Origin of the sequence: Filibacter tadaridae (genome assembly GCF_900609045.1) — a bacterium.
Classification (GTDB): Bacteria; Bacillota; Bacilli; order Bacillales_A; family Planococcaceae; genus Sporosarcina; species Sporosarcina tadaridae.
Genome location: NZ_UXAV01000012.1, coordinates 1 through 56,020 on the forward strand (window position 1 = coordinate 1; position 56,020 = coordinate 56,020).

Genomic DNA, 56,020 nt, shown 5'->3' on the forward strand with positions numbered 1-56,020 from the left:
AGCAAGGCGCTCATTTATCTCATGAAGCGATCAATCAGCGTCGCGAGGCGATCATTTATCTCGTGAGGTGATCAATCAGCGTCGCGAGGCGATCATTTATCTCGTGAAGCGATCAATCAGAGTAGCAAGGCGCTCATTTATCTCATGAAGCGATCAATCAGCGTCGCGAGGCGATCATTTATCTCGTGAGGTGATCAATCAGCGTCGCGAGGCGATCATTTAGAATAGATTCTATATAGTCTCTAGCGAACGCCTCACTGGGGTAACCGAAGCAATAAGACTGACAGCGCCCTTCTGTCTGACTTATTGCGGGAGACATCCCCAAGCGCCGAGCGTCGGTAAGAGGATTCTTTATTGTACAACCCATATATATGTCAGAAAACCAATTTTCCAAACAAAAAAGCCCTTTTCGTTTTGTAGAAAAGGGCTTAGTCAAACTTATTGTAAAAAACATGGTTTGGTAAAGAAAAAATGGCTGGGGTAGCTGGATTCGAACCAACGATGACGGAGTCAAAGTCCGTTGCCTTACCGCTTGGCTATACCCCAAAGTTGAAATAAGGAAAGCTCTTCTGATAAAGCGATTTTCAAACAACTATTTTCAAAACAAAACACATTCTGTTTAAACTCATTTTAGATAATTATCTTCAAAACAAGGTCGTTTCGAAAAAAATTTGGTGGTGGGGGACGGATTCGAACCGCCGAACCCTGAGGGAGCGGATTTACAGTCCGCCGCGTTTAGCCACTTCGCTACCCCACCGAGTTAAAGATAAAAGATAATCTTATCTCTGCAATTAAATATGTATCCACTTACACTTATCTTCTTTATTCTGAACAAAATTCGCTATTCAATACATCATAGATTTTTTGTGCAGAATTCAATAAGTATAACTGTTTCCAAAACACGGAGTGTATTTTGAAATCAGAATGACCCCTACGGGATTCGAACCCGTGATACCGCCGTGAAAGGGCGGTGTCTTAACCGCTTGACCAAGGGGCCGTCATTAAAGTATGGTTGAAACAGCCAATTTCTTTGTTAGCTGTTACCGTTTCTCTGGAGCTTCCAACCGGATTCGAACCGGTGACCTCTTCCTTACCATGGAAGCACTCTACCTACTGAGCTATGGAAGCAATATGGCTCCGCAGGTAGGAGTCGAACCTACGACCGATCGGTTAACAGCCGATTGCTCTACCTCTGAGCTACTGCGGAATAATACTTATTTACTTTTACTTCGTTTACGACAAGTTCCATTATAACAAGAATAAAATACTTTGCAATACTTATTTATATTTTTCATTTCCCGACAACGACTTTTATATAATACCATGCACTCTGCATATCAGTCAAACTTATTTCATAAGCTAATCTATATTGTGCACAAAGGGGACAACATATGCGTAAGAAATACATTATTATTCTCTTCACTTGTTTCGGATTGTTTCTTTTACTTCCAGCCCTTCCTGAAAAAGCATCACTCACTTCGGTGTTTCGCTTAACGGAGGAGCCTGCTACCATTGTTCGCGGTACGAGTGGATCTACGTTGACGGTGAATATCTCCTTTGGGGACGATGAAGTAGAACAATGGATTCGGGGCATTGAATCACCTTATCCCCTGCTCTTTATAGACATGGATTGGGCGGGACGATTTCCTGAAACCATAAAACTTATTAAGAAAAAAAACATCCCGGTTGGTCTTCTTGGCAGTGAAGGTGCGACTTACGAACAAAATACGCCCCTGTTTATGGACCAGGTCAAACGCTTTGAAAAACTTTTTAAAAAAAAACCGCTATGGTTTCGTACTGCGGATGAGCAATTTCCGCTTACGCTACAAAGGGCGCTATGGGAAGCAGAAGTTAATGCGCTCGGTTCTACCGTTGTTTATATCGGAGGAGAGACGCCACCTATCGTGGAAGGAGAAATTATTTCCGTTCCGCATCACCGTGAAAACCGGATTGTTCTTACTGAACTGAAGAAGTTGGCAGATGGTCGAACATTTAAACCACTGGAAGATGTGTTGTTCGGCGTAACAGTAAAGACAAAGAAAATACCCGAATGACAAAGGAATCCTAAAAAAAGAGCACTGCCCACCTAAAAAATAGGGGTAGACTGTGCTCTTTTTTACTTTTTCTTCGCTACTTTAGTTTCTGCCTTACGAGCCGCTCTTCGTTCATCCAATCTTTTTTTATCTTCATCCGACTGTGTGTTGTACTTCGGAAGCATCAAAATTTGGTAGGCATTCACAGCGAGAAGTGGGAATAATAGTATTGTCACCCATGAATCAATATTTCCAGACCGAACCATTAACGCCGGCAACCATTCAAGGGTTGTAATAACAATCATGAAAAATAAGGCGGACACAAGTGTATGTTTTTTCGTCCATTTCGCTTTGAAATACGCAGTAACACTTGCAACGACGATAAGTGAAACGAGCAAACCAATGTAAAGCATTGTTCTACCCGTATCTTCCGATGTTAAACGGAATCTGAAAAAAATAAGATCGAACAGAACTATGGCAATGATTAAAAGTTGGACCCAATTCCATAGCGTAAGTGTTTTAAATATATTCACGCCGAATTGATGGACTGTTAAATATGCAAAAAAGCCCATTTGAGCAACAACGCTCATTGTGAATCCAAGGAAAACCATCCAAAGGAGTGCACCTAGGAACGACATGATTTCACCGTCTGCCAAATATGATGAAAAGAATTCCCAACGGACAATCAATCCAGCGACCGCCGTTACAATTCCTCCAATAAGTAATGCATTAAAAAAGAATTTTATCCAATTTCGTATAGTCACGATACCGTTCCTCCGTTTTCTATTCCTTCCAACAGTGTAACAACGTTTTCAAGAAAAATCTATTTCATTCATCCGTTAATGCATATAAAGCGTCATTATGTGAACAATAATTGAAAATGCTTTCGGAAGGGAATTGAATTCCATGAAAAAAGGTTTCTTTCTTTTGTTACTTTTGACCTTGCTATTGGCAGGATGCGGAGGACAGCAGGCCGGCCCGACATACGATGAGATGAAAAAAATGATGATTGACGCGCTTCAAACGGAGGATGGGAAAAAAGCGGTTCGCCAAATGTTAGCAGACCCAGAATTTCGGGAACTCATTGTTTTAGAACAAGCGGAAGTGAAAAAATCAATTGAGGACACATTGCTTTCTGAGGACGGTAAGGCGTTCTGGAAGAAGACGTTCGATGATCCAAAGTTTAAGGAGAATATCGCAAAAAGCATGAAAGAACAACAAAAAGACATCATGAAACAACTCATGGATGATTCTTCATTCCAAAAAGAGCTGGAAGAGTTTTTTAGTCAACCGGATATGCAGAAACAACTGGAAACCGTGATGCAGTCGGCAAACATGAAAAAACATCTAGAAAAAGTGGTTGAAGAAACGATTGATAGTCCTTTGCTACAAACGAAATGGCAAAAACTTATATTGAAATCGGGTGAATCGAAGGAAGGCGGAGAAAAGAAAGGTGAAAAGAAAGAAGAAGGTGAAAAAGGCGGAGAGGGTAAATAACCCCATCCGCTTTTATTTTTAATTACTTTTACTTTTTCAGACTTCTAATGATGTTCTTCCCAATATCTGTATAAATTTGACCAATCGGGTGATCTGCTGCATAAACAGATGGTGCAAAGTCATCTTCATTCCAATCAGGCTGACCAAGCGGGATTTGACCAAGTAACCCTGTTCGTAGTTCTTTGGCTAGCTTCACCCCGCCACCTTCACCAAATACAAATTCGCGGACATTCGTTTCTTTCGATTCAAACCAAGACATGTTTTCAATCACGCCAAGTAGCGAGTGTTCCGTCTGCAATGCCATCGCACCTGCACGTGCAGCAACAAATGCAGCTGTTGGATGTGGTGTTGTCACAATAATCTCTTTGGATGTCGGAATCATTTGATGGATATCAAGAGCAACATCACCTGTTCCCGGCGGTAAATCAAGTAGAAGATAATCAAGATCTCCCCACTCGACATCCCGGAAAAACTGATCGAGCGCTTTTCCAAGCATTGGACCACGCCATACGACAGGCGCATTATCTTCAACAAAAAAGCCCATTGAAATCACTTTTACACCAAAACGCTCAACCGGAATAATCCGATCACCACGAACAACCGGCATTTCTGTGACACCCATCATATCCGGCACACTGAAACCATAGATGTCCGCATCAATCAGACCAACCTTTTTACCAAGACGAGCAAGCGCAACTGCAAGGTTTACAGAAACTGTCGACTTCCCAACGCCGCCTTTTCCGGAAGCAATCGATATAAACTCGACATTGTTCATAGGTGATAACAGATCCTGCGCCTCCGCTTCTGTTGCTTTTCCGCGGAACTGTTCAAGCGCTTCTTTGGTTAACTCCTCAAAACGGATACCTACAGAATCTGCACCTGCAGCTTTCAATTTATCGACCACTTGCATCTGAAGTGTCATTTGTTCGGCAGTATTAATTTTTGCGATTGCCACTTTCACACTCACATGCTTTTTCTCTTCTTTTATCGATACTGACGTAATTCCGCCCGTCTCTTCAAGCGTTTTATGTAAAAACGGATCTTTCAACTGGCCTATTATTTCACGTACCTTTTGTTCATTTACCAATTTAAACACTCCTTGGAGTTTTATTATTTTCTTCTCCAAGTATACCACAATACTTTCATTTCAATTAATGGTCTAGCTTTCAATTCTCTTCCGAAGTATGGAATTCAATAATTCCTTCCATAATTGCGTCAGCTAATTTCCCATGATACTTCGGGTCAGTCAATAGTGCACGTTCTTCAGGATTCGATAAAAATCCAGTTTCAACAAGTACAGCGGGCACCGGTACCTTCTTTAAGAGATAGACTCCTTTGATGGCCATTGCTTCACGTTCTGTGTTTTTTAAATTCCCAACAAAAGACTTCTGAATCGCTTTTGCAAGGAATTCACCGTCGGGATGTCCACCCGGATGATAAAACACTTGGGACCCACGCCATCTTTCTTCAGGTATCGCATTGACATGAACACTAATAAACATATCCGGTTTTTCATTGATCGCGATTGTTTCTCGCAATTTCAAATCGGCAACCTTCCGCGCACGAGTTGTTCCGAATTCGTCTTTCGGAGCATGCTCAGCAAGCGCATCTCCTTCTTTCTCACGCGTCATAACAACGGTTGCACCTTTTTTTTCAAGCCGCTTCACCAACTCATGTGAGACGCTAAGTGTAATGTCACGCTCTACAACGTCACCAACGGATGCACCACCATCCAACCCACCATGTCCCGGATCAATGACAACCTTCATACCAGCCAATTCTTCGGGCAGGAAAAAATTACGATCTGATGCTTTTACGCCATAAATTACAATTACAAGAGATAATGTAAAGAGAAGACCGATTACTATTAACCGTTTCATATCTACACCGCCTTTTTCCTCCACTATACGCTGGGTTGAAGGAAGATATGTCGTGAAAAAAAAGAAGCCAGGTTCGGCTTCTCTTAAAAAGTTATTTGGTTGGACCTTCCCATGCGAGCATCCCGCCGATCATGTTTGTAACATCGTATCCTTGCTCGTCAAGAAACTCTCCTGCACGCCCACTGCGTCCGCTCGAGCGACAAATGAGTATATAAGGCTTCGATTTATCCAACTCGTCCATACGAGCCGGTACATCGCCTAAAGGGATATGAATTGCACCTGGGATCATCCCGCTAGCTACTTCATCTGCTTCACGCACATCAACCAAATTAAGTTGTTGCCCTTTTTCCAATAACTCTTGTAGTTCTGTAGTCGATATTTCCTTCATTTTACACACTCCTCACTATTCTATTCTTACATTAACGCACAAAAGCCCCCTTCCAATAAAGGAAAAGGGCTTCGAAATGTAAAATTAACGTTTCGAGAACTGTGGTGCGCGACGTGCGCCTTTAAGACCTGGTTTTTTACGCTCTTTCATTCTTGGGTCACGTGTAAGTAGACCTGCTGCTTTAAGAGCTGGACGGAAATCAGGATCTACTGTAAGTAGAGCGCGTGCTACGCCGTGACGAATCGCACCTGCTTGTCCTGTGAATCCTCCACCGTCAACATTAACTAGGATATCGTAGCTTCCAAGAGTTTCTGTTATAACAAGTGGTTGTTTGATGATTTCGCGAAGAGTCGCGTATGGTACGTAGTCTTCAACGTCACGTTTGTTGATGGTAATTGTGCCATCTCCAGGTACGAGACGTACACGAGCTACTGAGCTTTTACGACGGCCAGTGCCGATATATTGTACTTGTGCCAAAGGTATTTCCTCCTCTTAATTATCCGCGAAGTTCGAATGCTTCGGGTTTTTGTGCTGCATGATTATGTTCTGCTCCAGCATATACATGAAGTTTCTTGAAAGTTTGACGACCTAGTGGACCTTTTGGAAGCATTCCTTTAATCGCAAGTTCAAGCATTTTTGTTGGGTAGTTTGTACGCATTTCAAGCGCTGTACGTTGCTTGATGCCGCCTGTGTAACCTGAATGACGGTAGTAGATCTTGTCTTTCAGTTTGTTACCAGTAAGCTGGATTTTTTCAGCGTTGATGATAATAACGTGATCACCTGTATCAACGTTTGGTGTGAATGTCGGTTTATGTTTACCGCGCAAAAGTGATGCGACTTCAGAAGCAAGACGACCAAGCGTCTGTCCTTCAGCGTCGACAACGAGCCATTTACGCTCTACTTCGTGACCTTTAGCCATGAATGTTGTACGCATGTTTTAGTCCTCCTAAATATGAATGAATATCATTTTGTTCCTGTTTCCGTTTTCTCTATCCCTAAACACAATTAACCTTCCGGGGCTTGTTTGTGGGGTTATTGAAATACCATTATTCATCTTACATCCTTTTAAGCATTAAGTCAAGCGACCTTTCAAAAAACACCAGGAAATGTTGCCTCAGTCTTCATAGTCCACACTTTCCAAGTACAAACCGTGTGCCGGCGCTGTTTTACCCGCATTATTGCGATCACAAGATTCCAGAATCCGTTTAACATCCGCGGGTGTATTCCATCCTATTCCGACAGCCAGTAGCATGCCTGCAATAGTCCGTACCATATTGTACAAAAATCCATTGCCTTCTATCGTCATAGTCAGCAAATCACCTTCTTCTTCAAGCACCAGCCTTTTCACCGTCCGAACCTTGTTGGTCGTGGCTGTCTTGGATGAACAGAAGCTTGTAAAATCATGCGTTCCTATCAAATGTGTGGCTGCTGCTTGCATGATTTCCACATCTGGATTCCATTTACCTAAATGAACGGCGTAATTCCGTTCGAAAGGGCTTTGTACTTTACTGCGCGTCCATACATACTTATATGTTTTTCCGATTGCTCCGTAGCGGGCGTGGAAGTCTTCATCGACATAAGCGGTCGATACAATCCGGATATCTGTTGGCAATAGTACGTTAAGTGCCATTTTCCAGCGATCCGTCGGCAATGAAAGTGGTGTGTCAAAGTGAATGACTTGCCCAAATGCATGCACACCTGCATCTGTTCTGCCACTGGCAACTGAGTGAACAGGTATTTCTTTGTGAATCTTCCTTAACGCCTTATCAATTTCCAGCTGAACCGTCCGCAATCCGGGTTGCGACTGGTACCCGGCAAAATTAGTTCCATCATACGATACGACTGCTTTCACTCGATTCATCTGCATCCTTACCCTTCCTATCCCCTAAGCAATACGAGGGCAGCAACGAGAACACCGAGCAAAGCAAGCGCTACTGTATCGCGCCAGTGCCACTTCAACTGTCGGTATCTTGTTCTACCTTCTCCGCCACGATATCCTCTTACTTCCATTGCGATTGCAAGGTCTTCGGCACGCTTGAAAGCACTCACGAACAGCGGCACAAGGAGTGGAATGACTGCACGTATTCGTTGTTTGATAGAGCCGGTGCTAATATCCGACCCGCGTGCCAGCTGTGCCTTCAGAATCTTATCCGTTTCATCCATCAATGTCGGTATGAAACGAAGAGAAATTGACATCATTAGTGCAAGCTCATGAACCGGCAACTTGAATCGTTTAAACGGGTTCAGCAGATCCTCCATGCCATCTGTGATAGAAATAGGTGACGTTGTCAGCGTTAAAATTGAAGTCATCAGGACAAGGACCAGAAAACGCAAGGATATAAAAATACCCTGCCTTAACCCTTCTTCGTAAATTTTGATGAATTTCCAATCGACGATGATTGCACCCTCTTTTGTGAAGAAGATATGCATGAGAAATGTAAAAGCAATAAGGAATATAATCGGTTTCAGACCGTTGATCAAAAAATAGATACGAATTCGCGAACTGAAAATGACTAATAGCGTAAATCCTAGCAATATCCCATATGTAACGGCATTATTCGCCAAGAACACCGCAATAATAAATAGAAAAACAAAACTTAACTTTGAACGTGGATCTAATTTATGAACAAACGATGTACCCGGTATGTATCGTCCGAAGATCATCTTTTCAAGCATTAGCGTCACCCTCTTCCGAAGCCGCCCGTGCAAGCGCTGTTGCCAAATCTTCTTCGGTCAATGCAAGTACGGGCAAAGGACGCCCTATCATCTTCTCAACTACGCGTTGAAGCTTCACAGACCGCGGTACCCCTAGTCCAAAAGAAGCTAACGTCTCTTCATCCCCAAATATGTTTTGAGGAGTTCCAGCCATTACTGAATGGCCATTATGCATAACGATAATATTATCGGCATACCGTGCAGCATCTTCCATACTATGTGTTACTAAAACGGTCGTGAGATTCTCTTCAGCATGAAGTCTGGAAAACAGCTCCATGATTTCCTTCCGTCCACGTGGATCGAGCCCGGCTGTTGGTTCATCCAAGACAAGGACTGATGGCTTAAATGCCAAGACGCCAGCAATCGCCACTCGACGCATTTGTCCACCCGACAGGTCAAAAGGCGACTTCTGGGCTGTATCCGGCGGAAGACCCAACAGCTCAATTAATTCATGTGCGCGTTTTCTGGACTCTTCTTTGGATACACCAAAGTTCATCGGTCCGAACATAATGTCTTTTTCAACAGTTTCCTCAAAAAGCTGATGTTCCGGAAACTGAAAAACAATTCCTACATGTCGCCGGACAGCTTTCAACTCTTTTGCTTTCGTTCCGGCAGTAATTTGTGTATCGCCAATTTGAACAATGCCTTCCGAAGGCTTAAGCAGACCGTTTAAGTGCATTAGAAGAGTGGATTTCCCTGAGCCCGTATGCCCGATAATGGCTGTATAAGAACCTGTTTTTATCGTCCCATCCACCCCTTGCAAAGCCCTTTTCTCAAATGGCGTATTCCTCCCATATGAATAACCTACTTGCTGAAGTGAGATGTCCATAACCCATTCACCAACTCTTCTTCTGTCATATGTTCACCGAATAGTTCCATACCTGATTCTCTTAACAACCTGGATACCTTCATCGCAAATGGCAAGTCTAAACCGATTGCTTCGAGTTCATCACCACGTGCAAAAATCTGGGTTGGTGTCCCTGTCGTCAGTAACTTCCCTTTATTCATAACAACTATGCGATCTGCAAGTAGCGCCTCTTCCAGATCATGTGTAATTGAGATAACAGTAAGGCCCGTCTTTGTTTTAAGCTCTTCAACTACACGTATTACTTCATCGCGCCCTTGTGGATCGAGCATCGAAGTGGCTTCATCCATGAGTAGAAGTTCAGGCTTTAGTGCAAGCGCACCCGCAATCGCGACACGTTGCTTTTGTCCGCCGGAAAGATGATGCGGCTCATGATCGTGAAAATTGCTCATATTCACTTGAGCGAGTGACTCATGGACGCGGGTCACCATATCAGTGAAGGGGACACCATTGTTCTCCAGTGCAAATGCAACGTCATCCTGGACAGTTGAACCGACGAATTGGTTATCCGGATTTTGAAAAACGAATCCCATTCGCGAACGAATAGCCCAAAGGTTTGCTTCAGATAACTTTTGGATGAATACATTGACCTCGCCCTCATCAGGGAAAAGAAGTCCAATCATTAATTTTGCAAGAGTCGACTTCCCCGAACCGTTATGACCGACAATTGCAATCCATTCACCTTGTTGTACAGCGAACGAAATATCATCGATTGCTTTTTCAGTTACACCTTCCTCACTCTGATAGGAAAAGCTCACATGGTCCATCGACAGCACTTCTTTCATCATCTTTCCACCCCCGTGTCCATTCGTATTATGTATAGCATGAAGGATCCCTTGCTAATTAGCCAAGGAATCCCTGTTTTAAATAAAAAAAAAGCGCGCACCTCATCCGAAGAAATGCGCTCATATCTATGACTGATACCGGATGCTCAGTCCGGCATCGCGGATGAGGTGCGTAGAGCTAGACCTGAAGGAAACGTACCCCAGCAGATCATAACACTCAGCTTTTAAAGTTGTCGTATAAATTAGTTGGTTTCTTACAGTATAGCAATGTGCCTCGACGTTAGCCTAGACACACTTTCCGAAAACGATTAAACGAGTTCGATTACAACAACAGGTGCTCCGTCGCCGCGACGCGGTCCCATTTTCATGATACGTGTGTATCCACCTTGACGCTCAGTATAGCGTGGTGCCACGTTATCAAAAAGTTTTTGGATTGCAAAAATTTCTGCCTCATTACCTTGTTCATCTGTAACTGTAACCAGTTCACGACGGATGAATTGTGCAACTTGACGACGTGCATGCAAGTCCCCACGTTTTCCAAGCGTAATCATCTTCTCAACGACTGAACGCAATTCTTTCGCACGTGCTTCAGTTGTTTGAACACGTTCATGTACAATAAGGTCTGTCGCCAAGTCACGAAGCATCGCTTTACGTTGTGAGCTTGTACGTCCAAGTTTTCTGTATCCCATAGAAGTTTCCCTCCTTCAATCTATAAATTCGCTCAATCTTCAGTGCGTAGCTCTAGCTTTAGCTCGTCCAATTTCGCTTTCACTTCTTCAAGTGATTTACGGCCAAGATTTCGCACTTTCATCATTTCGTCTTCGGACTTGCTAGCAAGTTCAAGAACTGTATTGATGCCTGCACGTTTAAGGCAGTTGTAAGATCTGACGGAAAGATCAAGCTCTTCAATCGTCATTTCGAGTACCTTTTCTTTCTGGTCCTCTTCCTTTTCTACCATTATCTCTGCAGTTTGTGCTTCGTCTGTCATGCCAACAAAAATATTCAAATGTTCCGTTAGGATTTTTGCTCCAAGCGCAACAGATTCTTTCGGACTGATACTACCATCTGTCCACACATCGAGTGTCAATTTATCAAAATTGGTCATTTGACCAACACGTGTATTTTCCACTTGGAAATTCACACGTGATACAGGTGTATAAATTGAATCGATCGGAATAACGCCAATCGCTAAATCTTCACGTTTGTTTTGTACAGAAGGTGCATATCCCCGTCCACGTACAGCATACATACGCATACGTAAATGACCGTTTTTGCCGAGAGTCGCGATAGGAAGTTCCGGATTCAGTATCTCCACATCACTATCATGTGTAATGTCTGCTGCCGTAACAATTCCTTCACCTTTTACATCTATCTCAATTACTTTCTCTTCATCCGAATAGATTTTAAGAGCTAGTTTCTTCACATTCAAAACAATTGTTGCAACGTCTTCGACGACACCTTCAATTGTAGAGAATTCATGAAGTACGCCATCAATCTGGATGGATGTAACTGCTGCTCCTGGTAATGAGGAAAGAAGTATTCGGCGCAAGGAATTTCCCAAAGTATTTCCATATCCACGCTCAAGCGGTTCAATGATAAATTTGCTAAACTTGGAATCTTCACTGATCATTACTGTTTCAATCTTCGGTTTCTCGATTTCGATCATTCATTTACCCTCCTTTAAAACATCGAATGTATAGGCCGTTCCATATTGAAATCGATTATAATAGACGACGATTTGCAATCTTACAAATCATCTTTGCCAAAAATAGTGTTTCTCAATCAAATGGAGTGCAAGCCGTTATACACGACGGCGTTTTGGTGGGCGGCATCCGTTATGTGGTACCGGTGTAACGTCTCTGATTGCTGTTACTTCAAGTCCTGCAGCTTGTAGTGAACGAATTGCCGCTTCACGACCAGCTCCTGGTCCTTTAACAGTTACTTCCAACGTTTTAAGACCGTGTTCCATAGATGTTTTTGCAGCAGTCTCTGCAGCCATTTGTGCAGCGAATGGTGTAGATTTACGTGAACCTCTAAAGCCTAGTGCACCCGCACTTGACCAAGAAAGTGCATTACCTTGCATGTCAGTGATTGTTACGATTGTATTGTTAAACGTCGAACGGATATGTGCAATACCGGATTCAATATTCTTTTTCACACGACGTTTACGAGTTTGTGGTTTACGTGCCATGTTAAGAAGATACCTCCTTTACCTATTATTTTTTCTTGTTCGCAACTGTACGTTTTGGACCTTTGCGAGTACGAGCGTTGTTTTTTGTGTTTTGCCCACGAACAGGCAATCCACGACGGTGACGGATACCACGGAAGCTACCGATTTCCATCAGACGTTTGATGTTAAGTGAAGTTTCACGACGAAGGTCACCTTCAACTTTCAAACCGTCCATTTGTTCACGAATTTTATCAAGCTCTGCATCAGTTAGATCACGAGTACGTGTATCCTCAGAAACTCCAGCTGCTTTTAAAACTTTTTGAGCAGTTGTGTTACCGATACCGAAGATGTAAGTTAATGAAATTACAATGCGCTTTTCGCGCGGAACGTCTACACCAGCAATACGTGCCATATAGATTGTGCACCTCCTTCAGAATTAGCCTTGTCTTTGTTTGTGTTTCGGATTTTCACAGATTACCATTACTCGGCCGCGTCTACGAACAACTTTACATTTTTCGCAGATCGGTTTTACAGATGGTCTTACTTTCATCTTACCCAACCTCCTTCATATTCCGGAGTGCAAAAGATTATTTGAAGCGGTATGTGATACGGCCACGTGTCAAATCATAAGGTGAAAGTTCCAAAGTTACTTTATCGCCTGGCAGGATGCGGATAAAGTGCATACGAATCTTACCTGATACATGCGCAAGAATCGTATGGCCGTTTTCCAGCTCAACTTTAAACATCGCGTTTGGCAACGTTTCGACTATGGTTCCTTCAACTTCAATTACATCGTCTTTCGCCATCAATCCTGTCTCCCTTCTATATCCAATAAAGGTTCTCACCATCGAGCGGCATCAGTCGCTTTTAATGCTTCCTTCAACAAATGTCCGGATTGCATGAGTGATGTTCGAAAGACGTCTGACACATTTCGATTCCCGCAAGTCCGTCCTCGACTTCCTGTTGGGAATATCGCATCGTAATAGACACGACCGTCCGGATTGCCGTGGATGAGTTCCCAGTTGTTTTATATCGTTCCTTCAACTAAATACAGTATACATATAGCTAATAAAAAATGCATTTAGTAAGTTCCAGAACTTTACTCCCGTCGAACTCCGACTAGTTCCTATACCGGGTATCTTGTGCTTTTGCAACTCGTTGAAACGTTTTTTTCTCGCGAAAACCTAAGGATGTCCAAGCTTGGCACACCTTATCTGTTTCCAGTAAGGATTGCATCCAACTCTTTGAAAACAACATCAATGTCCTGTTGGCCATCAATATTTGTCAACACGCCTTTGGCATTGTAAAAAGCCAGAAGAGGTGTTGTTTGATTCATATTTACTTCCAGACGTTTTGCGACAGTTTCCGGATTGTCATCGGCCCGTTGGTAAAGATTGCTTTCGTCCTTATCACATTTCCCTTCAACCTTTGGTGGATTGAATTTTGTGTGATATGAAGTACCGCATTCTTTACAGATCCAACGTCCTGATAACCTAGTGATAAGTTCTTCCATCTCTGCTTGGATATTAAGTACGTGTTCAATCTTTCGACCTGAGTCCGTCAAAATCCCATCAAGCGCTTCCGCTTGAGGAACAGTGCGCGGGAAACCATCAAGTAAAAAGCCTTTATCGCAATCGGATTTGCTTAATCGTTCACGTACGATTCCGATTGTCACTTCATCGGGAACAAGTGAACCTTGATCCATGAATGACTTTGCTTTAACTCCAAGTTCCGTGCCTTCTTCAATTGCAGCACGGAACATATCGCCTGTAGAAATATGAGGGATTTCGTACTTTTCGACTATTTTATCTGCCTGTGTACCTTTACCGGCTCCTGGCAGACCCATTAATACGATATTCATACGTCTTGCCCTCCATCTTCATATTCGCCTTACGGGGAGATGATCCCCCGTGAAGCTTACTTCATAAAGCCCTTATAATGCCTCTTAACGAGTTGTGATTCGAGTTGTTTCATCGTTTCCAGAGCAACTCCGACAACGATTAGCAAACTTGTTCCTCCGATTTGTGCAGATTGCGGTAAATTGGCAAAGCTGATAAAGAAAATCGGCATAACTGAGACAACTGCTAAGAATATCGATCCTACAAACGTCAGTCTATACAAAGTACTGGTTAAGTAATTTTGTGTGTTCTGACCTGGACGGATACCTGGAATATAAGCACCTTGTTTTTTCAAATTATCCGCCATATTCTCTGGATTCACTTGAATGAATGCATAGAAATAAGTGAATGCAATGATTAGTGCAATGTATAGGACCATCCCAATCGGCTTCGTGTAATCGAATACGTTTGTAATTGTCGTTGTTACACTATTTGTCCCAAAAAACGTTACGATTGATTGGGGTGTCATGAAAAATGCAGCAGCGAAGATTACCGGAATAACCCCTGCTGTATTTAATTTCAATGGTAGGTGTGTCTGTTGGCTGGAAGTCGTTTGACCCCGTCCTGAGACACGCTTCGCATATTGGATCGGAATCTTACGTAATGCTTCTTGTACGTAGATAACCCCGACAGTTATCGCAATGATCGCAAGGAGTAAAAGAGCCATAATCGCAAGTTTTATAAACAATGCTTCGCCCGCATCCTGGATCTGAGTTGCGTAAAGTTGGTTGACTGCATTCGGGATAGCGGCAACAATTCCGGCAAAGATGATAATGGAAATACCGTTACCAACGCCTTTTGCTGTAATCTGCTCGCCAAGCCATAGAAGAAATGCAGTACCTGCCGTCAATACGATCGCGATGACAATATATGTCGAAACGCCTTCAGCTTTTATCAATGAGCCTTCGTACATCCGGTTAAATCCGTATGACATGGCAATTGCTTGTATAAAAGCTAGGACAATTGTGAAATACCTTGTGAACTGTGCAAGTTTCCGTCTTCCGACATCGCCTTGTTTCGCCCATTCGGCAAATTTCGGAACAACATCCATCTGCAATAATTGCACGATAATGGACGCTGTAATGTATGGCATAATCCCCATCGCTAGGATAGAGAAGTTGGCAAGGGCACCCCCGCCAAAAGTATTCATAAACCCAATAAGACTATTATCGGATTGCTGCAAAGCCGTTGCGTCAACGTTCGGAACTGGAATAAAAGTTCCTAAACGAAAGACGATGAGCACAAGTAATGTGTAAATGATTTTAGACCTGATATCTCTAACACGCATAAAGTTGGAGATTGTCTTAAACATTAAACCACCTCGGTTTGCCCGCCCGCTTTCTCGATTGCTTCCTTAGCAGAGGCAGAGAATTTATGAGCTTTGACAGTAATCTTTTTCTCAAGCGTTCCGTTACCAAGAATCTTAATACCAGATTTAGCGTTGCTCACGATACCTGACTCGATTAGTAGTGCAGGTGTAATTTCTGTACCTTCATCAAAGCGATTAAGTGTATCGATATTTACGATTGCATATTCCTTACGGTTTATGTTCGTGAATCCGCGCTTAGGTAGTCTTTGGAAGAAAGGTATTTGACCACCCTCGAATCCTAGACGTACACCACCGCCCGAACGTGAATTTTGACCATTATGACCTCTACTAGAAGTTTTACCCATACCAGAACCCATTCCGCGTCCAACACGTTTGCGGACTTTCCTGGATCCAGCTGCCGGTTTCATTTCATGTAATTTCATCTTCGTAGCACCTCCTTATTCAAAAATCTTGCTTATTGTTCCTTAACAGAAACTAAGTGGTCTACTTTATTGATCATGCCGCGTATAGCGACATTATCTTGGTGTTCCACTGTATGGTTCAATTTACGTAATCCAAGCGCTTGCATTGTTTTGCGTTGCGCTGGCTTTGCCCCAATGAGGCTTTTTGTAAGGGTAATCTCAAGTTTATTAGCCATTGTGTTTCCCCCCTTAACCTAACAGTTCTTCTACGGATTTACCGCGCAATTTAGCTACATCTTGTGCGCGTTTCAGCCTACTCAAACCTTCGATAGTAGCACGTACCATGTTGATTGGTGTGCTTGAACCAAGAGATTTTGAAAGGATATCCGTGATGCCTGCAAGTTCAAGTACCGCACGGACAGGTCCGCCAGCTATAACTCCAGTACCTGGTGCTGCTGGTTTGATGAGAATTGATCCTGCACCAAAATGTCCAAGTACTTCGTGTGGAGTTGTTCCTTTTACCATTGGTACGACGATTAAGTTCTTCTTCGCATCTTCAATAGCTTTACGGATCGCATCCGGAACTTCTTGTGCTTTACCAGTACCAAAACCGACACGTCCATTTTTGTCTCCAACTACAACAAGAGCTGTGAAACGGAAACGACGTCCACCTTTAACGACTTTAGCTACACGATTGATTGTAACTACGCGTTCTTCGAATTCACTTTTGTTTTGATCATTACGACGCATGAAATGTGTCCCTCCTTCTCAATTAAAATTTCAGACCGTTTTCACGAGCTGCTTCCGCAAGAGCCTTCACACGGCCGTGATATAGGTAACCGCCACGGTCAAATACAACCGCCTCGACGTCCTTTTCGACAGCTTTTTTTGCAATCATTTCTCCGATTTTAGCAGCTGCTGTAGTATCTCCTTTAGACTCAGATTCGAAATCTTTGTCCATTGTAGAAGCACTTACAATCGTTACTGAATTAACATCATCGATTAATTGTGCATAGATATGTTTGTTTGAACGGTATACGTTTAAACGTGGACGAGCTGCTGTACCGCTGATTTTAGCGCGTACACGGCCATGACGTTTTTTACGAGTAGCGTTCTTGTCTTGTTTCGTGATCATCGTGGTCACTCCTTCCGGATGCCTTATGCGGCATTATTTACCTGTTTTACCTTCTTTACGACGTACTTGTTCGCCTTCGTAGCGAATCCCTTTACCTTTATAAGGCTCTGGTGGACGTACTTGTCGAATATTGGATGCAAGAGCACCAACGTGTTCTTTATTAATACCGCGTACAGTAATTTTTGTGTTTGCAGGAACTTCAACTTCAACACCATCTTCAGGTGTGAATTCAACTGGGTGAGAATAGCCAACATTCAATACAAGTTTTGTACCTTGTAATTGTGCACGGTATCCTACACCAACAAGTTCAAGCTTACGTTCGAAGCCTGTAGAAACGCCGACCACCATGTTATTAAGTAGTGAACGTGTCGTTCCGTGGATTGAACGATGATCTTTAGATTCTGAAGGACGTGTGAATGTAATCTCGTTGCCTTCTTGCTCTATTTTAATGTCTTTGTTAAAAGTGTTTGTAAGTTCGCCTTTCGGTCCTTTAACAGTGACGAAGTTGCCTTCTGTAATTGTAACAGTCACGTTTTCTGGAACCTCTACCGGCTTTTTGCCAATACGGGACATTCAATTGCACCTCCATTCATTTGTTGCGAATTACCAAACGTAAGCTACTACTTCTCCGCCTACTTGTTTAGCACGTGCTTCCTTATCAGTAAGGACGCCTTGTGATGTAGAAACGAGGGCGATTCCAAGACCATTCAAAACTTTAGGTACTTCGTCCATTTTAGCGTAAACACGAAGACCAGGTTTTGAAATACGCTTAAGACCAGTGATAACGCGCTCGTTGTTTTGACCATATTTCAAGAAAATGCGAATGATACCTTGTTTGCTATCTTTTACATATTCAACATCGCGAACGAAACCTTCACGTTTCAGGATTTCAGCGATTTCTTTTTTCATGTTTGAAGCAGGTACTTCAAGCTTCTCGTGACGAACCATGTTCGCGTTACGGATGCGTGTAAGCATATCTGCGATCGGATCACTCATTGTCATTCCATTTACCTCCTTCCCAAATTTAGGGGTTTACCAGCTGGCTTTTTTAACGCCGGGAATTTGTCCTTTGTACGCTAGTTCGCGGAAACAAATACGGCAAAGCTTGAATTTACGATATACGGAATGCGGACGACCACAACGCTCACAGCGTGTGTATGCCTGCACTTCGAACTTAGGTGTACGTTGTTGTTTAGCGATCATTGATTTTTTAGCCACGTTTACGCCTCCCTCTTATTTACTTTTGGAACGGCATGCCGAACTGCGTCAATAACTCACGTGCTTCTTCATCAGAGTTTGCAGTCGTAACGATGACGATATCCATACCGCGTATTTTAGAAACTTTATCATAATCAATTTCAGGGAAAATTAGTTGTTCTTTTACGCCGAGTGTATAGTTACCGCGACCGTCGAATGCTTTCTTAGAAACACCACGGAAGTCACGTACACGAGGTAATGAAACCGAAATCAACTTATCGAGGAATTCATACATACGCTCACCGCGCAATGTAACTTTCGTACCGATAGGCATTCCTTCACGTAGACGGAATCCAGCGATTGATTTCTTCGCTTTTGTAACAACTGGTTTTTGACCAGAAATAATTGTTAAGTCTTCCACTGCAGCATCTAGTGCTTTCGTGTTTTGTACAGCATCACCAACACCCATGTTGATAACAATCTTATCAATTTTAGGCACCTGCATTACTGATGTATATTCAAACTTGCTCATAAGAGCAGGAGTGACTTCGCTTTTGAACTTCTCTTTAAAACGGCTCATTTGTTGGACCTCCTTTCATCAAGTTGCTTATTTATCCAGGTTTTCACCGGATTTTTTAGCAACACGAACTTTTTTGCCATCTTCGAACTTGTATCCAACGCGAGTTGGCTCGCCTGTTTTAGGATCGATTAGCATGACGTTTGATATATGAATAGTTGCTTCCAAGCTAACAATTCCACCTTGTGGGTTTTCTTGGTTTGGTTTCATATGTTTCTTGACGATGTTAACACCTTCAACTAGCACACGATCTTTTTTTGGATAAGCAGCAAGAATCACACCGGTTTTACCTTTGTCTTTCCCAGTGATGACCATAACTTTATCGCCTTTTTTTACATGCATTCTGTCGCACCTCCTTGATTGGCACTGTCTTATGAATTAAAGTACTTCTGGAGCAAGTGAAATGATTTTCATAAAGTTGCTGTCGCGAAGTTCGCGTGCAACTGGTCCGAAAATACGAGTTCCACGTGGGCTCTTGTCGTCACGGATGATAACACATGCGTTTTCATCAAAAGTAATATATGAACCGTCTTTACGGCGAACTCCGCTTTTCGTGCGGACGATAACAGCCTTGACGACTTCACCTTTCTTGACAACGCCACCTGGTGTTGCTTTTTTCACTGTACAGACAACTACATCGCCGATATTAGCTACTTTACGACCTGTACCGCCTAGTACTTTAATTGTTAAAACTTCGCGAGCGCCTGAATTGTCGGCGACTTTCATACGACTTTCCTGTTGAATCATTGAGGCTACCTCCTCCCGGATCTATCTCCGAACGTAATTAAGTAAAATTAGATGATGACCGCTTTTTCGACGATTTCGAGTAGGCGGAAATGTTTTGTCGCTGATAATGGACGAGTCTCCATAATACGGACGATATCGCCGATTTTCGCGTCATTCAATTCATCATGTGCTTTGAACTTTTTAGAATACTTCACACGTTTGCCGTATTTAGCATGCTTCTTTTGCGTTTCGATCATTACAGTAACTGTTTTATCCATTTTGTCGGATACTACACGGCCTGTATATACTTTGCGTTGGTTACGCTCAGTCATGGCTGCAACCTCCTTCATCAGTTATTTGCACTGATTTCTCTTTGACGTATTACAGTTTTCATGCGCGCAATGGATTTACGAACTTCCCGAATGCGTGCAGTGTTTTCTAATTGGCCTGTCGCCAATTGGAAGCGAAGGTTGAAAAGCTCTTCTTTCAGTGATTTCACTTTTTGCTCAATCTCTGCAGTCGTCAAGTCACGGATTTCTTTAGCTTTCATTAGATTCACCACCAATTTCTTCACGTTTTACAAACTTACTCTTGATAGGAAGTTTGTGAGATGCAAGGCGGAGTGCTTCACGAGCAACTTCTTCCGAAACACCTGCGATTTCAAACATGACTCTACCAGGTTTAACTACAGCAACCCAGCCTTCTACAGCACCCTTACCGGAACCCATCCGGACTTCAAGAGGCTTCTTCGTATATGGTTTGTGCGGGAAAATGTTGATCCATACTTTACCGCCACGTTTCATGTAACGTGTCATCGCAATACGAGCTGATTCGATTTGACGGTTTGTAATCCATGAAGATTCCAAAGCCTGTAGACCAAATTCACCGAATTGAACAGATGATCCGCCTTTTGTTGTTCCGCGCATTTTACCACGGAATACTCGACGATATTTAACGCGTTTAGGCATTAACATATTAGTTGCCTCCTTCCTCAGAGTTCTTCTTCTTCTTCACTGGAAGGACTTCTCCACGGTAAATCCATACTTTAACGCCAAGCTTACCGTAAGTTGTATCTGCTTCAGCGTGTGCATAGTCAATATCCGCACGTAATGTATGGAGAGGGACAGTACCTTCACTATAGTGTTCAGCACGAGCAATATCTGCTCCGCCTAGACGACCTGATACTTGTGTTTTAATACCTTTAGCACCAGAACGGATTGTACGTTGAATCGCTTGTTTTTGTGCACGACGGAATGAAACACGGCTTTCTAATTGACGTGCGATTGATTCTGCAACCAATTTCGCGTCAAGATCTGCACGTTTAATTTCAATGATGTTGATGTGTGCACGCTTGCCAGTGATATCGTTAAGTTGTTTACGAAGTGCTTCCACTTCAGTACCACCTTTACCGATAACCATACCTGGTTTTGCAGTGTGAATCGTAATATTAACCCGTTTAGCAGCACGCTCAATTTCTACTTTAGAAACAGATGCGTCTACAAGACGTTTTTCGATGAAGTCACGGATCTTTAAATCTTCGTGCAGAAGAGTCGCATAGTCTTTTTCAGCATACCATTTCGACTCCCAGTCACGGATGATACCGACCCGTAAACCGTTAGGATGTATTTTTTGACCCACGGATTATCCCTCCTTTTTTTCTGATACCACGACAGTAATGTGGCTCGTACGTTTATTAATTGCACTTGCACGTCCTTGTGCGCGTGGTCGGAAACGTTTCATTGTCGCACCTTCGTCAACGAATACTTCGCTAACAATAAGATTTTCGACATTCATTTCGTAATTGTGTTCAGCATTTGCAATCGCTGATTTCAATACTTTTTCTACAACCGGAGATGCCGCTTTCGGCGTCAAACGTAGAATCGCGATAGCTTCGCCGATTTTCTTGCCCCGGATAAGATCAACGACTAAACGGACTTTGCGAGGAGCAATACGGACTGTGCGGGCGATGGCTTTTGCTTGTTGCATCAGAATAACCTCCTCTCAATTAGCGTTTTGTTTTCTTATCGTCGGCACCATGACCTCTATATGTGCGTGTCGGTGCGAATTCACCAAGTTTGTGTCCTACCATGTCTTCAGTTACGTAGACAGGTACGTGTTTACGACCGTCGTAGACAGCAATCGTCATTCCGATGAATGTCGGGAAGATTGTTGAACGGCGTGACCAGGTTTTAATCACCTGTTTTTTCTCGGATTCTTTTTGTGCTTCTACCTTTTTCATAAGATGATCATCTACAAAAGGTCCTTTTTTCAAGCTGCGGCCCATGTCTGAACCTCCCTCCATGTTTGTACTACGGCCCAATCATTGAACCGCAGTGCATTGACATTATTTTTTACGACGACGAACAATAAGCTTGTCGGATTTGTTGTTTTTCTTGCGTGTCTTGAAGCCAAGAGTCGGTTTACCCCAAGGCGTAACTGGAGATTTCATACCGATACCTGTACGACCTTCACCACCACCGTGTGGGTGATCGTTAGGGTTCATAACAGAACCACGTACTGTTGGGCGTTTACCCATCCAACGTGAACGTCCTGCTTTACCGATGTTGATAAGTTCATGTTGTTCGTTACCAACTTGACCAACTGTAGCACGGCAAGTTGCAAGAATCATGCGTACTTCTCCGGATTGCAAACGTACAAGTACATATTTGCCTTCGCGACCAAGTAATTGTGCAGATGTCCCTGCTGAACGTACAAGTTGTCCACCCTTACCTGGCTTCAATTCGATGTTATGAATTGTAGTACCCATTGGGATGTTTTCTAGAGGAAGTGTGTTACCTACTTTAATGTCAGCTTCTGTACCTGACATGATTGTAGCTCCTACTTTAAGACCTTTCGGTGCTAGGATGTAACGTTTTTCTCCGTCTACGTAATTGATAAGTGCGATGTTTGCTGAACGGTTTGGATCGTATTCGATCGTAGCAACGCGTCCAGGTATGCCATCTTTCCGACGTTGGAAATCGATGACGCGGTATTGGCGCTTATGGCCTCCACCTTGGTGACGAACGGTAATCCTACCTGTGTTGTTACGGCCGCCTTTCCGCTTAAGCGGTGAAAGTAATGATTTTTCCGGCTTACTAGCTGTAATCTCGGAAAAGTCAGAAGTAGTCATGTTACGACGTCCGTTGGAGGTAGGTTTGTATTTCTTAATCGCCATTTGTGTTCCCTCCTTTTAATAATATCATTGCATTGCTGAATTCAACTTACATTCCGAAGATTTCGATGTCGTTTGAATCAGCTGTTAGTGTAACAATCGCTTTACGGCGTTTGTTTGTATAACCGGCATGCTTACCCATACGCTTGAACTTACCTTTGTAGTTCTGAACGTTGACTTTCGCAACCTGTACTCCGAAGATTTCTTCAACCGCTTGCTTAATATGTGTTTTATTAGCGCGCGTGTCTACTTCAAAAGTGTACTTTTTGAATTCCATTTGTTCGGAAGAACGCTCGGTAATGACCGGACGTTTTAAAATATCACGTGATTCCATTAACCAAGCACCTCCTCTAATTTTTCAACTGCTGCTTTTGTCATAACAAGTTTGTCATGTGCAACAAGGTCAAGAACATTGACACCGTTTGCTGTGACAACACTGATACCAGGAATGTTACGAGCAGACAATGCTACTGTTTCATCGTTGTCAGCAGTGACGATCAATGCCTTTTTCTCAATCGAAAGATCATTCAATACCTGAATGAAGTTTTTCGTTTTGATGCCATCAAATGCAAGTCCTTCTAATACGACGATTTTTTCTTCAAGCACTTTCGATGAAAGAGCTGAAAGAAGAGCAAGTCTCCGAACTTTTTTCGGCAATTTGTAGCTGTAGCTTCTCGGTGTTGGTCCAAAGACGATACCGCCTCCACGCCATTGTGGTGAACGGATCGAACCTTGACGAGCACGGCCTGTCCCTTTTTGGCGCCATGGTTTACGTCCACCACCGGCAACTTCCGAACGGTTTTTCACTTTGTGATTACCTTGTCGTAAAGAAGCACGTTGTTGAACAATTGCTTCAAATAGGACTGCTTCATTTGGTACGATACCAAAAACTTTGTCGCTTAACTCGATATCGCCAACAGAAGAACCTGTTTGGTTTAATAGTGTTACTTTAGGCATTCCAATTTCCTCCTTTCTTTAATGGTCAGTTCCCTTTAATGGCACTTCTCACTTGTACAAGTGATTTGCGTGCTCCTGGAACGTTACCTTTCACAAGTAGCAAGTTACGTTCAACGTCAACTCGTACAATTTCAAGGTTTTGAATCGTTACTCTTTTGCCACCCATACGTCCAGGCATTTTCTTCCCTTTGAATACACGTTGTGCATCAACTGAACCGATTGAACCTGGTGCTCTGTGGTGACGTGAACCGTGTGTCATTGGCCCGCGTGAGTAACCGTGACGTTTAATAACACCTTGGAAACCTTTACCTTTTGTTTTACCTGTAATGTCGACAATATCGCCTTCGGCAAATGTATCAACCTTAACTTCTTGTCCTACTTCGTACGCACTAACGTCCAATTCGTGGAATTCACGAATGAAGCGCTTAGGTGTCGTTTCAGCTTTTGCTACGTGGCCTTTTTCAGGTTTGTTAGCTAGCTTTTCGCGCTTGTCATCAAATCCAAGCTGGATTGCAGAGTAACCATCCGTTTCTTGTGTCTTCTTTTGAAGGACAACGTTTGGAGCAGCTGCAATTACAGTAACAGGGATTAAATCGCCGTTTTCAGCAAAAACTTGCGTCATACCGACTTTTCTTCCTAAGATTCCTTTGGTCATTAGTTACACCTCCTGATATACTATTAGTTTTATTGTTTAGCTATTAAAGTTTGATTTCAATGTCAACGCCCGACGGTAAGTCGAGTTTCATCAACGCATCGACAGTTTGTGGTGTCGGGTTAACGATATCGATAAGACGTTTATGAGTACGCATTTCAAACTGCTCGCGTGAATCCTTGTATTTATGCACCGCACGCAAAATCGTGTAAACAGTTCTTTCAGTTGGAAGTGGTATCGGACCCGATACGCTTGCTCCTGAACGTTTTGCTGTTTCTACGATCTTTTCAGCTGATTGATCCAAAATTCTATGATCATATGCTTTCAAACGAATACGAATCTTTTGTTTTGCCATTATTTTCCCTCCCTTTCGCCTATTTTCTAGACATTCTCCGCGAAAATTTCCCACACACATGCCATGGCAAAGCGGCCGGGTGTGTCGGCAACCTCTCGCTTCATCGCAGTCAAAGACCAACATTCAATATTATACACACAAAAAAAGAATCACGCAAGTCTTTTGGCGAAATTCTTTTCTCGGTTTTTTAATTGTAATTCGAATCCTATTAAAATGCAATAGCCTAGCTAATGATCCGAAAAGTCAAAACTTATTGTCTTTGTTTATTTGAATTGCAGGATCGACATCTTATACATTACTTTCTATCTAATGATGCGTTATTCCTCAAGTAGGCTACCAGTCGTTACGGGGACTGAACAAGCTGTGACGTTCGCAGTCACAGACATTGCCGGCTTGGATGATAACAGATGTGAATCAGGTCTTTAATCTTCAAAATACAAAAAAACCCGCCACAGTGGACGGGATTTAAAGGGATAGCAATTATTTTGTGATTGTTGCTACAACGCCAGCGCCTACAGTACGTCCACCTTCACGGATAGAGAACTTCGTACCTTCTTCAAGAGCGATTGGAGCAATCAATTCTACTGTCATTTCAATGTTATCGCCAGGCATAACCATTTCTACGCCTTCTGGAAGCTGGATAACGCCAGTTACGTCCGTTGTACGGAAGTAGAACTGCGGACGGTAGTTAGAGAAGAATGGAGTGTGACGTCCACCCTCTTCTTTAGAAAGAACATATACTTCAGAAGTGAATTGAGTATGCGGAACGATAGTACCTGGTTTCGCAAGAACTTGTCCACGTTGGATATCGTCACGTGCTACACCACGAAGTAGTGCACCGATGTTGTCGCCAGCTTCTGCATAGTCAAGAAGTTTACGGAACATTTCTACACCTGTAACAGTTGTAGATTTTGGTTCTTCAACGATACCGATGATGTCTACAGTATCTCCTACTTTAACTTGTCCACGTTCTACGCGTCCTGTTGCAACTGTTCCACGACCAGTGATTGAGAATACATCCTCAACTGGCATCATGAATGGTTTTTCAGTATCACGTGGTGGTGTTGGGATATATTCATCAACTGCAGCCATAAGCTCAACAATTTTATCTTCCCATGCTTCTTCGCCTTCAAGTGCTTTAAGAGCAGATCCTTTAATAACAGGAATGTCATCGCCAGGGAATTCATACTCTGAAAGAAGGTCGCGAATTTCCATTTCTACTAGTTCAAGAAGTTCTTCGTCGTCAACCATGTCACATTTGTTCATGAAGACAACTAGGTAAGGAACACCAACTTGACGAGAAAGAAGGATATGTTCGCGTGTTTGTGGCATTGGGCCGTCAGCTGCAGAAACAACTAGGATCCCGCCGTCCATTTGCGCTGCACCAGTAATCATGTTTTTAACATAGTCGGCGTGACCTGGGCAGTCAACGTGTGCGTAGTGACGTGTTGCAGTTTCGTATTCTACGTGTGATGTATTGATTGTGATACCGCGTTCTTTTTCTTCCGGTGCGTTATCTACATCGGCGTAAGATCTCGCTGTTCCGCCCGATCTTTTTGCAAGTACAGTTGCGATTGCAGCAGTTAGTGTTGTTTTACCATGGTCAACGTGGCCGATTGTTCCAACGTTGGCATGGGATTTGGAGCGGTCAAATTTTTCTTTAGCCATTATGAGTTCCTCCTCAAGATATATAAGATTATTTTGTTTCGTTTTTTCTATATAGCTATAGGCATTGGAGTAAGCTTCCTCCAATCACCTATATCTTACAAGTTATTCATTCTGGAAACAAGGGCTAATTGCAATTAGCTACCTTTGTTTTTTTTGATAATTTCTTCAGCAATTGATTTTGGAACTTCTTCATAGTGGTCGAACACCATGGAGAATACTCCGCGACCTTGCGTGTTAGAACGTAGTGCAGTTGCATAACCGAACATTTGAGCAAGTGGAACCATCGCACTAACGGATTGCGCATTTCCACGCGCTTCCATTCCCTCTACGCGTCCGCGACGAGATGTAATGTCCCCCATGATATCTCCCATGTATTCTTCAGGAATGACGACGTCGACTTTCATCATTGGCTCAAGAATTACTGGATCTACTTTAGATACTGCATTTTTAAGCGCCATTGAAGCAGCGATTTTGAACGCCATTTCGTTGGAGTCAACATCATGGTAAGAACCATCATATAGACGTGCTTTAATGTCGATTAATGGGTAGCCTGCGACTACACCGTTGTCAAGTGAGTCACGAAGACCAGCCTCAACAGCAGGGATGTATTCACGTGGTACTACACCGCCGACAACGTTATTAACGAATTCAAAGCCTTTTCCTTCTTCGTTTGGAGAGAACTCAATCCAAACGTGCCCGAATTGACCACGTCCACCAGACTGACGTACGAATTTACCTTCGACTTCAGCTGATTTACGGAATGTTTCACGATAAGACACTTGTGGCGCCCCAACGTTTGCTTCCACGTTGAATTCACGGCGCATACGGTCAACTAGGATATCAAGGTGAAGCTCACCCATACCTGCAATGATTACCTCGCCTGTTTCTTGGTCTGTATGTGCACGGAATGTCGGATCTTCTTCTTGAAGCTTAGCAAGAGCTTGACCCATTTTGTCTTGGTCCGCTTTTGTTTTAGGCTCAACAGAAAGAGAGATAACCGGTTCTGGGAATACCATACGTTCCAAGATAACTAGTGCTTTGTCGTCACATAGTGTGTCGCCAGTACTTGTATCTTTAAGGCCAACCGCAGCAGCGATTTCACCCGCATGTACTTCTGCAATTTCTTCACGTGAGTTAGCGTGCATTTGTAGGATACGTCCTACGCGTTCGCGCTTCATCTTAGAAGAGTTTTGAACGTATGATCCTGATTGAAGAATACCAGAATACACACGGAAGAACGTTAGCTTACCTACGTAAGGATCTGTCATTACTTTGAAGGCAAGTGCCGAGAATGGCTCTTCGTCACTTGAGTGACGTTCGATGTCTTCTTCAGTATCAGGATCGATCCCTTTCATAGGAGGAATGTCAAGTGGTGATGGAAGGTAGTCGATTACCGCATCAAGAACAAGTTGTACACCTTTGTTTTTGAAAGCAGTACCGCATACGACTGGATAGAATTCAACTGCAAGTGTTGCTTTACGAATTGCAGCTTTCAGTTCCGGAATCGTAATTTCTTCACCGCCAAGATATTTTTCCATAAGAACTTCATCAAAGTCAACAATCGCTTCAACCAATTTATCGCGGTATTCTGCTGCTTGCGCTTTGTATTCCTCAGGAATTTCTCTTACTTCGGCATTCATGCCTGTTTCATCGGGATAGAATGACGCTTGCATTTCAACCAAGTCGATAATACCTACGAAATCGTCTTCAGCACCCATCGGCAATTGAATTGGATGAGCATTTGCATCCAGACGGTCATAAAGTGTTTTGATTGAATAAAGGAAGTCTGCTCCCATTTTATCCATTTTGTTAATGAAAACCAAACGTGGAACGCCGTAGTTTGTTGCTTGACGCCAAACCGTTTCTGTTTGTGGCTCAACGCCTGATTGCGCGTCAAGAACCGTTACAGCTCCATCAAGTACACGAAGTGAACGTTCAACTTCAACTGTGAAGTCTACGTGACCAGGTGTATCGATGATGTTAACGCGGTGGCCTTTCCATTCTGCAGTTGTTGCAGCGGAAGTGATTGTGATACCACGCTCTTGCTCTTGCTCCATCCAGTCCATTTGAGATGCACCTTCGTGCGTTTCTCCTATTTTGTGGATTCTGCCTGTGTAGTAAAGGATCCGCTCAGTCGTTGTTGTTTTACCAGCATCGATATGGGCCATGATACCAATATTACGAGTATTCTCTAAGGAGAACTTTCTAGCCATTTTGTATATCTCCTTCCATGTCGGATTAGAGTCTCAATGATTTCCTTGAGCTTACCAGCGATAGTGAGCGAATGCTTTGTTAGCTTCCGCCATTTTGTGCATTTCTTCACGACGTTTCACAGATGCTCCTGTGTTGTTAGAAGCGTCAAGGATTTCATTCGCAAGACGTTCTTCCATCGTTTTTTCACCGCGTGTGCGTGAGTAGTTCACAAGGTAACGAAGTCCAAGTGTAGTACGACGTTCAGGACGAACCTCTACTGGTACTTGATAGTTTGCTCCACCTACACGACGTGCGCGTACTTCAAGTACAGGCATTACGTTATTTAGTGCAGCTTCAAATACTTCGATTGGATCCTTGCCAGAACGTTCTTTTACAAGTTCGAACGCACCATAGAGGATTTTTTGTGATGTACCTTTTTTACCGTCAACCATCATTTTATTGATGAGACGTGAGACGAGCTTCGAATTATAAATAGGATCCGGAAGTACGTCGCGTTTAGCAACTGGGCCTTTACGTGGCATGTTGTTTTCCTCCTTTCGGGTATATAGTTTTTAAGCGGATGTCCGCCTAAAAACTTTCGAAATTACTTTTTCTTTTCTTTAGGCTTTTTAGCACCGTATTTAGAACGGCTTTGCAAACGACCTGTAACGCCAGCTGTATCGAGCGCTCCACGAACAACGTGGTAACGAACACCTGGTAAGTCTTTTACGCGTCCTCCGCGAATAAGTACAACACTATGCTCTTGAAGGTTGTGACCTTCTCCGCCGATGTATGCGTTGACTTCCATTGAGTTAGTCAAACGAACACGTGCATATTTACGTAGTGCCGAGTTTGGTTTTTTCGGTGTCATCGTTCCAACACGTGTACAAACACCCCGTTTTTGTGGTGAGTTCACGTCTGTCATTGACTTTTTAAAGCTGTTATAGCTTTTTCCGAGTGCTGGTGCTTTAGATCCTTCCACATTAGGTTTACGTGGTTTACGGACTAATTGATTAATTGTAGGCATCGGTTTGTCCTCCCTTCATTCTTCTTTTTGTAAGACCACACATCCAGGTGGTTCATTTTTGGGGTAAAAACAAAGTCTTTGTGCTTTCATTGCACAAAAACTATTATCCAGTAATCGCAACCACGGCTGCACTAACTTGTATGCCGCACGCGTTTCCAAGTCTTTCTTTTGAATCGACATGCGTCACTTGAATGCTGTGAAGTGCGGCTTCCTCCAATACTGGAGTAACAATCCGTTCTTCTGCATCCTGCGCAATAATGACTTCCGTCACTATTCCTGCTCGGATCGCTTTCACTGTCTGCTTTGTACCGATGATTGTCTTCTTTGCCCGCTCAACTTTTTCATAAGACATTTCCATATCCTCCAAAGTACAGACATTCAACTATCAACCTTTTACATATTATCACTTGAAAATTTACCTGTCAACACATAAAGGGAAAAACGGAGGCATTTTTCATCCCCCGTATTGACCTTCACTTCAGGATTACTTTTTAACAAGAACCTTTTTCTCTTCTTGTTCCAAAACGATATGGCGGTAACGTTGCATACCTGTTCCGGCAGGCACTAATTTACCGATAATAACGTTTTCTTTCAAACCAAGAAGTTCATCGGTTTTTCCTTTAATAGCTGCATCCGTTAAGACGCGTGTTGTTTCTTGGAACGAAGCTGCAGACAAGAATGATTCCGTTTCGAGTGAAGCTTTTGTAATACCGAGAATAACAGGGCGACATGTTGCTGGTACTTTCCCAGCTTTGAGAACTGGTGCATTCGCCTCTGAGAACTGGTGAATGTCGAGTAAAGAGCCTGGTAAAAGATCTGTGTCACCCGCTTCGATAATTCGTACTTTACGAAGCATCTGACGAACCATTACCTCTACGTGCTTATCACCGATTTCAACACCTTGCATACGGTATACTTTTTGAACTTCTTTCAATAGATATTCTTGAACTGTTGCTACGTCTTTGACGATGATTAACTCTTTCGGATCGATGGAACCTTCCGTAAGAACTTCTCCTCGATCGATCAAATCTCCGACATCAACTTTCAGGCGGGCATTGTACGGCGTAAGGTATTTACGCGTTTCAACGTCTCCCTGAATTGTAACCTCTTTTTGACCTTCACGAATTTCGTCAACTTCAGTAATCGTACCTTTGATTTCCGAGATGACTGCTTGCCCTTTCGGATTTCGCGATTCAAAGATTTCCTGGATACGGGGAAGACCTTGTGTAATATCGCTTCCCGCAACACCGCCGGTATGGAATGTACGCATTGTAAGCTGTGTTCCTGGCTCACCGATAGACTGCGCCGCAATAATTCCAACTGCTTCGCCGACTTCGACTTTTTCACCTGTTGCCAAGTTAATGCCGTAACATTTTTTACATACGCCGTGCTTCGTATTACAAGTAAACGCCGAACGGATTGTAATTTTTTCAAATCCGGCTTCAATGATTGTACGCGTCACATCTTCTGTAATCAATTCATCTTTCGCAAGCAATATGTCGCCCGTTTCTGGATGGTAAATTGTTTTCTTCGTATGACGGCCTACAATACGTTCATCCAATCCTTCAATCAATTCTGCACCTTCCATAAGTGCGCCGATTTCCAGACCTCGGTCCGTACCGCAATCATCTTCACGAACAATAACGTCTTGCGCTACGTCAACAAGTCGACGTGTTAAGTAACCAGAGTCGGCTGTCTTAAGTGCTGTATCTGCAAGTCCTTTACGTGCTCCGTGAGTTGAGATGAAGTATTCAAGTACTGTCAGACCTTCACGGAATGACGACTTGATTGGAAGTTCAATGATACGTCCAGCCGGGTTGGCCATCAATCCACGCATACCCGCAAGTTGCGTAAAGTTTGATGCGTTACCCCGAGCTCCTGAATCACTCATCATATAAATTGGATTTGTATTTTCGAGAGATTTCATTAGTTTTTCCTGAATGACATCTTTTGCATGGCTCCAATAGGAGATAACGCGGTCATATCGCTCTTCTTCCGTAATGAGACCACGGCGGAATTGTTGCATGACTTTGTCTACTTTATCCTGAGCTTCCTGCAGAATATCATCTTTGTTAGGAAGAACCACGATATCTGAAATTCCGATTGTAATTCCCGCACGTGTTGAGTATTTAAATCCAAGGTTTTTCATCCGGTCAAGCATTCTTGATGTTTCCGTAATGTGGAACCGTTTAAATATTTCCGCGATAATATCTCCTAGGATTCCTTTTTTAAACGGTGAAACAATTTCTGCCGTTTTAAGATATTCCTTAGGGTCAACTGTCCCTTCGATGAAATACTTGCTCGGTGTTTCTGTTTGTAGATTGAAAGCCGTAGGTTCGTTAATATACGGGAATGACTCCGGTAGAATTTCGTTGAAAATGATTTTCCCGACTGTAGTCAGAAGCAACATTCTGTTCTGTTCTTCAGTGAATGTCGGGTTATTCAATGCACTTGCTTGTATAGCAACACGCGAATGAAGATGTGCGTGTCCAGTTTGATAAGCAATGATTGCCTCATCAGCGTTATGGAAAATAGATCCTTCACCTACCGCACCTGCACGTTCCAATGATAAGTAATAGTTACCTAACACCATATCCTGGGACGGTGTAACGACTGGTTTCCCATCTTTAGGGTTCAAGATATTCTGCGCAGCTAACATCAATAGTCGCGCTTCAGCTTGAGCTTCTGCAGACAACGGAACGTGAACGGCCATTTGGTCACCATCGAAGTCAGCGTTATATGCTGTACAAACGAGCGGGTGAAGTCTGATGGCACGACCTTCTACAAGCATTGGTTCGAATGCCTGGATACCCAGTCGGTGAAGAGTTGGTGCCCGGTTTAGTAGAACTGGATGTTCCTTGATGACGTCTTCTAGAACGTCCCAAACTTCTGTATGAAGCCGCTCTATTTTTCGTTTGGCACTCTTAATATTGTGAGCAAGACCACGTTCAACAAGTTCTTTCATCACAAATGGTTTAAACAGTTCGATTGCCATTTCTTTCGGCAATCCACACTGGTACATTTTCAAACTCGGGCCGACAACGATAACGGAACGACCTGAATAGTCAACCCGTTTACCTAGTAGATTCTGACGGAATCGTCCTTGTTTTCCTTTTAACATATGAGAAAGAGATTTCAATGGACGATTACCCGGACCTGTAACAGGACGGCCACGACGACCATTGTCGACAAGTGCGTCGACTGCTTCTTGCAACATGCGCTTCTCGTTTTGGACGATGATGCCAGGTGCTCCAAGATCAAGCAGTCGTTTCAGTCTGTTGTTCCGGTTAATAACCCGACGATACAAATCATTCAAGTCGGAAGTCGCAAAACGACCACCATCAAGTTGTACCATCGGACGAAGCTCAGGTGGAATGACTGGTAACACTTCAAGAACCATCCACTCTGGTTTATTGCCCGAGTTACGGAATGATTCAACAACTTCGAGACGTCTGATAGCACGTGTACGACGCTGTCCTTGAACTGTTTTCAATTCCTCTTTAAGGAATTCAGTTTCCTTATCAAGATCAATTGCGGCAAGAAGACGCTCAATCGCTTCAGCACCCATGAGTGCTTGGAATTTAGTGCCGTACTTTTCACGATAAATACGATATTCCCTTTCAGAAAGCAATTGCTTTCTTTCAAGTGGCGTATCCGCCGGGTCTACAACAACATATGATGCAAAGTAAATGATTTCTTCCAATGCACGTGGTGTCATGTCAAGAATTAGGCCCATCCGGCTAGGAATACCTTTGAAATACCAGATATGCGTAACAGGTGCTGCCAATTCAATGTGACCCATGCGTTCACGACGAACTTTTTGACGTGTCACTTCTACTCCACATCGATCACAAACGACGCCTTTATAGCGCACACGTTTGTATTTTCCGCAATGACATTCCCAGTCTTTCGTCGGACCGAAAATACGTTCACAGAAGAGACCATCTTTTTCAGGTTTCAATGTACGGTAGTTGATTGTTTCAGGCTTCTTGACTTCGCCATATGACCATGAACGAATTTTATCTGGTGAAGCAAGTCCGATTTTCATATACTCAAAATTGTTTACATCTATCAAGGGGCGTACCTCCCTTTAATCTTATCGCTCCAATTGGCTTTTCCGAGCAAGCGTGCACTTATAAAACAGAAGAGGGAAACGTGCGTCTTCCCCTCTCTACACTCTTTTATCAATTATATCTACTCAGACAGGCTGATCCTCTTTAACAAGATTCAAAGCATCCGTCGGTTGCATATCTTCATCTTCATCAAGATCCCGTAATTCGATTTCGTTTAAGTCAAGTGAAAGCATTTTCACATCTAATCCAAGGCTCTGAAGTTCTTTGATAAGTACCTTGAACGATTCAGGAACACCTGGTTGTGGAACACTTTCGCCTTTGACAATCGCTTCATACGTTTTTACACGTCCGATAACGTCATCTGATTTAACAGTCAAGATTTCTTGCAGTGTATAAGCGGCACCATATGCTTCAAGTGCCCATACTTCCATTTCTCCGAAACGTTGTCCACCGAATTGCGCTTTACCACCAAGTGGTTGTTGCGTAACAAGTGAATATGGACCAGTAGAACGAGCATGAAGCTTATCGTCAACCATGTGGGCCAGTTTAATCATATACATGACACCGACAGACACACGGCTATCAAATGCTTCACCAGAACGACCATCATAGAGAACTGTTTTGCCATCACGATCCATGTTCGCTTCTTCCATCGTTTCCCATACATCTTCTTCATTCGCTCCGTCAAATACAGGCGAAGCCATATGAATACCAAGGCTTCTGGAAGCCATACCTAAGTGCATTTCAAGTACTTGTCCGATGTTCATACGTGATGGAACCCCTAGTGGGTTAAGCATTACGTCAATCGGTGTACCGTCAGGCAGGTAAGGCATATCCGACTCAGGCAAGATTCGAGAAATAACACCTTTATTTCCGTGACGTCCTGCCATTTTGTCTCCAACAGATATTTTCCGTTTTTGCACGATGTAAGCTCGGACGAGTTGGTTAACACCCGGTGGAAGCTCATCACCATCGTCACGGTTGAACACTTTCACGTCCAGGACAATTCCACCTGCTCCATGAGGTACTCGAAGTGACGTATCACGGACTTCACGTGCTTTTTCACCGAAAATCGCATGTAAAAGACGTTCTTCCGCTGTCAGTTCAGTCACACCTTTAGGCGTCACTTTACCGACTAAGATATCACCATCACGTACCTCTGCTCCAATACGGATAATTCCGCGGTCATCAAGATTACGTAATGCATCTTCTCCAACGTTTGGAATATCACGTGTGATTTCCTCTGGTCCGAGTTTCGTGTCACGCGCCTCGGATTCATATTCTTCAATATGAACCGATGTAAATACATCGTCTTTTACAAGACGTTCACTCATGATGATCGCATCTTCATAGTTATAGCCATCCCATGTCATGAAGCCAACAAGTATGTTACGTCCAAGAGCAAGTTCGCCTCTTTCCATCGATGGACCATCTGCAAGAATATCAAGCGGTTTAACGCGGTCCCCTACAGAAACGATTGGACGTTGGTTATAACATGTTCCTTGGTTAGATCGTATGAAATTCGACAGGCGGTAAATTTGAAGGTCGCCCTTTACCTCTTTACCATCCATCATTTCAATACTACGGATACGAACTTCCTTCGCCTCAACATGCTCTACAATCCCATGATGTTTCGAAACGACAGCCGCTCCCGAGTCACGTGCTGAGACATGCTCCATGCCCGTACCAACAAAAGGTGCTTCAGGATTAAGTAAAGGCACTGCTTGTCGTTGCATGTTCGCACCCATTAATGCACGGTTAGAGTCATCATTTTCAAGGAACGGAATACAAGCGGTCGCAGCAGATACGACTTGTTTTGGAGAAACGTCCATATAGTCTATCTGATCACGTTTGAATACTGTATTGTCACCTTGGAAACGTCCGACAACAATATCGTTTACGAAAGAGCCATCTTCACTTAAAACTGCATTCGCTTGCGCTACGACATAGTTATCTTCTATATCCGCAGTAAGGTAGTCTATTTGAGCTGTTACTTTACCCGATATAGGATCTACTTTTCGATATGGTGTTTCCATGAATCCGAATTTGTTCACTTTAGCGAACGTAGAAAGCGAGTTAATCAACCCGATGTTCGGTCCCTCTGGCGTTTCAATCGGACACATACGACCGTAGTGAGAATAATGTACGTCGCGTACTTCCATTCCTGCACGTTCACGTGTCAATCCGCCGGGTCCAAGTGCTGATAGTCTACGTTTATGCGTAAGTTCTGCAAGTGGATTTGTCTGGTCCATAAATTGGGAAAGCTGTGAACTACCAAAGAATTCTTTGATTGATGCAATAACAGGTCGAATATTAATGAGCTGTTGCGGGACAATCGATTGCGTATCATTGATAGACATCCGTTCTTTAACAACACGTTCCATACGGGAAAGTCCGATACGGAATTGATTTTGAAGGAGTTCACCTACAGAACGCAGACGACGGTTACCGAGGTGATCGATGTCATCTGTATTTCCAACGCCGTGAAGAAGGTTGAAGAAATAACTGATTGACGCAACAATGTCAGCAGGTGTGACATTTTTTATGGAATCATCGATATATGCGTTAGAAATAACATTGATGACTTGTTTCTCTTCGCTTTTCGGAGAATAGATTTTAACTGTCTGAATTGTCATAGGTTCTTCGAGAACCCCACCAGCATGGGAAATCTCCTCGAATCCAATGCCCTTCTCTAAATGCGGCAGAAGACGGTCAAGTGCACGGCGATCGATAATTTCATCTTTCTCCAGTAAAATCTCACCAGTTTCCGGATCGACTAGCGTTTCAGCAAGCGTTTGGTTGAATAAACGATTTTGTACATGGAGCTTTTTGTTCATTTTATAGCGACCTACGTTTGCCAAATCATATCTTTTGGCATCGAAGAAACGAGAGAACAAAAGGTTCTTCGCGCTATCCAATGTAGGAGGTTCACCCGGGCGGAGACGTTCATAAATTTCAAGTAACGCTTTCTCCGAGCCTTCAGTATTATCTTTTTCAAGCGTGTTTCGGAGATATTCGTTATCTCCGATTAAATCAATGATTTCCTGATCGGAAGAGAAACCAAGTGCACGGAGAAGTACCGTTACCGGTAATTTACGAGTCCGATCAATACGGACATGAACAACATCCTTCGCATCGGTCTCATATTCCAACCATGCGCCGCGATTCGGAATAACAGTTGCGCCGAATCCGCGTTTCCCGTTCTTGTCTACCTTGTCGCTGTAATAGACACTTGGTGAGCGGACGAGCTGGGATACGATTACGCGTTCCGCGCCGTTAATAACAAACGTACCGTTTTCAGTCATGAGCGGGAAATCACCCATGAAGACGTCTTGTTCCTTCACTTCTTCAGTTTCCTTATTGTGAAGGCGTACTTTGACACGAAGTGGAGCAGCATACGTTACGTCTCGTTCTTTCGATTCATCAACGGGGTATTTAGGATCCCCGAGGTGATAGTCGACGAATTCCAAGGAAAGATTTCCTGTGAAATCCTGAATCGGAGAAATATCACGAAACATCTCTCGCAATCCTTCTTCCAAGAACCACTCATAAGATGCCGTCTGAATTTCAATCAGATTCGGTAGATCCAGCACTTCGCTGATTCTCGCGAAACTTCTACGCTGACGGTGTTGACCATAATGAACTAGATGACCTGTCAACTCTTTCACCCCTCTTAAAACAATAATAGTTCTTTCCGAAATCATGAAAATAGTGTATGCTATCGAAAAAAACAAAAAGAAAACGAGTTCCGGCAAGAGCTCATTTTCGGTTTAACAATCTTTTATACATCATCAGTATGCCTATCATTACCAAGATTCATGCAAAAGGGCATACGAACGCATCATAATAATTTATGCATTTTATAACACTATCATAGCATTACAAATACGTCAAGATTTCGAGGCCTTTAAAATGAAATAACCTCTCTTTTTCTCAACTGTCTCAACTGTACCAAAAGATTCTTCCAAATGATTGATTGTAGAAGGAGCCCCTTGTTTTTTCTGAATGACAACCCAAAGTTCCCCACCCGCTTTCAACTTCGAATAGGCTTCGTCGTAAATTTTAAATACCGTCTCTTTTCCAGCACGGATAGGTGGATTCGTTAAAATTGCAGAAAACCCTTCTGATATAACCGCAGACAATGCATCACTCTGATAGATCATTGTATTCATGATGTTATTTTGTTTCGAATTATACGTTGCAAGAGCAAGCGCACGTTCGTTCACATCAACCATGTGAATATTCCGTTCCGGAAAAGATGCGGCAATTGACAGTCCGATTGGACCGTATCCACAACCAACATCAAGTATATTTCCACCTGTTCCGGGTTCTACGAATGATTCAGCAAGAAGACGTGATCCGAAATCAACCTCCCCTTTACTAAAGACACCCGCATCCGTTTTGAATCGAAGTGTTTTTCCGCGTAATTCGGCAACCCATTCCTTTGGATCACTTTTCACTTTGGGATCCTTTGTGTAATAATGTTCAGACATTATGAACTACACCTCCAGAAAAAATCATACATACTTTCACCACCCGCATAAAGCAGATAATCCATCAGTCTAGATAAAAAAATGAAGAAAAGCCCGTCCATAATCGGCGAGCTCCTCTTCATTATTCAGAAATTACTTAACTTCTACTGATGCGCCAACCGCTTCAAGTTTAGCTTTCATTTCTTCTGCTTCTTCTTTAGAAATACCTTCTTTGACCGCTTTAGGAGCTTCGTCAACTAGTGCTTTCGCTTCTTTCAAGCCAAGACCTGTGATTTCACGAACAGCTTTGATAACTTTGATTTTTTCTTGTCCAGCAGCAGCAAGTACTACGTCGAATTCTGATTGTTCTTCAGCCGCTTCACCAGCGCCAGCTCCGCCGCCCATTGCAACAGGTGCTGCAGCAGTTACGCCGAATTCTTCTTCGATTGCTTTTACAAGGTCGTTAAGTTCAAGAACTGTCATTTCTTTGATCGCTTCAATCATTTGTTCTTTAGTCATTATATTTTCCTCCTAAGTGTTTGTTTCTTGTCGGATATCCGCAAGTGGTTTTCTTGTCGGATTTAAACCGCATTTTGTTGTTCAGGCTGCTTTATTAAGCACCCTGCTCTTCTTTTTGTTCTGCAACTGCTTTTGTAACAAGTGCAAAGTTGCGCATTGGAGCTTGAAGTACGCTGAGTAACATAGAAAGTAGACCATCGCGTGATGGAAGTTCTGCCAATGCTTTGACATCTGCATCCGTCGCAAGATTACCTTCAATTACGCCAGCTTTAATTTCAAGTTTGTCGTTTTTCTTCGCAAAATCGTTAAGGATTTTAGCAGGAGCAACAACGTCTTCGTTTGAAAAAGCAATTGCGTTCGGTCCTGTAAGGTGTTCGTTCAACCCTTCAAGTCCAGCATTTTCAGCAGCACGACGTGACATTGAGTTTTTGTAAACTTTAAAGTCTACACCTGCATCACGAAGCTGTTTACGAAGTTCTGTAACTTGGCTAACATCTAAACCACGGTAATCTACAACAACGACTGAAGCCGCTGATTTCAACTTATCCGTAATTTCACCAACTACTGCTTGTTTGGCTTCTAATACTTTGCTCATTTGGACACCTCCTAAAAATTTGGGGTCACTTATACCGATATGAAAAAACCCTCGTTCTACATGATGTAGGCACGAGGGTAGAAAAGTCGTCATCTTTAGTAATAAAAGAGCGTCTTGTCCTCGGCAGGAATTTTAAGCGGCACGCCGCTCCTACTGTCTACGGTACAAATGATTATATTCATAACAGAAGTCATCTTACCATAAGAATCATCTGTTGTCAATATTAGTTTTTGATGTTTACACTTGAAGCATCAATTTTTACAGCTGGACCCATTGTAGTTGTCAGGTTAACTGACTTCATGAATGTGCCTTTTGCTGACGCAGGTTTCGATTTTTGAATCGTTTCGAAAACAGTCTTGAAGTTTTCTTCAAGTTTGTCGTTATCAAAAGATACTTTTCCGATTGGTGCGTGGATGATACCTGTTTTGTCTGCGCGGTATTCAACTTTACCTGCTTTAATTTCTCCGACAGCTTTCGCTACGTCGAATGTTACTGTGCCTGTTTTCGGGTTCGGCATAAGACCTTTCGGCCCGAGAACACGACCGATTTTACCGACTTCACCCATCATGTCAGGTGTAGCAACGATTACGTCAAAATCAAACCAACCTTGTTGGATTTTAGCGATATATTCTGAGTCCCCAGCATAGTCTGCACCTGCAGCTTCAGCTTCTTTAAGTTTTTCACCTTTAGCGAAAACGAGAACACGTTGAGTTTTACCAGTACCGTTCGGCAATACAACTGCACCACGGATTTGTTGATCGTTTTTACGAGTATCGATTCCAAGACGGAATGCAACCTCTACTGTTGCGTCAAAATTGACCGTGCTCGTTTTTTTAGCGAGTTCAATCGCTTCTGTCATGCCGTATGCTTTTGTACGATCTACAAGCTTACTAGCATCTGTGAACTTCTTGCCTTTTTTATTAGCCATTTGAAATTTCCTCCTCATTTGTGGTTTTAACGGATTGAACCTCCCACGAATAAGGGTTGCGAGTTCCAGAGAACTAGCGCAACCCCCACTACAAAGAAATGCTGCCTTACAAGATCATGATCAGTCTTCGATCGTGATGCCCATACTGCGAGCAGTACCTTCAACCATCGCCATCGCTGCTTCAACTGATGCTGCGTTTAAGTCTGGCATTTTTGATTCTGCAATTTCGCGAACTTTATCACGCTTTACCGTAGCTACCTTCTTTTTATTCGGCTCACCTGAACCTTTTTGAAGATTAGCTGCAACCTTTAGCAATACTGCTGCAGGCGGAGTTTTTGTAATAAATGTGAATGAACGGTCTTCGAATACAGAAATTACAACAGGAATAATTAGGCCTGCTTGATCTGAAGTACGCGCATTGAATTCTTTACAGAATCCCATGATGTTAACACCAGCTTGTCCTAGCGCCGGTCCAACTGGTGGAGCCGGATTCGCTTTTCCAGCAGGGATTTGCAATTTAACAACTTTAATAACTTTTTTAGCCACGAAACACACCTCCTTAAGTCCGTGATGTGGTAATTGGGTTGCCCCTCCCACTCAATATGTGCCCGCCGGCTTACGCCGGTAGAATTGGTTAATCAGTCCAGACCATTTCTTTACAGTCTGACCTTTGAAATGATACCACTATTATGCTCAACGCGCAAGTGGCAATTACTTATAATTTTTCAACCTGATCAAAGTCAAGTTCCATTTTAGTTTCTCGGCCGAACATATCAACGGTTACTTTAACCTTGGCTTTGTCGAGATCAATCTCTTCGACTTTCCCTTGGAAATGTGCGAATGGCCCTTCAAGAACTTGTAGCATTTCGCCGACTTCAAAGTCAACAGCCGCCTTGCCATCTTTCACACCCATTTGTTTCAGGATGAAGTCGACTTCTTCCGGAAGAAGTGGAGTTGGTTTCGCTCCACCGCCCGATGATCCGATAAAGCCAGTAACGCCGGGTGTATTACGAACAACGTACCACGAGTCGTCTGTCATGATGATTTCTACAAGAACGTAACCCGGGAACGTTTTTCTCATTAACACACGTTTCTTACCCTCTTTGAAATCTGTTTCTTCTTCTTCCGGTATGATAACACGGAAGATTTTATCTGACATACCCATCGTTTCGACACGTTTTTCCAGATTGGCTTTCACCTTGTTCTCATAACCGGAGTACGTATGAACGACATACCAATTTTTTTCCATCTCCATAATAGCGAGGACTGTACGTCCGTCCCTCCTTTTTTTAATACAAACTGAAAAATCCCGTTCAACCTATTAGACGGGATATTTTTTCAAGGGGATTATTTTTTCACAGCTACTTCTATAGTGCAACATACCACTCAATTACCTGCGAAATGCCGAGATCTAGAAGACCGAAATAGACAGCCATAAAAACGACTGTTGAAAGAACGACAATCGTATATCGTGTTAATTCTTTACGTTTTGGCCAACTGACCTTGTTCATTTCTGAGACGACGTTTTTCAAAAAACCCATTAGCTTCCCCATTATACCGTTACCCCCGAACATAGATGTAATGCTTCTATCTGCATGGTAATTCCTAAGCTGTCTGTCTGTGAACTGTATGCAAATTGCAATGACTGCAATACTTCTTAAGCGTCAACCGTTCCTCTGACTTGTTGTTGCCTGTCGGAATGGAATAATTTCGCGATCCACATATATCACAACTCAATATAACTTTTTTAGTCATTTTATCACCCTATACGACTCATAGTCTTGCTAAAGATATCATCTAACCCGCTTTCTGTCAATACGTCGGTGATGCGGTATCAATGGACTACATCGACTTGTGCGAAGTTTTCGAGCTTTCTTTTTATTCGTTGAAGTGCATTGTCGACTGATTTCACTTGCCGATTTAAGGCATTTGAAATCTCTTGATAAGTTTGCCCTTTCAAGTAAAGATGTAGTACTTGTTTCTCCAAGCCACTCAACACTTTGTTCATCTCTTCTTCCATGAGGATAAAGTCTTCCCTATGTATCATGAGATCTTCGGGGTCTTCCAGATCCGGTCCCGCAATCACGTCCAGTAACGTGCGTTCAGCTTCTTCATCGAAGACTGGCTTATCCAGTGAAACAGATGTATTCAATGGAATATGCTTCTGTCTAGTGGCTGTTTTAATGGCTGTGATTATTTGTCGTGTAATGCAAAGCTCCGCAAAAGCTTTGAATGAACTTAATCGATCTCCTTTATAGTCACGGACTGCTTTGTAAAGCCCAATCATACCCTCCTGAATAACATCCTCACGGTCTCCACCTACTAAAAAGTACGATTGACTTTTTAATCTAACGAACGATTGGTATTTTGTAATAAGAAAGTCTAATGCATCCGTATTACCTTCGTGGATAATCGCAATGATTTCCCCGTCAGTTAATCCGGTGAAATCTGATATACCGCCTTTAACGTATGTCTCTTTCGCCAACTGGATCACCTCGGTTCATCATAGCTGTTGTACCTAGTATACCGTATGGAAAATTTTTGCGTCAACCGTTCATTTCATTCCACGCCGCCATTTTTCAAAAGTTTCTGCAATTTCATTCGTTAAAGATATCTTAGAAAATGGACGTTGCTCTTGAAATTTCTTCACTTTCGCGGTAATAATCTTATCAATTTCATCTATTTCAATTTCGAGTTCACGCGCAGATTTCCGAAGAGCACCCTGAGCGAAAATGACCCATTGCTCTGTTAGATCTGATGTCGCGACATGAATTTGAACTCGACGACTGCCGAGTTCGCTAACAAGCTTTTCAATCCGTTCATCCGCTGTTTCGTTTTCGCGTGTGAAAATGATTTCTACATTGTGATGCCGTTTCTTTTTTTCGATTCCTGGCATGAGATACGCATCGAAGACGACAATAACACGCCATCCCGAATGCGCTTTATATTCCGCCATCCGTTCAATAAGACGGTCTCGTGCATCTGCTAACCGTTCTTCTTTTATCCGGCGCAACTCCGGCCATGCGCCGATAATGTTATAGCCATCGACAAGGAGAACATCGGTCTTCATCTTTTCAAGGAGTACGGCTGACGAATACGTAATACTTCATACATAAGTAAAGAAGCCGCAACTGAGGCGTTCAACGACGTGACATGCCCAACCATAGGCAAATGGTAAAGAAAATCGCATTTTTCTTTCAACAAACGCGACATGCCTTTTCCTTCGTTTCCAATGACGATTGCTAGGGGCAATGTTGCATCCATGACTCTATAATCCACTGAACCCGTTACATCGGTACCAGCAATCCAGACACCACGCTTTTTCAGCTCATCTACAGTTTGCACAAGATTATTCACACGCACTACAGGAACATGTTCAATTGCACCTGTCGAAGCTTTCGCTACAACCCCCGTCAAACCTACGGAACGACGTTTAGGGATAATAATTCCATGTGCACCGGATGCATCTGCAGTCCGTAGTATGGAACCAAGATTATGAGGGTCCTCTAATTCATCCAGGATAATGAAAAATGGGTCTTCCCCGCGTTCTGTCGCCCTATTGAATAAGTCTTCCAGTTCCGCATATTCATACGCAGCAACAGATGCAATGATTCCTTGATGGTTCATATCAAGCATTCCATCCAGCTTTTGTTTGGGTACCGCCTGAACGATGACACCCGCTTCCCTAGCCAGTGACAAAATTTCCCCGATGCTTTTTTTGTTAAGTCCTTCCGCCATCCAAATCTTATTTAATTCCCTACCGGAGCGCAGTGCTTCAACGATAGGGTTTTTTCCACCAATCAATTCGGATTCGATTTCTGTCATAACGTTCCATCCTCCTTTGCTTTCCCGATAAACCGAATAGACTCAGTAATTAGTTCTTCAACCCGCTCCGTTCTGCCGAGTAGATAGGTGAACCCGATGACCGCTTCAAATCCTGAGCTATAATTATATGTCACGACATCCGTGTTTTTCGGCACCGATCCAGACTTCGCATTACGTCCACGTCTCATAACCGCTTCTTCTTCTTCAGTTAAATAGCCTGTTTGATGCATCATTTTTACGATTCCCGCTTGTGCTTTTGCTGATACATATTGAGTTGCTTGTTTGTGTAAAACATTTGGTCTGACACGCCCTGAGCGCAATAGGTGTTCGCGAACCGCTTGTTCGTACACAGCATCTCCCATATAAGCGAGCGCAAGCGCATTCAATTGTTTGACGTCTATATTACGTAAATTAGTCACTTGTCAGCCTCTTTTCCAGCGTGTACCTTGCGCGGTATCTTCTAAGATAATCCCTTGTTCCTTCAACTCATCCCGTATTTCATCGGACCGTTTAAAATCACGATTACGACGTGCCGTTAAACGGTCTTCAATCAGCATTTCGATGTCCTCATCTAAAAGGTCTGCATCGACATTAAGCGGGATACCAAGAACCGAAAGTAAATCTTCAAACGTTGAGATTAAGTGACCGAGTACAATGTGCTGTGTATTTTTCTCCAACAGATAGACGTTCGCAAGCTTTGAAAGCTCAAATATCGCGGCAATCGCATTCGCCGTATTGAAGTCGTCATCCATCGCAATTTCGAATTGTATTTTCACTTCATCTACTTTGTGCATCCAAACGTCTTTCTGATCACCCAAATCCGCGGATGTGCTTAGGCGATGTTTTAAGTTGTTATACGCTGTACGGATTCTATCCAATCCGTTCGCAGCGCTCTCAACGAGTTCTTGCGCAAAGTTGACGGGATGTCTGTAGTGAACGGACAGCATGAAGAAACGTAGTACTTGCGGGTCAATTTGTTTACGAATATCATTCACCAAGACAAAGTTACCCAGTGATTTCGACATTTTTTCATTATCAATATTAATATAACCATTATGCATCCAATAGCGTGCAAACTGTTTACCAGTCATCGCTTCCGATTGCGCGATTTCGTTTTCATGGTGTGGGAAGGTCAAGTCTTGCCCGCCGGCATGGATGTCAATTGTATCGCCAAGATGCTCACGAGCCATAACCGAACATTCAATATGCCAACCTGGTCGACCTAATCCCCAAGGACTTCCCCATGAAATTTCACCTTCTTTCGCTGCCTTCCAAAGAGCAAAGTCAAGTGAATTCTCTTTCTTAACGCCTTCTTCAATCCGTGAACCGATTTTCAGTTCATCGGTCGATTGGTGAGATAACTTCCCATAACCGTCAAAACTGCGCGTTCTATAATAAACATCTCCGTGCGATTCGTAAGCAAATCCTTTATCAATTAATACGCTGATAAAATCGACGATATCGGTGATATGATCCGTTACACGCGGATGCACATCCGCTTTACCGCAACCGAGTGCTGTCACATCTTCAAAATAAGCATGGATGAAACGGTCGGTCAGTTCACCAACTTCTTCACCAAGATCTTTAGCAGTTTTAATAATTTTATCGTCAACGTCTGTGAAGTTTGATACATAAGCCACATCAAATCCACGATATTCCAAGTAGCGTCTGACAGTATCAAATACGATGACAGGTCGCGCATTTCCGATATGAATGTAATTATAGACGGTCGGTCCGCAAACGTACATCTTCACTTTTCCTTCTTCCAGTGGGATGAAAGGCTCTTTTTTCCGCGTAAGTGTGTTGTAGATTTGAATGCCCATTATAGGTCCCCCTCTTTCTTGTTCACGTTTTCCAACTGTTGTATATGTTCTTTTAACAATGTGATTTCTGCATCCAACCGCTCACATGTATCGGCGACCGGATCAGGAAGATTTTGATGATCATGTCTGCCCTTAATTTTCACACCATTCACGATAACGACTTTTCCCGGAATACCGACAACCGTCGCATCGGGCGGGACATCTTTTAACACGACGGATCCCGCTCCAACTTTACTTCTTTCCCCGATTGTAATCGATCCAAGCACTTTTGCACCCGTAGCAACTAACACATTGTCATGCAGTGTAGGGTGTCGTTTTCCTTTTTCTTTACCTGTGCCACCAAGTGTAACACCCTGATAGATTGTAACGTCATTGCCTATTACACATGTTTCTCCGATGACGACACCCATGCCATGATCGATGAAAAAACGTCGTCCAATTTGTGCACCCGGGTGGATTTCAATCCCTGTGAAAAATCGACTGATTTGCGATACGCTTCTTGCTAGAAATAATAAGTTTCTTTTATATAATGCATGGGCAATTCTGTGATTCCAAATTGCATGCAGTCCGGAATAGGTGAGCACGACTTCGAAAGTGCTTCGTGCGGCGGGGTCCTGCTCAAATATGCACCGGATGTCCTCTTTCATTAGTCGGAACAAGCCGTTCCCCCCTTTTTTTATCAATAAAAAAAATGCGCCCCTGTCCTTGTGACAGAGACGCATTGTATGCGTGGTTCCACTCCGCTTGGAAAGCTTAACGCTTCCCCGCTTGGCACCCTTAACGTGGGTGTTACCGTCCGGCCTACTTACTTTCGGCACGGCACTCAAAGGTGCATTTCCGCAGTGCAGCGGCACGGATCACTTACAGCCAGTGATGATCCTCTCTGTAGAGCTTGCACTGTGTACTTATCCTTCTCAAAGCTTTGGTGTTTGTAAAATACAAAGTCTATCCTACCGGCCATGCAAGCGGTCGGAATGGGTTCGTTGTTCTGTCATGTATACACCACATTGTACACGCCAATCCCCGAAAGTCAACGGATAGTTATTATCCCGCGTATTTCGATACACGCTCAATCGCTTTTTCCTTACCGATCAATGCGATAGCAGCTTGCAATTCCGGTCCATGCATTTCACCAGTTGTTACAACACGGATAGGCATGAATAAGTTTTTCCCTTTGTGGCCCGTTTCCTTCTGAACTGCTTTAATGGCAGCTTTAATGGAATCAGCATCAAATGGTTCAAGCTCCTCAAGTTTCCCCTTGAATGATTTCATCACTTCCGGCACTTGCTCTCCCGCAAGAATTGCCTGGGATTCTTCATCGTATTCAATAACGTCCGTAAAGAATTGGGCGGAAAGTTCAACGATTTCCGCACCAAAACTGAGCTGGTCATGGTACAACGCAATCAGTTGTCGTGCCCAAGTAGTTTCTTTTTCCGTCATTTCTGTATTCACAAGCCCTGCGTTTTGAAGATGCGGCAAAGCAAGTTCAACAACTTCATCGAGACTTAGTTTTTTTACATATTGGTTGTTCGTCCACATCAATTTTTGTTTATCGAACATGGAGGGTGATTTGGATAAACGGCTTACGTCGAAAATATTGATCAATTCTTCACGGGAGAAAATCTCCTCTTCCCCAGCCGGCGACCAGCCAAGAAGTGCAAAGAAGTTGAACATAGCTTCCGGTAAATAACCGAGCTCTTTATATTGAGAGATGAATTGGATGATGGATTCATCGCGTTTGGACAGTTTTTTCCGATCTTCGTTGATGATAAGCGTCATATGACCGTAACTTGGATATTCCCATCCGAATACGTCATAGATCATTAATTGTTTAGGTGTGTTCGTCAAATGTTCTTCGCCACGGAAAACATGAGAAATCTTCATGAAATGGTCATCGACAACAACCGCAAAGTTGTATGTCGGGATTCCATTCGCTTTTACAAGCACCCAGTCGCCGACGTCTTTCGCTTCAAATGTCACTGTACCACGCACAAGGTCTTCCACTTTGTATGTGACGCCTTCAGGTACTTTCATACGGATGGTATAAGGCAAGCCAGAAGCTTCTTTTTCCGCCACTTCTCCTACTGTTAGATTGCGACAAGTGCCACTGTACATAGGTGCCGCGATTCCCGATTCTTTTTGTTTTTCACGCTCTGCCTCCAACTTTTCCGTAGTACAGAAACATTTATAAGCATGACCGCCATCCAACATTTCCTGTGCATATTTCGCGTATAAGTCAAGTCGCTCCATTTGACGATACGGGCCATATGAACCGCCGATGTCAACCGATTCATCGTAGTTGATGCCGAGCCATTTCAAATTATCAAGTTGGGATAGTTCTCCAGCTTCAATATTCCGGACTGTATCCGTATCTTCGATTCGAACAATAAATTTCCCACCGTGGTGACGGGCAAATAGATAATTGAAAAGCGCTGTCCTTGCCCCACCGATATGTAAATGGCCAGTTGGACTTGGCGCATAGCGTACGCGTACTTCTGAAGTCATATGGGTACATCTCCGTTCTGTTTTTGATTACTGTTTAGTTTACCACTGGTCGGGATTGTTTGAAAGGCGTTATGCCTGTACAAGTAAAATGGTTGCCATTGAGGCAATTCCTTCTTCCCGTCCCGTAAAACCTAACTTTTCCGTCGTTGTTGCTTTTACATTCACCTGGGTTACGTCCGCTTTTAACAGACCTGCGACACGTTCACGGATTGCCCCGATATGGGGAGCCATTTTCGGTCTCTGCGCAATGATTGTGCAGTCGATATTTCCAAGTTTATAGCCCTTTTTTTCTACAAGTTCCCATATCTTTTGCAAAAGCACCGCTGAATCCGCGTCTTTAAACGCCGCGTCCGTATCAGGGAAATGACGGCCTATGTCCCCTTCGCCGATTGCTCCGAGTGCTGCATCCGTAATGGTATGCAATAAAACATCTGCATCGGAGTGACCCGTCAATCCCTTGTCATGCGGGATGGTCAACCCTCCAATGATAAGTGGGCGTCCCTCTTCAAATTGATGCACATCAAAACCTTGTCCAATTCTAAACATCATTATCCTCCTGTCGACGTCTACCCAAAAAGATTTCCCCGAAGACGAGATCTTCTTGTGTCGTCATTTTCACATTATCATACGTACTTTCTACAATTCGGACTTGGTGGTCGATGCGTTCAACTAGCATCGACTCATCCGTACCAAGGAAACCTTCTTGTTCAGCCTGCGCCGAGGCTTTCGCCAGTAAGTCATAGCGAAACGCTTGTGGAGTTTGAACAATCCATAACTTCTCGCGATCCACCGTTTCTTCGACGATGCCGCCTGGTGCAAACTTCATCGTATCTTTCGCCTGTACACCGGCTATCGCCGCTCCATGCTCTGCAGCCATCCGTACAAGTTCCCGGATAACTAAACGGCGGATGAATGGTCTGGCAGCATCATGGACAAGGACGATGCCATTATCCGTATACGCGCGTATACATGCCGCTACGCTATATTGACGTTCTCCTCCACCATCCACTAACGCTTTCACTTTTGTAATCATGAACTTTTCAAGCGCATTTTGGATATCCGCGCGCTCTTCTGGTTTCACCGCAAGGATAATTCCAATGCAAGCCGGATCTTTCTCGAACACATCCAACGTGTGAATGAGTATCGGTTTTTCACCCAATTTCAAAAAAAGCTTATTAAAACCTGCACCCATCCGTTGTCCACTTCCAGCTGCCGGCATCATAACTGTATAGTCCACAATCCATCTTTCCCATCTATTATAAATTGCAAAAAACCTTATGTTCTAGTGTGCTTTCCATTCTTCGGCTTCGCAAAGATCATTCGTCCAGCAGATGTCTGCAACACGCTCGTCACAGTTACATCGATTGCGTTTCCGATATGGAACTTACCCTCTTCCACTACAATCATGGTCCCATCATCCAAATATGCGACGCCTTGATTGTATTCTTTACCATCTTTAATGATGACGACATGCATGTCTTCACCCGGAATGACTACCGGCTTCACTGCATTTGCAAGGTCATTTATATTTAAGACAGCCACTCCATGCAGATCTGCAACTTTGTTCAAATTGAAATCATTCGTCACAACTAGCCCTTGCATGCTTTTCGCAAGATGTACAAGTTTTAAATCAACTTCGGATACATTCGTAAAGTCCTCATCCGTAATAAGAATAGTAGGTCCATCAGCTGTTTGCATACGTTTTAATACATCTAATCCACGTCTTCCTTTTGTGCGCTTCAACGTATCCGATGAATCGGCAATATGCTGGAGTTCCGTCAACACGAACTGAGGAACGACGAGCACCCCTTCAAGAAATCCAGTTGCTGAAATGTCGGCAATCCGTCCATCGATGATAACACTTGTATCGAGAATTTTATTTAACTTGCTGTTTGTAGATGCAGGCAATTCATCCGCATCTTTCTTTTTAGGTACCGGGCTCCTGACCGATTGAGCCGCATGGATGAAATCCTCGCGCTTCTTAAAGCCGACTTGGAATCCGAGATAACCAAGAATGATTGATAAGAGAATAGGCAATACAGACGTTATAATCGGAATTTCAATACCGCTTAATCCAAAACTAATCAAAAACGCTACAATCAACCCGACTATTAGACCAATCGTACCAAATAACAAGTCAAATATCGGTGCTTTCAATAAACGTTCTTCCATCCATTTAATAAAGTTGACAATGGGTTCTGTTAAAAATAAGCCAATCAGATAGAGTATTGCTGCACCAAGAACAGCGGACACATAGGGGTTATTTATAAATGGGGACGAAGTAAAAGAAAATAAAATAAATAAATTCGGTAAGAATAAAACCCCAAGCGTGCCACCGACTAGCAGGAATGCAATCTGGACAACTCTTTTCAACATACGAACCACCTCCTTTTCTCACAATTATACATGTTTTATCTGCCTAACGCTCCGATTAACCTAACGCGCATAGATAATACATGTCCATCCTATTAAGACTACTTTACAACGTCCGAAGTTCCAGCTTCCTTTCCCAAAAGTACAGGGCTGTCAAAAAGAAAGCCCCGCAATTCCTACCATTCACTCTTTGAAAGCAATTTTAAGTGCATCGCTTACGGTTTCGACGCCAATGACTTTGATACCTTCCGGATAATCCCATCCACCAAGATTTGAAGAAGGTATCACCGCACGATCAAAGCCAAGTTTCGCAGCTTCCGTGACACGCTGTTCAATACGAGATACACGTCGTACTTCACCTGTCAAACCTACTTCCCCGATGAAACAATCAGATAACCCCACCGCAAGATCCCTATAGCTTGAAACAATACTCATTAGAACTGCAAGATCAATCGCAGGTTCATCCAGTTTTACGCCACCCGCGACTTTAATATAAGCATCTTGTGCTTGTAATAGCATTCCCATTCGTTTTTCAAGTACAGCCATAAGAAGTGATACGCGGTTTTGGTCAAGCCCTGTCGCCATACGCTTCGGATAATTGAAGCTCGACGGCGTGACAAGCGCTTGTATCTCTACAAGAATGGGACGCGTCCCTTCCATTGAAGCGACAACAGTTGAACCTGCCCCTCCAAGAGATCTTTCACGCAAAAACAACTCTGATGGATTCAGCACTTCCTTCAAACCTGATTGCAGCATTTCAAAAATAGCGATTTCATTTGTTGAACCGAAACGGTTTTTAACACTCCGTAGAATTCTGTACGTATGGTGACGCTCCCCTTCGAAATAGAGAACGGTATCCACCATATGCTCCAAAATTCGTGGACCGGCAATCTGACCATCTTTTGTCACATGACCAACTAAAAAGATGGCTATATTTTTTGTTTTTGCAATACGCATCAACTCCGCCGTACATTCCCGCACTTGCGTGACACTCCCAGGTGCAGAAGTCACTTCCGGATGATGGACAGTCTGGATAGAGTCGACGATAACAAACGCAGGGTTTACATCCGCAATCGTATCGTGAATTAACCCAAGATCCGTCTCGGCGTAGATGTAAAGTTCATCCGAAGCAACACCGAGACGTTCAGCACGCAGCTTCGTTTGTCGGATGGACTCCTCTCCTGAAATATAAAGGACACGTTGCCCTTTATTCGCAAGAAGAGATGAAACTTGAAGAAGTAGCGTAGATTTCCCGATGCCCGGATCACCACCGATGAGTACAAGGGAACCGGGTACAACTCCGCCACCAAGCACGCGATTTAGTTCGTCCAAGTCTGTATCGATCCGCGGCTCTTTCATCGTTTCGATTGTGCTAATCGGCATCGCTTTTTGGCGTGTATTGTCACTATGCTGGAATGCACCACGCGGTCCTTTTTGAACAACTTCAACTTCCTCGTCCATCGTGTTCCATTCTCCGCAACCAGGACAACGCCCCATCCATTTCGCCGATTCATAACCACATGATTTACACATGAATTTCGACTTTCTTTTTGCCATAAAATCCTCCATATACGAAAAGGACAGCCCATCAACGCCGAAAATAACAGTTGGCGGATGGACTATCCAGTTCACTTATTATTTTTTTGCTACTTCAACTTTTTCTTTTTCTTTTTCCACGACTGTATCCTTCTTAACGACGAATTCATCGTTTTCCACGTCAACTATGACTTTACCGCCAGTTAGGATGGTCCCACTTAAAAGCTCTTCTGACAGACGGTCTTCAACATGTTTTTGAAGTGCCCGACGTAACGGACGTGCACCGTATTCGGGATCATATCCTTCCTCAGAAATTTTCTGCTTCGCATCCTCTGTCAATTCCAGTTCGATATCCTGCTCGGAAAGACGCTTCGACAACTCCCTGGACATAAGCGTAACAATTTTACGTAAATGTTCTTTTTCAAGTGAATGGAAGACAATCATTTCATCTACACGGTTCAAGAACTCAGGACGGAATGCTTTTTTCAACTCTTCAAGCATTGTTTCCTTCATACCTTCATAGTTGGTATTCGTATCTTGAATATTGAAGCCGACATAACGGTTTTTCTTCAATGCTTCCGCACCGACATTCGAAGTCATAATGACGACGGTGTTGCGGAAATCGATTGTGCGTCCTTTTGAATCCGTCAATCTACCGTCTTCCAATACTTGCAAGAGTATATTGAAGACATCAGGATGCGCTTTTTCAATCTCATCGAGAAGTACTACTGAATAAGGTTTACGACGAACTTTTTCCGTCAATTGACCCCCTTCGTCATAACCAACATAACCTGGAGGTGACCCAACGAGACGTGACGTCGAATGCTTTTCCATATACTCGGACATATCTACACGTATCATCGCATCTTCATCTCCGAACATGACCTCAGCAAGCGCACGTGCAAGTTCGGTTTTACCAACGCCAGTTGGACCAAGGAAGATGAATGAACCAATCGGCCGCTTCGGATCCTTAAGGCCAGCACGGGCGCGACGTATTGCCCGGGAAATAGCTGTCACCGCTTCACTTTGACCAATAACTCTTTCATGGAGCATCTCTTCCATGTTCAATAATTTAACACTTTCAGTTTCCGCGATTTTCGCAACAGGAATTCCCGTCCACATCGCTACAACTTCGGCAATATCATCCACAGTTACTGAGGATTCTTTTTTACCTTGTTTTTCTTTCCATTCCGTTTTCGTTGTTTCAAGCTCTTCTTTCATCTTCTGCTCTTTGTCGCGGAATGAAGCTGCCTTTTCGAATTCTTGACTTTGAACGGCCGCATTCTTTTCATGTCTGATGGCTTCCAATTTAGATTCAAGATCCTTCAGGTTTGGCGGAGTTGTGTATGAACGTAAGCGAACCTTTGAACCCGCTTCATCGATTAGGTCAATCGCTTTGTCGGGAAGGAATCTGTCGGAAATATATCGGTCGGACATTTTCGCTGCCGCTTCAATGGATTCATCCGTAATTTTCACACGGTGATGTGCTTCATAACGGTCACGCAAACCATACAATATTTGAACCGTTTCTTCTACTGTCGGCTCGTCGACCTGGATGGGTTGGAAACGTCGTTCAAGTGCAGCATCCTTTTCAATGTATTTTCGGTACTCATCAAGCGTAGTGGCACCAATACATTGCAATTCACCGCGTGCTAGTGACGGTTTAAGAATGTTGGATGCGTCTATGGCACCTTCAGCTCCACCTGCACCAATGAGTGTGTGTAATTCATCGATGAAAAGGATAATATTACCCGCTTGTCGGATTTCTTCCATCACTTTTTTCATACGATCTTCGAATTCTCCACGGTATTTCGTACCCGCAACGACTGTACCCATATCAAGTGTCATAACCCGCTTATCACGCAGAATCTCAGGCACTTCATTGTTCACAACTTGCAGGGCGAGTCCTTCAGCGATAGCTGTTTTACCCACTCCTGGTTCTCCGATAAGGACAGGATTGTTTTTCGTACGGCGTGCTAATACTTCGATAACTCGTGTGATTTCCTTGCCGCGTCCAATAACCGGATCAAGCGAACCCTCGCGCGCCACTTCTGTCAAGTCACGTGCCAAACTATCCAAAGTCGGTGTCGCTGCAGAATTTTGTGCACCTTGACTGTTGGCAGAACTATCGTTACTTCCTAGAAGTTGAAGAACTTGTTGACGGGCTTTGTTTAGACTAACGCCAGCATTATTCAACACACGTGCTGCCACACCTTCACCTTCGCGGATTAGCGCAAGGAGAATATGTTCAGTTCCAATGTATGAATGTCCTAGTTTGCGGGACTCGTCAACCGATAGTTCGATTACTTTTTTAGCGCGTGGTGTGTAATGGACAATCGGTCCGACTTCTTTTGTACCAGAGCCAACTAACTTTTCTACGCCCTGTTCAATCGTTTCAAGGCTGATGTCTATTGCCTCAAGCGCTTTTGCGGCAATTCCGCCACCTTCACGGATAAGTCCTAACAAGATATGTTCAGTTCCGATGGATTCATGTTTCATCCGAATCGCTTCTTCTTGGGCGAGTTGCAACACTTTTTGGGCACGTTGTGTAAATCGATTAAACATCATATTCATTCCTCTCCTTCTATCTATATGCTATCAATTCCCTTAACACACATACATTACTCAAGTGAATTCTACATTCTAGCTCAGTTTATGAAAAAGTATTCTCTTTTATAATCTATTCAACTAGAACGTGTAGAACTCCTTTATTCTGAAAATTGACTTTGACCATCTCTGACCTAATCATACTGAAAATCAAATCCACGTGCAAAATACTTGCTCAGACGTCTTCACTTTTCCCGATTGAATTGGAGGTACTTTCCGCATGTAGCCTTTCGCGAAACAATTTAGCTCGAAGTGTATCCCGTTCCTCCTGGGTTAGTTCTGCATCTGCATACTGTTGAAGAAACCCGGGTTGCATAAAAATCATTAACTCGTTCAGAATTGACATGTTGATGTCCTCAATGATGCCAAGGTCTATTCCTAAGCGAACGTCTGATAGACAGCGCGCCGCCTCCCCGGTCTGCAGTAAACGGGCGTAAAGAATTGTACCAAGCGAACGAAACAGCTTGTTTTCTAGCGCAACGCGTGATTTCGAAAGTAGTATTTCACGGGACTTCCGTTCATGTGCGATGAGTCGGACCGTAATATTTTTAAGGTCCGTTAGAATTTCTTTTTCCGTCTTACCTAGCGTTGTCTGATTTGATATCTGGTAAATGTTACCCAATGCTTCGCTTCCTTCTCCATAACTGCCACGTACAACCAGACCGAGTCTTGTAATAGCTGGAACAATCCGGTTTATTTGCTTTGTCATCGTTAGGGCTGGTAAATGCATCATGACCGAGGCCCTCATTCCTGTTCCTGTATTAGAGGGGCAGCTAGTCAAGTAGCCAAAATCTTCATCGAATGCATAAGCAAGTTCTTTTTCAAGCTGATCGTCCACCAAGTCCGCGTGCTTGTATGCATCTTCAAGCTGAAGTCCCGGGCAAATACATTGGATTCGGATATGATCTTCCTCATTTACCATTACACTTATCGTTTCATCATCTGAAAGGATGACTGCACCGTAACGGTCGGGATTGGCTAGGCCTGGACTAATCAAATGTTTTTCGACAAGCACTTGACGTTCCAACACAGGCAAATCTGCCATTTTCATATAAGAATACCCTGTTTCAGCAGAATCAAGCAGTACGCCCGAAACCGCCTTGTCAACCGTCATTGCGTCTTCTTCCGTAAACGCAATCGGAA

The 56,020-nt window shown here is 43.3% G+C and carries 69 protein-coding genes, 5 tRNA genes and 2 other annotated features (1 of these 76 cut by a window edge); of the genes, 2 read left to right on the forward strand and 72 right to left on the reverse strand.

Annotated elements, in window-relative coordinates:
* Window positions 1-472 precede the first annotated feature (472 nt).
* The 5 genes from FILTAD_RS00235 to FILTAD_RS00255 all read right to left on the reverse strand — a co-directional run bounded on the left by FILTAD_RS00235 (window position 473) and on the right by FILTAD_RS00255 (window position 1,207).
* A tRNA-Gln gene (locus tag FILTAD_RS00235) sits at window positions 473-546 on the reverse strand.
* A gap of 126 nt (window positions 547-672) precedes the next feature.
* Window positions 673-757, reverse strand: a tRNA-Tyr gene (locus tag FILTAD_RS00240).
* A gap of 168 nt (window positions 758-925) precedes the next feature.
* Window positions 926-997, reverse strand: a tRNA-Glu gene (locus tag FILTAD_RS00245).
* A gap of 55 nt (window positions 998-1,052) precedes the next feature.
* Window positions 1,053-1,128 (reverse strand) — tRNA-Thr (locus tag FILTAD_RS00250).
* A 4-nt stretch (window positions 1,129-1,132) separates the two neighbouring features.
* Window positions 1,133-1,207, reverse strand: a tRNA-Asn gene (locus FILTAD_RS00255).
* Between the two features lie 184 nt (window positions 1,208-1,391).
* On the opposite strand from FILTAD_RS00255, the gene FILTAD_RS00260 reads away from it, so the two are divergent.
* Entirely contained in the window at window positions 1,392-2,054 is a 663-nt protein-coding gene (locus FILTAD_RS00260; protein ID WP_124068501.1) for a polysaccharide deacetylase family protein, read from the forward strand.
* Window positions 2,055-2,116: 62 nt separating this feature from the next.
* On the opposite strand, the gene FILTAD_RS00265 is transcribed toward FILTAD_RS00260, so the two are convergent.
* Window positions 2,117-2,797, reverse strand: coding sequence for a KinB-signaling pathway activation protein (locus FILTAD_RS00265; RefSeq protein ID WP_124068502.1), 681 nt, complete (start codon window positions 2,795-2,797; stop codon window positions 2,117-2,119).
* A gap of 142 nt (window positions 2,798-2,939) precedes the next feature.
* On the opposite strand from FILTAD_RS00265, the gene gerD reads away from it, so the two are divergent.
* On the forward strand, window positions 2,940-3,530 hold the full coding sequence (gene gerD / locus FILTAD_RS00270) for a spore germination lipoprotein GerD (protein WP_124068503.1): 591 nt from the start codon (window positions 2,940-2,942) through the stop codon (window positions 3,528-3,530).
* 28 nt (window positions 3,531-3,558) lie between these two features.
* On the opposite strand, the gene FILTAD_RS00275 is transcribed toward gerD, so the two are convergent.
* The 66 genes from FILTAD_RS00275 to mcsB all read right to left on the reverse strand — a co-directional run.
* Window positions 3,559-4,617: an Mrp/NBP35 family ATP-binding protein gene (locus FILTAD_RS00275; protein WP_124068504.1), complete on the reverse strand. Its 1,059-nt coding sequence runs from the start codon at window positions 4,615-4,617 to the stop codon at window positions 3,559-3,561.
* A 79-nt stretch (window positions 4,618-4,696) separates the two neighbouring features.
* On the reverse strand, window positions 4,697-5,410 hold the full coding sequence (locus tag FILTAD_RS00280; RefSeq protein WP_124068505.1) for an N-acetylmuramoyl-L-alanine amidase: 714 nt from the start codon (window positions 5,408-5,410) through the stop codon (window positions 4,697-4,699).
* Between the two features lie 91 nt (window positions 5,411-5,501).
* Complete coding sequence (locus FILTAD_RS00285) at window positions 5,502-5,798, reverse strand: rhodanese-like domain-containing protein (protein WP_124068506.1); 297 nt, start codon at window positions 5,796-5,798, stop codon at window positions 5,502-5,504.
* 84 nt (window positions 5,799-5,882) lie between these two features.
* Window positions 5,883-6,275 (reverse strand): 30S ribosomal protein S9, encoded by a 393-nt coding sequence (gene rpsI / locus FILTAD_RS00290; protein ID WP_124068507.1) that lies wholly within the window; start codon window positions 6,273-6,275, stop codon window positions 5,883-5,885.
* Window positions 6,276-6,294: 19 nt separating this feature from the next.
* The gene (gene rplM, locus FILTAD_RS00295) at window positions 6,295-6,732 is read right to left on the reverse strand and encodes a 50S ribosomal protein L13 (protein WP_124068508.1); all 438 of its coding nucleotides are present in this window, start codon (window positions 6,730-6,732) and stop codon (window positions 6,295-6,297) included.
* A gap of 180 nt (window positions 6,733-6,912) precedes the next feature.
* On the reverse strand, window positions 6,913-7,659 hold the full coding sequence (gene truA / locus FILTAD_RS00300) for a tRNA pseudouridine(38-40) synthase TruA (protein ID WP_124068578.1): 747 nt from the start codon (window positions 7,657-7,659) through the stop codon (window positions 6,913-6,915).
* A gap of 17 nt (window positions 7,660-7,676) precedes the next feature.
* Window positions 7,677-8,474, reverse strand: coding sequence for an energy-coupling factor transporter transmembrane component T family protein (locus FILTAD_RS00305; RefSeq protein WP_124068509.1), 798 nt, complete (start codon window positions 8,472-8,474; stop codon window positions 7,677-7,679).
* A complete protein-coding gene (locus tag FILTAD_RS00310) occupies window positions 8,467-9,342 on the reverse strand; it encodes an energy-coupling factor ABC transporter ATP-binding protein (RefSeq protein ID WP_124068510.1) in 876 nt (291 codons plus the stop codon). Before FILTAD_RS00310 ends, FILTAD_RS00305 begins: the two co-directional genes overlap by 8 nt.
* The gene (locus FILTAD_RS00315; RefSeq protein ID WP_124068579.1) at window positions 9,318-10,163 is read right to left on the reverse strand and encodes an energy-coupling factor ABC transporter ATP-binding protein; all 846 of its coding nucleotides are present in this window, start codon (window positions 10,161-10,163) and stop codon (window positions 9,318-9,320) included. The genes FILTAD_RS00310 and FILTAD_RS00315 overlap by 25 nt, the downstream gene beginning before the upstream one ends.
* Window positions 10,164-10,471: 308 nt before the next feature.
* Window positions 10,472-10,852 carry a 50S ribosomal protein L17 gene (gene rplQ, locus FILTAD_RS00320; protein ID WP_124068511.1) on the reverse strand — a complete coding sequence of 127 codons (381 nt, stop codon included), beginning with the start codon at window positions 10,850-10,852 and terminating at the stop codon, window positions 10,472-10,474.
* A 32-nt stretch (window positions 10,853-10,884) separates the two neighbouring features.
* Complete coding sequence (locus tag FILTAD_RS00325; RefSeq protein ID WP_124068512.1) at window positions 10,885-11,829, reverse strand: DNA-directed RNA polymerase subunit alpha; 945 nt, start codon at window positions 11,827-11,829, stop codon at window positions 10,885-10,887.
* 135 nt (window positions 11,830-11,964) lie between these two features.
* Window positions 11,965-12,354, reverse strand: a complete 390-nt coding sequence (gene rpsK, locus FILTAD_RS00330) for a 30S ribosomal protein S11 (RefSeq protein WP_124068513.1) — start codon at window positions 12,352-12,354, stop codon at window positions 11,965-11,967.
* Window positions 12,355-12,379: 25 nt separating this feature from the next.
* A complete protein-coding gene (rpsM, locus tag FILTAD_RS00335; RefSeq protein ID WP_124068514.1) occupies window positions 12,380-12,745 on the reverse strand; it encodes a 30S ribosomal protein S13 in 366 nt (121 codons plus the stop codon).
* Window positions 12,746-12,769: 24 nt separating this feature from the next.
* Window positions 12,770-12,883 carry a 50S ribosomal protein L36 gene (rpmJ, locus tag FILTAD_RS00340; RefSeq protein ID WP_124068515.1) on the reverse strand — a complete coding sequence of 38 codons (114 nt, stop codon included), beginning with the start codon at window positions 12,881-12,883 and terminating at the stop codon, window positions 12,770-12,772.
* A gap of 37 nt (window positions 12,884-12,920) precedes the next feature.
* Window positions 12,921-13,139 (reverse strand): translation initiation factor IF-1, encoded by a 219-nt coding sequence (gene infA, locus FILTAD_RS00345; protein ID WP_124068580.1) that lies wholly within the window; start codon window positions 13,137-13,139, stop codon window positions 12,921-12,923.
* A gap of 404 nt (window positions 13,140-13,543) precedes the next feature.
* Window positions 13,544-14,194, reverse strand: coding sequence for an adenylate kinase (locus FILTAD_RS00350; protein ID WP_124068516.1), 651 nt, complete (start codon window positions 14,192-14,194; stop codon window positions 13,544-13,546).
* Window positions 14,195-14,250: 56 nt separating this feature from the next.
* Window positions 14,251-15,543: a preprotein translocase subunit SecY gene (gene secY, locus FILTAD_RS00355; RefSeq protein WP_124068517.1), complete on the reverse strand. Its 1,293-nt coding sequence runs from the start codon at window positions 15,541-15,543 to the stop codon at window positions 14,251-14,253.
* Window positions 15,543-15,983, reverse strand: coding sequence for a 50S ribosomal protein L15 (gene rplO / locus FILTAD_RS00360; protein ID WP_124068518.1), 441 nt, complete (start codon window positions 15,981-15,983; stop codon window positions 15,543-15,545). The genes secY and rplO overlap by 1 nt, the downstream gene beginning before the upstream one ends.
* Window positions 15,984-16,015: 32 nt before the next feature.
* Window positions 16,016-16,198 carry a 50S ribosomal protein L30 gene (rpmD, locus tag FILTAD_RS00365; RefSeq protein ID WP_124068519.1) on the reverse strand — a complete coding sequence of 61 codons (183 nt, stop codon included), beginning with the start codon at window positions 16,196-16,198 and terminating at the stop codon, window positions 16,016-16,018.
* 13 nt (window positions 16,199-16,211) lie between these two features.
* Window positions 16,212-16,712: a 30S ribosomal protein S5 gene (rpsE, locus tag FILTAD_RS00370; RefSeq protein WP_124068520.1), complete on the reverse strand. Its 501-nt coding sequence runs from the start codon at window positions 16,710-16,712 to the stop codon at window positions 16,212-16,214.
* Between the two features lie 22 nt (window positions 16,713-16,734).
* On the reverse strand, window positions 16,735-17,097 hold the full coding sequence (gene rplR, locus FILTAD_RS00375; protein WP_124068521.1) for a 50S ribosomal protein L18: 363 nt from the start codon (window positions 17,095-17,097) through the stop codon (window positions 16,735-16,737).
* A gap of 33 nt (window positions 17,098-17,130) precedes the next feature.
* Window positions 17,131-17,670 carry a 50S ribosomal protein L6 gene (rplF, locus tag FILTAD_RS00380; protein ID WP_124068522.1) on the reverse strand — a complete coding sequence of 180 codons (540 nt, stop codon included), beginning with the start codon at window positions 17,668-17,670 and terminating at the stop codon, window positions 17,131-17,133.
* A gap of 30 nt (window positions 17,671-17,700) precedes the next feature.
* Window positions 17,701-18,099 (reverse strand): 30S ribosomal protein S8, encoded by a 399-nt coding sequence (rpsH, locus tag FILTAD_RS00385; protein ID WP_124068523.1) that lies wholly within the window; start codon window positions 18,097-18,099, stop codon window positions 17,701-17,703.
* 30 nt (window positions 18,100-18,129) lie between these two features.
* A complete protein-coding gene (rpsN, locus tag FILTAD_RS00390) occupies window positions 18,130-18,315 on the reverse strand; it encodes a 30S ribosomal protein S14 (protein WP_124068524.1) in 186 nt (61 codons plus the stop codon).
* A 19-nt stretch (window positions 18,316-18,334) separates the two neighbouring features.
* On the reverse strand, window positions 18,335-18,874 hold the full coding sequence (rplE, locus tag FILTAD_RS00395) for a 50S ribosomal protein L5 (RefSeq protein ID WP_124068525.1): 540 nt from the start codon (window positions 18,872-18,874) through the stop codon (window positions 18,335-18,337).
* 27 nt (window positions 18,875-18,901) lie between these two features.
* Window positions 18,902-19,213, reverse strand: a complete 312-nt coding sequence (rplX, locus tag FILTAD_RS00400) for a 50S ribosomal protein L24 (RefSeq protein WP_124068526.1) — start codon at window positions 19,211-19,213, stop codon at window positions 18,902-18,904.
* A gap of 36 nt (window positions 19,214-19,249) precedes the next feature.
* A complete protein-coding gene (rplN, locus tag FILTAD_RS00405; protein ID WP_124068527.1) occupies window positions 19,250-19,618 on the reverse strand; it encodes a 50S ribosomal protein L14 in 369 nt (122 codons plus the stop codon).
* Between the two features lie 47 nt (window positions 19,619-19,665).
* Window positions 19,666-19,929, reverse strand: coding sequence for a 30S ribosomal protein S17 (gene rpsQ, locus FILTAD_RS00410; protein ID WP_124068528.1), 264 nt, complete (start codon window positions 19,927-19,929; stop codon window positions 19,666-19,668).
* Between the two features lie 17 nt (window positions 19,930-19,946).
* Window positions 19,947-20,147, reverse strand: a complete 201-nt coding sequence (rpmC, locus tag FILTAD_RS00415) for a 50S ribosomal protein L29 (RefSeq protein ID WP_009499049.1) — start codon at window positions 20,145-20,147, stop codon at window positions 19,947-19,949.
* Complete coding sequence (gene rplP / locus FILTAD_RS00420) at window positions 20,137-20,571, reverse strand: 50S ribosomal protein L16 (protein ID WP_124068529.1); 435 nt, start codon at window positions 20,569-20,571, stop codon at window positions 20,137-20,139. The genes rpmC and rplP overlap by 11 nt, the downstream gene beginning before the upstream one ends.
* Before the next feature lies 1 nt (window position 20,572).
* The gene (gene rpsC, locus FILTAD_RS00425; RefSeq protein WP_124068530.1) at window positions 20,573-21,235 is read right to left on the reverse strand and encodes a 30S ribosomal protein S3; all 663 of its coding nucleotides are present in this window, start codon (window positions 21,233-21,235) and stop codon (window positions 20,573-20,575) included.
* Between the two features lie 3 nt (window positions 21,236-21,238).
* Window positions 21,239-21,583, reverse strand: a complete 345-nt coding sequence (rplV, locus tag FILTAD_RS00430; RefSeq protein ID WP_124068531.1) for a 50S ribosomal protein L22 — start codon at window positions 21,581-21,583, stop codon at window positions 21,239-21,241.
* 19 nt (window positions 21,584-21,602) lie between these two features.
* Complete coding sequence (rpsS, locus tag FILTAD_RS00435; RefSeq protein WP_124068532.1) at window positions 21,603-21,881, reverse strand: 30S ribosomal protein S19; 279 nt, start codon at window positions 21,879-21,881, stop codon at window positions 21,603-21,605.
* 60 nt (window positions 21,882-21,941) lie between these two features.
* Window positions 21,942-22,772 (reverse strand): 50S ribosomal protein L2, encoded by an 831-nt coding sequence (gene rplB, locus FILTAD_RS00440; RefSeq protein ID WP_124068533.1) that lies wholly within the window; start codon window positions 22,770-22,772, stop codon window positions 21,942-21,944.
* A gap of 46 nt (window positions 22,773-22,818) precedes the next feature.
* Window positions 22,819-23,103, reverse strand: coding sequence for a 50S ribosomal protein L23 (rplW, locus tag FILTAD_RS00445; RefSeq protein WP_124068534.1), 285 nt, complete (start codon window positions 23,101-23,103; stop codon window positions 22,819-22,821).
* Window positions 23,103-23,726, reverse strand: a complete 624-nt coding sequence (gene rplD / locus FILTAD_RS00450; protein ID WP_124068535.1) for a 50S ribosomal protein L4 — start codon at window positions 23,724-23,726, stop codon at window positions 23,103-23,105. Before rplD ends, rplW begins: the two co-directional genes overlap by 1 nt.
* A 25-nt stretch (window positions 23,727-23,751) precedes the next feature.
* On the reverse strand, window positions 23,752-24,381 hold the full coding sequence (rplC, locus tag FILTAD_RS00455) for a 50S ribosomal protein L3 (RefSeq protein ID WP_124068536.1): 630 nt from the start codon (window positions 24,379-24,381) through the stop codon (window positions 23,752-23,754).
* A 43-nt stretch (window positions 24,382-24,424) separates the two neighbouring features.
* Entirely contained in the window at window positions 24,425-24,733 is a 309-nt protein-coding gene (gene rpsJ / locus FILTAD_RS00460; RefSeq protein WP_067204744.1) for a 30S ribosomal protein S10, read from the reverse strand.
* Between the two features lie 480 nt (window positions 24,734-25,213).
* A complete protein-coding gene (gene tuf / locus FILTAD_RS00465) occupies window positions 25,214-26,401 on the reverse strand; it encodes an elongation factor Tu (RefSeq protein WP_124068537.1) in 1,188 nt (395 codons plus the stop codon).
* A gap of 134 nt (window positions 26,402-26,535) precedes the next feature.
* Entirely contained in the window at window positions 26,536-28,614 is a 2,079-nt protein-coding gene (gene fusA / locus FILTAD_RS00470; RefSeq protein ID WP_124068538.1) for an elongation factor G, read from the reverse strand.
* Window positions 28,615-28,665: 51 nt separating this feature from the next.
* Entirely contained in the window at window positions 28,666-29,136 is a 471-nt protein-coding gene (gene rpsG, locus FILTAD_RS00475) for a 30S ribosomal protein S7 (protein WP_124068539.1), read from the reverse strand.
* Window positions 29,137-29,198: 62 nt separating this feature from the next.
* Complete coding sequence (gene rpsL / locus FILTAD_RS00480; RefSeq protein WP_124068540.1) at window positions 29,199-29,621, reverse strand: 30S ribosomal protein S12; 423 nt, start codon at window positions 29,619-29,621, stop codon at window positions 29,199-29,201.
* 103 nt (window positions 29,622-29,724) lie between these two features.
* Entirely contained in the window at window positions 29,725-29,973 is a 249-nt protein-coding gene (locus tag FILTAD_RS00485) for a ribosomal L7Ae/L30e/S12e/Gadd45 family protein (protein ID WP_124068541.1), read from the reverse strand.
* Window positions 29,974-30,105: 132 nt separating this feature from the next.
* A complete protein-coding gene (gene rpoC, locus FILTAD_RS00490; protein ID WP_427854269.1) occupies window positions 30,106-33,669 on the reverse strand; it encodes a DNA-directed RNA polymerase subunit beta' in 3,564 nt (1,187 codons plus the stop codon).
* 150 nt (window positions 33,670-33,819) lie between these two features.
* Window positions 33,820-37,362, reverse strand: a complete 3,543-nt coding sequence (rpoB, locus tag FILTAD_RS00495; RefSeq protein ID WP_203229607.1) for a DNA-directed RNA polymerase subunit beta — start codon at window positions 37,360-37,362, stop codon at window positions 33,820-33,822.
* A 222-nt stretch (window positions 37,363-37,584) separates the two neighbouring features.
* Window positions 37,585-38,187, reverse strand: a complete 603-nt coding sequence (locus FILTAD_RS00500) for a class I SAM-dependent methyltransferase (protein ID WP_124068544.1) — start codon at window positions 38,185-38,187, stop codon at window positions 37,585-37,587.
* A 132-nt stretch (window positions 38,188-38,319) separates the two neighbouring features.
* Complete coding sequence (gene rplL / locus FILTAD_RS00505; RefSeq protein ID WP_124068545.1) at window positions 38,320-38,685, reverse strand: 50S ribosomal protein L7/L12; 366 nt, start codon at window positions 38,683-38,685, stop codon at window positions 38,320-38,322.
* Window positions 38,686-38,779: 94 nt separating this feature from the next.
* Window positions 38,780-39,280 carry a 50S ribosomal protein L10 gene (gene rplJ, locus FILTAD_RS00510; RefSeq protein ID WP_124068546.1) on the reverse strand — a complete coding sequence of 167 codons (501 nt, stop codon included), beginning with the start codon at window positions 39,278-39,280 and terminating at the stop codon, window positions 38,780-38,782.
* Window positions 39,281-39,313: 33 nt separating this feature from the next.
* Window positions 39,314-39,461 (reverse strand) — a sequence feature (ribosomal protein L10 leader region).
* Window positions 39,462-39,503: 42 nt separating this feature from the next.
* Window positions 39,504-40,208 carry a 50S ribosomal protein L1 gene (gene rplA / locus FILTAD_RS00515; RefSeq protein WP_124068547.1) on the reverse strand — a complete coding sequence of 235 codons (705 nt, stop codon included), beginning with the start codon at window positions 40,206-40,208 and terminating at the stop codon, window positions 39,504-39,506.
* Window positions 40,209-40,328: 120 nt separating this feature from the next.
* Window positions 40,329-40,754: a 50S ribosomal protein L11 gene (rplK, locus tag FILTAD_RS00520; protein ID WP_148085371.1), complete on the reverse strand. Its 426-nt coding sequence runs from the start codon at window positions 40,752-40,754 to the stop codon at window positions 40,329-40,331.
* Window positions 40,755-40,923: 169 nt separating this feature from the next.
* Complete coding sequence (nusG, locus tag FILTAD_RS00525) at window positions 40,924-41,457, reverse strand: transcription termination/antitermination protein NusG (RefSeq protein WP_124068549.1); 534 nt, start codon at window positions 41,455-41,457, stop codon at window positions 40,924-40,926.
* A gap of 118 nt (window positions 41,458-41,575) precedes the next feature.
* On the reverse strand, window positions 41,576-41,761 hold the full coding sequence (gene secE / locus FILTAD_RS00530) for a preprotein translocase subunit SecE (protein ID WP_124068550.1): 186 nt from the start codon (window positions 41,759-41,761) through the stop codon (window positions 41,576-41,578).
* A 52-nt stretch (window positions 41,762-41,813) separates the two neighbouring features.
* On the reverse strand, window positions 41,814-41,963 hold the full coding sequence (gene rpmG, locus FILTAD_RS00535; RefSeq protein ID WP_124068551.1) for a 50S ribosomal protein L33: 150 nt from the start codon (window positions 41,961-41,963) through the stop codon (window positions 41,814-41,816).
* 79 nt (window positions 41,964-42,042) lie between these two features.
* Entirely contained in the window at window positions 42,043-42,693 is a 651-nt protein-coding gene (sigH, locus tag FILTAD_RS00540) for an RNA polymerase sporulation sigma factor SigH (RefSeq protein ID WP_238988103.1), read from the reverse strand.
* Between the two features lie 69 nt (window positions 42,694-42,762).
* Window positions 42,763-43,278 carry an NYN domain-containing protein gene (locus FILTAD_RS00545; protein WP_124068552.1) on the reverse strand — a complete coding sequence of 172 codons (516 nt, stop codon included), beginning with the start codon at window positions 43,276-43,278 and terminating at the stop codon, window positions 42,763-42,765.
* Window positions 43,275-44,033: a 23S rRNA (guanosine(2251)-2'-O)-methyltransferase RlmB gene (gene rlmB, locus FILTAD_RS00550; RefSeq protein ID WP_124068553.1), complete on the reverse strand. Its 759-nt coding sequence runs from the start codon at window positions 44,031-44,033 to the stop codon at window positions 43,275-43,277. The genes FILTAD_RS00545 and rlmB overlap by 4 nt, the downstream gene beginning before the upstream one ends.
* Window positions 44,030-44,452 (reverse strand): Mini-ribonuclease 3, encoded by a 423-nt coding sequence (locus FILTAD_RS00555; RefSeq protein WP_282432561.1) that lies wholly within the window; start codon window positions 44,450-44,452, stop codon window positions 44,030-44,032. Before FILTAD_RS00555 ends, rlmB begins: the two co-directional genes overlap by 4 nt.
* A gap of 3 nt (window positions 44,453-44,455) precedes the next feature.
* Window positions 44,456-45,856 carry a cysteine--tRNA ligase gene (cysS, locus tag FILTAD_RS00560; RefSeq protein WP_124068554.1) on the reverse strand — a complete coding sequence of 467 codons (1,401 nt, stop codon included), beginning with the start codon at window positions 45,854-45,856 and terminating at the stop codon, window positions 44,456-44,458.
* The gene (gene cysE / locus FILTAD_RS00565) at window positions 45,856-46,515 is read right to left on the reverse strand and encodes a serine O-acetyltransferase (RefSeq protein WP_124068555.1); all 660 of its coding nucleotides are present in this window, start codon (window positions 46,513-46,515) and stop codon (window positions 45,856-45,858) included. Before cysE ends, cysS begins: the two co-directional genes overlap by 1 nt.
* A 50-nt stretch (window positions 46,516-46,565) precedes the next feature.
* Window positions 46,566-46,783 (reverse strand) — a binding site (T-box leader).
* A gap of 117 nt (window positions 46,784-46,900) precedes the next feature.
* Window positions 46,901-48,361: a glutamate--tRNA ligase gene (gltX, locus tag FILTAD_RS00570; RefSeq protein WP_124068556.1), complete on the reverse strand. Its 1,461-nt coding sequence runs from the start codon at window positions 48,359-48,361 to the stop codon at window positions 46,901-46,903.
* A 69-nt stretch (window positions 48,362-48,430) separates the two neighbouring features.
* Window positions 48,431-48,907, reverse strand: a complete 477-nt coding sequence (ispF, locus tag FILTAD_RS00575; RefSeq protein WP_124068557.1) for a 2-C-methyl-D-erythritol 2,4-cyclodiphosphate synthase — start codon at window positions 48,905-48,907, stop codon at window positions 48,431-48,433.
* Complete coding sequence (gene ispD, locus FILTAD_RS00580; RefSeq protein WP_124068558.1) at window positions 48,900-49,598, reverse strand: 2-C-methyl-D-erythritol 4-phosphate cytidylyltransferase; 699 nt, start codon at window positions 49,596-49,598, stop codon at window positions 48,900-48,902. Before ispD ends, ispF begins: the two co-directional genes overlap by 8 nt.
* 38 nt (window positions 49,599-49,636) lie before the next feature.
* The gene (locus tag FILTAD_RS00585; protein ID WP_124068559.1) at window positions 49,637-50,737 is read right to left on the reverse strand and encodes a PIN/TRAM domain-containing protein; all 1,101 of its coding nucleotides are present in this window, start codon (window positions 50,735-50,737) and stop codon (window positions 49,637-49,639) included.
* Between the two features lie 180 nt (window positions 50,738-50,917).
* A complete protein-coding gene (radA, locus tag FILTAD_RS00590) occupies window positions 50,918-52,291 on the reverse strand; it encodes a DNA repair protein RadA (protein WP_124068583.1) in 1,374 nt (457 codons plus the stop codon).
* Window positions 52,292-52,369: 78 nt separating this feature from the next.
* Window positions 52,370-54,838 (reverse strand): ATP-dependent Clp protease ATP-binding subunit, encoded by a 2,469-nt coding sequence (locus FILTAD_RS00595; RefSeq protein ID WP_124068584.1) that lies wholly within the window; start codon window positions 54,836-54,838, stop codon window positions 52,370-52,372.
* Between the two features lie 214 nt (window positions 54,839-55,052).
* Window positions 55,053-56,020: the 3' portion of a protein-arginine kinase McsB gene (mcsB, locus tag FILTAD_RS00600; protein WP_124068560.1), read on the reverse strand. 121 nt of this gene lie beyond the right edge of the window; only the last 968 of its 1,089 coding nucleotides appear in the window; the start codon falls outside the window, past its right edge; the stop codon is at window positions 55,053-55,055.

Bases quoted from the DNA above. Each gene is read 5' to 3' on its own strand.
- FILTAD_RS00260 (WP_124068501.1), top strand. From the start codon at position 1,392: ATGCGTAAGAAATACATTATTATTCTCTTCACTTGTTTCGGATTGTTT.
- gerD (WP_124068503.1), top strand. From the start codon at position 2,940: ATGAAAAAAGGTTTCTTTCTTTTGTTACTTTTGACCTTGCTATTGGCA.
- FILTAD_RS00280 (WP_124068505.1), bottom strand. From the start codon at position 5,410: ATGAAACGGTTAATAGTAATCGGTCTTCTCTTTACATTATCTCTTGTA.
- FILTAD_RS00285 (WP_124068506.1), bottom strand. From the start codon at position 5,798: ATGAAGGAAATATCGACTACAGAACTACAAGAGTTATTGGAAAAAGGG.
- rplM (WP_124068508.1), bottom strand. From the start codon at position 6,732: ATGCGTACAACATTCATGGCTAAAGGTCACGAAGTAGAGCGTAAATGG.
- truA (WP_124068578.1), bottom strand. From the start codon at position 7,659: ATGAATCGAGTGAAAGCAGTCGTATCGTATGATGGAACTAATTTTGCC.
- FILTAD_RS00305 (WP_124068509.1), bottom strand. From the start codon at position 8,474: ATGCTTGAAAAGATGATCTTCGGACGATACATACCGGGTACATCGTTT.
- FILTAD_RS00310 (WP_124068510.1), bottom strand. From the start codon at position 9,342: ATGGACATCTCACTTCAGCAAGTAGGTTATTCATATGGGAGGAATACG.
- FILTAD_RS00315 (WP_124068579.1), bottom strand. From the start codon at position 10,163: ATGAAAGAAGTGCTGTCGATGGACCATGTGAGCTTTTCCTATCAGAGT.
- rplQ (WP_124068511.1), bottom strand. From the start codon at position 10,852: ATGGGATACAGAAAACTTGGACGTACAAGCTCACAACGTAAAGCGATG.
- FILTAD_RS00325 (WP_124068512.1), bottom strand. From the start codon at position 11,829: ATGATCGAAATCGAGAAACCGAAGATTGAAACAGTAATGATCAGTGAA.
- rpsK (WP_124068513.1), bottom strand. From the start codon at position 12,354: ATGGCACGTAAACCACAAACTCGTAAACGTCGTGTGAAAAAGAATATT.
- rpsM (WP_124068514.1), bottom strand. From the start codon at position 12,745: ATGGCACGTATTGCTGGTGTAGACGTTCCGCGCGAAAAGCGCATTGTA.
- rpmJ (WP_124068515.1), bottom strand. From the start codon at position 12,883: ATGAAAGTAAGACCATCTGTAAAACCGATCTGCGAAAAATGTAAAGTT.
- infA (WP_124068580.1), bottom strand. From the start codon at position 13,139: ATGGCGAAAGACGATGTAATTGAAGTTGAAGGAACCATAGTCGAAACG.
- FILTAD_RS00350 (WP_124068516.1), bottom strand. From the start codon at position 14,194: ATGAATATCGTATTAATGGGTCTGCCAGGAGCCGGTAAAGGTACACAG.
- secY (WP_124068517.1), bottom strand. From the start codon at position 15,543: ATGTTTAAGACAATCTCCAACTTTATGCGTGTTAGAGATATCAGGTCT.
- rplO (WP_124068518.1), bottom strand. From the start codon at position 15,983: ATGAAATTACATGAAATGAAACCGGCAGCTGGATCCAGGAAAGTCCGC.
- rpmD (WP_124068519.1), bottom strand. From the start codon at position 16,198: ATGGCTAATAAACTTGAGATTACCCTTACAAAAAGCCTCATTGGGGCA.
- rpsE (WP_124068520.1), bottom strand. From the start codon at position 16,712: ATGCGTCGTAATGATCAAAACAAAAGTGAATTCGAAGAACGCGTAGTT.
- rplR (WP_124068521.1), bottom strand. From the start codon at position 17,097: ATGATCACGAAACAAGACAAGAACGCTACTCGTAAAAAACGTCATGGC.
- rplF (WP_124068522.1), bottom strand. From the start codon at position 17,670: ATGTCCCGTATTGGCAAAAAGCCGGTAGAGGTTCCAGAAAACGTGACT.
- rpsH (WP_124068523.1), bottom strand. From the start codon at position 18,099: ATGACAATGAGTGATCCGATCGCAGATATGCTTACACGCATCCGTAAC.
- rplE (WP_124068525.1), bottom strand. From the start codon at position 18,874: ATGAGCCGTTTTAAAGAGAAGTTCAAAAGCGAAGTCACTCCTGCTCTT.
- rplX (WP_124068526.1), bottom strand. From the start codon at position 19,213: ATGCATGTAAAAAAAGGCGATAAAGTTATGGTCATCACTGGGAAAGAC.
- rplN (WP_124068527.1), bottom strand. From the start codon at position 19,618: ATGATTCAACAGGAAAGTCGTATGAAAGTCGCCGACAATTCAGGCGCT.
- rpsQ (WP_124068528.1), bottom strand. From the start codon at position 19,929: ATGACTGAGCGTAACCAACGCAAAGTATATACAGGCCGTGTAGTATCC.
- rpmC (WP_009499049.1), bottom strand. From the start codon at position 20,147: ATGAAAGCTAAAGAAATCCGTGACTTGACGACTGCAGAGATTGAGCAA.
- rplP (WP_124068529.1), bottom strand. From the start codon at position 20,571: ATGTTAATGCCTAAACGCGTTAAATATCGTCGAGTATTCCGTGGTAAA.
- rplV (WP_124068531.1), bottom strand. From the start codon at position 21,583: ATGCAACAAGCAAAAGCCATCGCCCGCACAGTCCGTATTGCTCCTCGC.
- rpsS (WP_124068532.1), bottom strand. From the start codon at position 21,881: ATGGGCCGCAGCTTGAAAAAAGGACCTTTTGTAGATGATCATCTTATG.
- rplB (WP_124068533.1), bottom strand. From the start codon at position 22,772: ATGGCGATTAAGAAATACAAACCTACCTCCAACGGACGTCGTAACATG.
- rplW (WP_124068534.1), bottom strand. From the start codon at position 23,103: ATGGAATCACGTGATATTTTAAAACGTCCGGTCATTACCGAGCGTTCT.
- rplD (WP_124068535.1), bottom strand. From the start codon at position 23,726: ATGCCTAAAGTAACACTATTAAACCAAACAGGTTCTTCTGTTGGCGAT.
- rplC (WP_124068536.1), bottom strand. From the start codon at position 24,381: ATGACCAAAGGAATCTTAGGAAGAAAAGTCGGTATGACGCAAGTTTTT.
- rpsJ (WP_067204744.1), bottom strand. From the start codon at position 24,733: ATGGCAAAACAAAAGATTCGTATTCGTTTGAAAGCATATGATCATAGA.
- tuf (WP_124068537.1), bottom strand. From the start codon at position 26,401: ATGGCTAAAGAAAAATTTGACCGCTCCAAATCCCATGCCAACGTTGGA.
- fusA (WP_124068538.1), bottom strand. From the start codon at position 28,614: ATGGCTAGAAAGTTCTCCTTAGAGAATACTCGTAATATTGGTATCATG.
- rpsG (WP_124068539.1), bottom strand. From the start codon at position 29,136: ATGCCACGTAAAGGCCCAGTTGCTAAACGCGACGTACTTCCGGATCCT.
- rpsL (WP_124068540.1), bottom strand. From the start codon at position 29,621: ATGCCTACAATTAATCAATTAGTCCGTAAACCACGTAAACCTAATGTG.
- FILTAD_RS00485 (WP_124068541.1), bottom strand. From the start codon at position 29,973: ATGTCTTATGAAAAAGTTGAGCGGGCAAAGAAGACAATCATCGGTACA.
- rpoC (WP_427854269.1), bottom strand. From the start codon at position 33,669: ATGAAAATCGGACTTGCTTCACCAGATAAAATTCGTTCATGGTCATAT.
- FILTAD_RS00500 (WP_124068544.1), bottom strand. From the start codon at position 38,187: ATGTCTGAACATTATTACACAAAGGATCCCAAAGTGAAAAGTGATCCA.
- rplL (WP_124068545.1), bottom strand. From the start codon at position 38,685: ATGACTAAAGAACAAATGATTGAAGCGATCAAAGAAATGACAGTTCTT.
- rplJ (WP_124068546.1), bottom strand. From the start codon at position 39,280: ATGAGCAAAGTATTAGAAGCCAAACAAGCAGTAGTTGGTGAAATTACG.
- rplA (WP_124068547.1), bottom strand. From the start codon at position 40,208: ATGGCTAATAAAAAAGGCAAGAAGTTCACAGATGCTAGTAAGCTTGTA.
- nusG (WP_124068549.1), bottom strand. From the start codon at position 41,457: ATGGAAAAAAATTGGTATGTCGTTCATACGTACTCCGGTTATGAGAAC.
- secE (WP_124068550.1), bottom strand. From the start codon at position 41,761: ATGGGGAAGCTAATGGGTTTTTTGAAAAACGTCGTCTCAGAAATGAAC.
- rpmG (WP_124068551.1), bottom strand. From the start codon at position 41,963: ATGACTAAAAAAGTTATATTGAGTTGTGATATATGTGGATCGCGAAAT.
- FILTAD_RS00545 (WP_124068552.1), bottom strand. From the start codon at position 43,278: ATGAAGACCGATGTTCTCCTTGTCGATGGCTATAACATTATCGGCGCA.
- rlmB (WP_124068553.1), bottom strand. From the start codon at position 44,033: ATGACAGAAATCGAATCCGAATTGATTGGTGGAAAAAACCCTATCGTT.
- cysS (WP_124068554.1), bottom strand. From the start codon at position 45,856: ATGGGCATTCAAATCTACAACACACTTACGCGGAAAAAAGAGCCTTTC.
- gltX (WP_124068556.1), bottom strand. From the start codon at position 48,361: ATGACTTCAGAAGTACGCGTACGCTATGCGCCAAGTCCAACTGGCCAT.
- ispF (WP_124068557.1), bottom strand. From the start codon at position 48,907: ATGTTTAGAATTGGACAAGGTTTTGATGTGCATCAATTTGAAGAGGGA.
- FILTAD_RS00585 (WP_124068559.1), bottom strand. From the start codon at position 50,737: ATGTTGAAAAGAGTTGTCCAGATTGCATTCCTGCTAGTCGGTGGCACG.
- radA (WP_124068583.1), bottom strand. From the start codon at position 52,291: ATGGCAAAAAGAAAGTCGAAATTCATGTGTAAATCATGTGGTTATGAA.
- FILTAD_RS00595 (WP_124068584.1), bottom strand. From the start codon at position 54,838: ATGATGTTTAATCGATTTACACAACGTGCCCAAAAAGTGTTGCAACTC.